General features: G+C 69.8%; 54 protein-coding genes and 1 pseudogene (1 of these 55 running past the window's edge). 37 read left to right on the top strand and 18 right to left on the bottom strand.

Annotated features, from left to right (window positions below; genetic code table 11):
* Positions 1-388 carry the start of a zinc-binding dehydrogenase gene (locus tag ABZX90_RS27550; RefSeq protein ID WP_355209081.1) on the bottom strand. Its footprint begins 605 nt before the window's first position, so the window shows 388 of its 993 coding nt (coding positions 1-388); the start codon lies at positions 386-388; its stop codon lies beyond the left edge, outside the window.
* 153 nt (positions 389-541) lie between these two features.
* Between ABZX90_RS27550 and ABZX90_RS27545 the strand changes: the two genes are divergently transcribed.
* Both ABZX90_RS27545 and ABZX90_RS27540 read left to right on the top strand, forming a co-directional pair.
* Positions 542-877 carry an ArsR family transcriptional regulator gene (locus ABZX90_RS27545; RefSeq protein ID WP_351124401.1) on the top strand — a complete coding sequence of 112 codons (336 nt, stop codon included), beginning with the start codon at positions 542-544 and terminating at the stop codon, positions 875-877.
* 136 nt (positions 878-1,013) lie between these two features.
* Positions 1,014-2,045 (top strand): DMT family transporter, encoded by a 1,032-nt coding sequence (locus tag ABZX90_RS27540; RefSeq protein WP_355209078.1) that lies wholly within the window; start codon positions 1,014-1,016, stop codon positions 2,043-2,045.
* Here the strand turns inward: ABZX90_RS27540 and ABZX90_RS27535 are convergent.
* Both ABZX90_RS27535 and ABZX90_RS27530 read right to left on the bottom strand, forming a co-directional pair.
* Entirely contained in the window at positions 1,930-2,835 is a 906-nt protein-coding gene (locus ABZX90_RS27535) for a LysR family transcriptional regulator (protein WP_351124407.1), read from the bottom strand. The genes ABZX90_RS27540 and ABZX90_RS27535 overlap by 116 nt on opposite strands.
* 1 nt (position 2,836) lies before the next feature.
* A complete protein-coding gene (locus ABZX90_RS27530; RefSeq protein ID WP_355209075.1) occupies positions 2,837-3,235 on the bottom strand; it encodes a PLD nuclease N-terminal domain-containing protein in 399 nt (132 codons plus the stop codon).
* Between the two features lie 89 nt (positions 3,236-3,324).
* On the opposite strand from ABZX90_RS27530, the gene ABZX90_RS27525 reads away from it, so the two are divergent.
* The 8 genes from ABZX90_RS27525 to ABZX90_RS27490 all read left to right on the top strand — a co-directional run bounded on the left by ABZX90_RS27525 (position 3,325) and on the right by ABZX90_RS27490 (position 9,866).
* Positions 3,325-4,776 carry a menaquinone biosynthesis decarboxylase gene (locus ABZX90_RS27525; protein WP_355209072.1) on the top strand — a complete coding sequence of 484 codons (1,452 nt, stop codon included), beginning with the start codon at positions 3,325-3,327 and terminating at the stop codon, positions 4,774-4,776.
* A complete protein-coding gene (mqnP, locus tag ABZX90_RS27520) occupies positions 4,773-5,675 on the top strand; it encodes a menaquinone biosynthesis prenyltransferase MqnP (protein WP_355209069.1) in 903 nt (300 codons plus the stop codon). The genes ABZX90_RS27525 and mqnP overlap by 4 nt, the downstream gene beginning before the upstream one ends.
* 31 nt (positions 5,676-5,706) lie before the next feature.
* The gene (locus ABZX90_RS27515; protein WP_355209066.1) at positions 5,707-6,396 is read left to right on the top strand and encodes a UbiX family flavin prenyltransferase; all 690 of its coding nucleotides are present in this window, start codon (positions 5,707-5,709) and stop codon (positions 6,394-6,396) included.
* Positions 6,397-6,516: 120 nt separating this feature from the next.
* On the top strand, positions 6,517-6,972 hold the full coding sequence (locus tag ABZX90_RS27510; protein ID WP_351124421.1) for an Lrp/AsnC family transcriptional regulator: 456 nt from the start codon (positions 6,517-6,519) through the stop codon (positions 6,970-6,972).
* An 83-nt stretch (positions 6,973-7,055) separates the two neighbouring features.
* On the top strand, positions 7,056-8,219 hold the full coding sequence (gene mqnE / locus ABZX90_RS27505; RefSeq protein ID WP_355209062.1) for an aminofutalosine synthase MqnE: 1,164 nt from the start codon (positions 7,056-7,058) through the stop codon (positions 8,217-8,219).
* A gap of 1 nt (position 8,220) precedes the next feature.
* Positions 8,221-8,754 (top strand): GNAT family N-acetyltransferase, encoded by a 534-nt coding sequence (locus ABZX90_RS27500; RefSeq protein WP_351124425.1) that lies wholly within the window; start codon positions 8,221-8,223, stop codon positions 8,752-8,754.
* Positions 8,755-8,837: 83 nt separating this feature from the next.
* Positions 8,838-9,143: a DUF4229 domain-containing protein gene (locus ABZX90_RS27495; protein WP_351124427.1), complete on the top strand. Its 306-nt coding sequence runs from the start codon at positions 8,838-8,840 to the stop codon at positions 9,141-9,143.
* A 48-nt stretch (positions 9,144-9,191) separates the two neighbouring features.
* Positions 9,192-9,866, top strand: a complete 675-nt coding sequence (locus tag ABZX90_RS27490; RefSeq protein WP_351124430.1) for a TetR/AcrR family transcriptional regulator — start codon at positions 9,192-9,194, stop codon at positions 9,864-9,866.
* A gap of 51 nt (positions 9,867-9,917) precedes the next feature.
* Here the strand turns inward: ABZX90_RS27490 and ABZX90_RS27485 are convergent, their stop codons facing one another.
* Positions 9,918-11,210, bottom strand: coding sequence for a DUF6716 putative glycosyltransferase (locus ABZX90_RS27485; RefSeq protein WP_355209057.1), 1,293 nt, complete (start codon positions 11,208-11,210; stop codon positions 9,918-9,920).
* A 208-nt stretch (positions 11,211-11,418) separates the two neighbouring features.
* Entirely contained in the window at positions 11,419-12,399 is a 981-nt protein-coding gene (locus ABZX90_RS27480; protein WP_355209054.1) for a MaoC/PaaZ C-terminal domain-containing protein, read from the bottom strand.
* A 347-nt stretch (positions 12,400-12,746) separates the two neighbouring features.
* On the opposite strand from ABZX90_RS27480, the gene ABZX90_RS27475 reads away from it, so the two are divergent.
* Entirely contained in the window at positions 12,747-14,726 is a 1,980-nt protein-coding gene (locus ABZX90_RS27475) for a long-chain fatty acid--CoA ligase (RefSeq protein WP_355209051.1), read from the top strand.
* Between the two features lie 144 nt (positions 14,727-14,870).
* Here ABZX90_RS27475 and ABZX90_RS27470 read toward each other — a convergent pair whose 3' ends face one another.
* On the bottom strand, positions 14,871-15,074 hold the full coding sequence (locus ABZX90_RS27470) for a cold-shock protein (RefSeq protein WP_010986243.1): 204 nt from the start codon (positions 15,072-15,074) through the stop codon (positions 14,871-14,873).
* 343 nt (positions 15,075-15,417) lie between these two features.
* Between ABZX90_RS27470 and ABZX90_RS27465 the strand changes: the two genes are divergently transcribed.
* A complete protein-coding gene (locus ABZX90_RS27465) occupies positions 15,418-16,266 on the top strand; it encodes a menaquinone biosynthesis protein (protein WP_351124441.1) in 849 nt (282 codons plus the stop codon).
* Positions 16,267-16,366: 100 nt separating this feature from the next.
* A complete protein-coding gene (locus tag ABZX90_RS27460; RefSeq protein WP_355209143.1) occupies positions 16,367-18,256 on the top strand; it encodes a serine/threonine-protein kinase in 1,890 nt (629 codons plus the stop codon).
* 27 nt (positions 18,257-18,283) lie between these two features.
* Here ABZX90_RS27460 and ABZX90_RS27455 read toward each other — a convergent pair whose 3' ends face one another.
* Together ABZX90_RS27455 and ABZX90_RS27450 are read right to left on the bottom strand one after the other, a co-directional pair.
* Positions 18,284-18,886 carry a hypothetical protein gene (locus tag ABZX90_RS27455; RefSeq protein ID WP_355209047.1) on the bottom strand — a complete coding sequence of 201 codons (603 nt, stop codon included), beginning with the start codon at positions 18,884-18,886 and terminating at the stop codon, positions 18,284-18,286.
* 53 nt (positions 18,887-18,939) lie between these two features.
* Positions 18,940-23,505 (bottom strand): FtsK/SpoIIIE domain-containing protein, encoded by a 4,566-nt coding sequence (locus ABZX90_RS27450; protein WP_355209044.1) that lies wholly within the window; start codon positions 23,503-23,505, stop codon positions 18,940-18,942.
* A 277-nt stretch (positions 23,506-23,782) separates the two neighbouring features.
* Between ABZX90_RS27450 and ABZX90_RS27445 the strand changes: the two genes are divergently transcribed.
* Positions 23,783-24,088 carry a WXG100 family type VII secretion target gene (locus tag ABZX90_RS27445; protein WP_103548283.1) on the top strand — a complete coding sequence of 102 codons (306 nt, stop codon included), beginning with the start codon at positions 23,783-23,785 and terminating at the stop codon, positions 24,086-24,088.
* Positions 24,089-24,156: 68 nt separating this feature from the next.
* Here the strand turns inward: ABZX90_RS27445 and ABZX90_RS27440 are convergent, their stop codons facing one another.
* Positions 24,157-24,690: a hypothetical protein gene (locus tag ABZX90_RS27440; protein ID WP_355209041.1), complete on the bottom strand. Its 534-nt coding sequence runs from the start codon at positions 24,688-24,690 to the stop codon at positions 24,157-24,159.
* Between the two features lie 237 nt (positions 24,691-24,927).
* Between ABZX90_RS27440 and ABZX90_RS27435 the strand changes: the two genes are divergently transcribed.
* The 5 genes from ABZX90_RS27435 to ABZX90_RS27415 are packed head-to-tail and all read left to right on the top strand — an operon-like array spanning position 24,928 to position 28,364.
* On the top strand, positions 24,928-25,233 hold the full coding sequence (locus ABZX90_RS27435) for a hypothetical protein (RefSeq protein ID WP_355209038.1): 306 nt from the start codon (positions 24,928-24,930) through the stop codon (positions 25,231-25,233).
* Positions 25,230-26,513, top strand: a complete 1,284-nt coding sequence (locus tag ABZX90_RS27430; protein ID WP_355209035.1) for a putative T7SS-secreted protein — start codon at positions 25,230-25,232, stop codon at positions 26,511-26,513. The genes ABZX90_RS27435 and ABZX90_RS27430 overlap by 4 nt, the downstream gene beginning before the upstream one ends.
* A gap of 47 nt (positions 26,514-26,560) precedes the next feature.
* Positions 26,561-27,139: a hypothetical protein gene (locus ABZX90_RS27425; protein WP_355209032.1), complete on the top strand. Its 579-nt coding sequence runs from the start codon at positions 26,561-26,563 to the stop codon at positions 27,137-27,139.
* Positions 27,136-27,804 (top strand): hypothetical protein, encoded by a 669-nt coding sequence (locus ABZX90_RS27420; RefSeq protein ID WP_355209029.1) that lies wholly within the window; start codon positions 27,136-27,138, stop codon positions 27,802-27,804. Before ABZX90_RS27425 ends, ABZX90_RS27420 begins: the two co-directional genes overlap by 4 nt.
* On the top strand, positions 27,801-28,364 hold the full coding sequence (locus tag ABZX90_RS27415) for a hypothetical protein (protein WP_355209026.1): 564 nt from the start codon (positions 27,801-27,803) through the stop codon (positions 28,362-28,364). The genes ABZX90_RS27420 and ABZX90_RS27415 overlap by 4 nt, the downstream gene beginning before the upstream one ends.
* 223 nt (positions 28,365-28,587) lie before the next feature.
* Here the strand turns inward: ABZX90_RS27415 and ABZX90_RS27410 are convergent, their stop codons facing one another.
* Together ABZX90_RS27410 and ABZX90_RS27405 are read right to left on the bottom strand one after the other, a co-directional pair.
* Positions 28,588-29,640, bottom strand: a complete 1,053-nt coding sequence (locus ABZX90_RS27410; protein WP_355209023.1) for a hypothetical protein — start codon at positions 29,638-29,640, stop codon at positions 28,588-28,590.
* Positions 29,628-30,389 carry a hypothetical protein gene (locus ABZX90_RS27405; protein WP_355209020.1) on the bottom strand — a complete coding sequence of 254 codons (762 nt, stop codon included), beginning with the start codon at positions 30,387-30,389 and terminating at the stop codon, positions 29,628-29,630. The genes ABZX90_RS27410 and ABZX90_RS27405 overlap by 13 nt, the downstream gene beginning before the upstream one ends.
* 260 nt (positions 30,390-30,649) lie before the next feature.
* Here ABZX90_RS27405 and ABZX90_RS27400 point away from each other — a divergent pair, with 260 nt between their 5' ends.
* The 12 genes from ABZX90_RS27400 to ABZX90_RS27345 all read left to right on the top strand — a co-directional run bounded on the left by ABZX90_RS27400 (position 30,650) and on the right by ABZX90_RS27345 (position 43,623).
* On the top strand, positions 30,650-31,297 hold the full coding sequence (locus ABZX90_RS27400; RefSeq protein ID WP_355209017.1) for a hypothetical protein: 648 nt from the start codon (positions 30,650-30,652) through the stop codon (positions 31,295-31,297).
* A 142-nt stretch (positions 31,298-31,439) separates the two neighbouring features.
* Complete coding sequence (locus ABZX90_RS27395) at positions 31,440-36,017, top strand: DUF6531 domain-containing protein (RefSeq protein WP_355209014.1); 4,578 nt, start codon at positions 31,440-31,442, stop codon at positions 36,015-36,017.
* Between the two features lie 11 nt (positions 36,018-36,028).
* Positions 36,029-36,613 carry a hypothetical protein gene (locus tag ABZX90_RS27390; protein ID WP_355209011.1) on the top strand — a complete coding sequence of 195 codons (585 nt, stop codon included), beginning with the start codon at positions 36,029-36,031 and terminating at the stop codon, positions 36,611-36,613.
* 447 nt (positions 36,614-37,060) lie between these two features.
* Complete coding sequence (locus tag ABZX90_RS27385) at positions 37,061-37,786, top strand: hypothetical protein (protein ID WP_355209008.1); 726 nt, start codon at positions 37,061-37,063, stop codon at positions 37,784-37,786.
* A gap of 20 nt (positions 37,787-37,806) precedes the next feature.
* The gene (locus ABZX90_RS27380; RefSeq protein WP_351124477.1) at positions 37,807-38,667 is read left to right on the top strand and encodes a hypothetical protein; all 861 of its coding nucleotides are present in this window, start codon (positions 37,807-37,809) and stop codon (positions 38,665-38,667) included.
* The gene (locus ABZX90_RS27375; RefSeq protein WP_351124480.1) at positions 38,664-39,974 is read left to right on the top strand and encodes an ATPase, T2SS/T4P/T4SS family; all 1,311 of its coding nucleotides are present in this window, start codon (positions 38,664-38,666) and stop codon (positions 39,972-39,974) included. Before ABZX90_RS27380 ends, ABZX90_RS27375 begins: the two co-directional genes overlap by 4 nt.
* Positions 39,975-40,075: 101 nt before the next feature.
* Positions 40,076-41,005: a type II secretion system F family protein gene (locus tag ABZX90_RS27370; RefSeq protein WP_355209140.1), complete on the top strand. Its 930-nt coding sequence runs from the start codon at positions 40,076-40,078 to the stop codon at positions 41,003-41,005.
* Positions 41,002-41,925 carry a type II secretion system F family protein gene (locus ABZX90_RS27365; protein ID WP_351124483.1) on the top strand — a complete coding sequence of 308 codons (924 nt, stop codon included), beginning with the start codon at positions 41,002-41,004 and terminating at the stop codon, positions 41,923-41,925. Before ABZX90_RS27370 ends, ABZX90_RS27365 begins: the two co-directional genes overlap by 4 nt.
* A gap of 63 nt (positions 41,926-41,988) precedes the next feature.
* Complete coding sequence (locus ABZX90_RS27360; RefSeq protein ID WP_351124486.1) at positions 41,989-42,240, top strand: hypothetical protein; 252 nt, start codon at positions 41,989-41,991, stop codon at positions 42,238-42,240.
* Positions 42,241-42,332: 92 nt separating this feature from the next.
* A complete protein-coding gene (locus tag ABZX90_RS27355) occupies positions 42,333-42,710 on the top strand; it encodes a TadE family protein (RefSeq protein WP_351124489.1) in 378 nt (125 codons plus the stop codon).
* A complete protein-coding gene (locus tag ABZX90_RS27350; RefSeq protein WP_355209002.1) occupies positions 42,710-43,159 on the top strand; it encodes a TadE/TadG family type IV pilus assembly protein in 450 nt (149 codons plus the stop codon). The genes ABZX90_RS27355 and ABZX90_RS27350 overlap by 1 nt, the downstream gene beginning before the upstream one ends.
* Positions 43,156-43,623, top strand: coding sequence for a pilus assembly protein TadG-related protein (locus ABZX90_RS27345; RefSeq protein ID WP_351124493.1), 468 nt, complete (start codon positions 43,156-43,158; stop codon positions 43,621-43,623). The genes ABZX90_RS27350 and ABZX90_RS27345 overlap by 4 nt, the downstream gene beginning before the upstream one ends.
* Positions 43,624-43,692: 69 nt before the next feature.
* Here ABZX90_RS27345 and ABZX90_RS27340 read toward each other — a convergent pair whose 3' ends face one another.
* The 6 genes from ABZX90_RS27340 to ABZX90_RS27315 form a co-directional block, all read right to left on the bottom strand.
* Positions 43,693-44,037 carry a hypothetical protein gene (locus ABZX90_RS27340; RefSeq protein WP_351124496.1) on the bottom strand — a complete coding sequence of 115 codons (345 nt, stop codon included), beginning with the start codon at positions 44,035-44,037 and terminating at the stop codon, positions 43,693-43,695.
* A 34-nt stretch (positions 44,038-44,071) separates the two neighbouring features.
* Positions 44,072-44,716, bottom strand: coding sequence for a hypothetical protein (locus tag ABZX90_RS27335; RefSeq protein ID WP_355208998.1), 645 nt, complete (start codon positions 44,714-44,716; stop codon positions 44,072-44,074).
* Positions 44,717-44,774: 58 nt separating this feature from the next.
* Complete coding sequence (locus ABZX90_RS27330; RefSeq protein WP_355208996.1) at positions 44,775-45,104, bottom strand: hypothetical protein; 330 nt, start codon at positions 45,102-45,104, stop codon at positions 44,775-44,777.
* 94 nt (positions 45,105-45,198) lie between these two features.
* A complete protein-coding gene (locus ABZX90_RS27325) occupies positions 45,199-46,782 on the bottom strand; it encodes a WXG100 family type VII secretion target (protein ID WP_355208995.1) in 1,584 nt (527 codons plus the stop codon).
* 105 nt (positions 46,783-46,887) lie between these two features.
* Positions 46,888-47,091: a DUF397 domain-containing protein gene (locus ABZX90_RS27320; protein WP_355208992.1), complete on the bottom strand. Its 204-nt coding sequence runs from the start codon at positions 47,089-47,091 to the stop codon at positions 46,888-46,890.
* A gap of 7 nt (positions 47,092-47,098) precedes the next feature.
* Positions 47,099-47,950, bottom strand: coding sequence for a helix-turn-helix transcriptional regulator (locus tag ABZX90_RS27315; RefSeq protein WP_355208989.1), 852 nt, complete (start codon positions 47,948-47,950; stop codon positions 47,099-47,101).
* Between the two features lie 230 nt (positions 47,951-48,180).
* Here ABZX90_RS27315 and ABZX90_RS27310 point away from each other — a divergent pair, with 230 nt between their 5' ends.
* The 6 genes and pseudogenes from ABZX90_RS27310 (at position 48,181) to ABZX90_RS27285 (ending at position 55,222) form a co-directional block, all read left to right on the top strand.
* Positions 48,181-48,582 (top strand): ATP-binding protein, encoded by a 402-nt coding sequence (locus ABZX90_RS27310; RefSeq protein ID WP_355208987.1) that lies wholly within the window; start codon positions 48,181-48,183, stop codon positions 48,580-48,582.
* 45 nt (positions 48,583-48,627) lie between these two features.
* Positions 48,628-48,918 (top strand): annotated as a pseudogene (locus ABZX90_RS27305) (hypothetical protein); the annotation flags it as partial.
* A 294-nt stretch (positions 48,919-49,212) separates the two neighbouring features.
* Positions 49,213-52,308 (top strand): BTAD domain-containing putative transcriptional regulator, encoded by a 3,096-nt coding sequence (locus ABZX90_RS27300; protein WP_355208984.1) that lies wholly within the window; start codon positions 49,213-49,215, stop codon positions 52,306-52,308.
* A gap of 249 nt (positions 52,309-52,557) precedes the next feature.
* Positions 52,558-53,295, top strand: a complete 738-nt coding sequence (locus tag ABZX90_RS27295) for an A24 family peptidase (protein ID WP_355208981.1) — start codon at positions 52,558-52,560, stop codon at positions 53,293-53,295.
* 105 nt (positions 53,296-53,400) lie between these two features.
* Positions 53,401-54,615 (top strand): cyclic dehypoxanthinyl futalosine synthase, encoded by a 1,215-nt coding sequence (mqnC, locus tag ABZX90_RS27290; protein WP_351124517.1) that lies wholly within the window; start codon positions 53,401-53,403, stop codon positions 54,613-54,615.
* Positions 54,616-54,622: 7 nt separating this feature from the next.
* Positions 54,623-55,222, top strand: coding sequence for a hypothetical protein (locus ABZX90_RS27285; RefSeq protein ID WP_355208978.1), 600 nt, complete (start codon positions 54,623-54,625; stop codon positions 55,220-55,222).
* A gap of 20 nt (positions 55,223-55,242) precedes the next feature.
* Here ABZX90_RS27285 and ABZX90_RS27280 read toward each other — a convergent pair whose 3' ends face one another.
* Positions 55,243-56,295 carry a chitinase gene (locus ABZX90_RS27280; RefSeq protein ID WP_355208975.1) on the bottom strand — a complete coding sequence of 351 codons (1,053 nt, stop codon included), beginning with the start codon at positions 56,293-56,295 and terminating at the stop codon, positions 55,243-55,245.
* Positions 56,296-56,539 lie beyond the last annotated feature (244 nt).

The following is a 56,539-nucleotide window of genomic DNA, read 5'->3' as shown; positions in this document are numbered from 1 at the left end:
GGAGCCCGTAGGCCGTGGGCAGGACGGTGGGGAGGGTGGCGCCGGTGCGCAGACCGACACCGTCGGGCAGCGGGAAGACCGTCACGGCGGCGGCCACGGTGACGTCCGCGTACGCCCCGCCCTCCGTCAGCGCCGCGACCTCCTGGCCGACGCGCAGGTCCGTGACGTCCGGGCCGACCGCCCGGATCCGGCCCGAGACCTCGAGCCCCGGTACGTACGGGAGGCGCGGTACGCGGTAGCCCTCCGACCTCGCCTTGAGATCGGCGAAGTTCACGCCCGTGTAGGCCACGTCGATGCTCACCTGCCCGGGGCCCGGCTCGGGGACCTCCGCCTCCACGACCCGCAGGACCTCGGGACCGCCGTACTCCTGGAACTCGACCGCACGCATGGCTCACTCCTGGCTGGTGCTCGGCTGGACAGCCGACGGCGCGCGCGGACGGATCGCCGCCCGGACTGTTCAATGAAAAGCGAACACTCGGGAGTGTATGGTTTTCATCGAACACTCGGCAAGCGGATCACGGAATCACCAGGGGAGGCCGGCGTGGCGGAGCGGACCAGTCATCGGGCGGCGCCCGAGCACACCCACCCCGACGAGGTCCCCGTACAGACCGCGTTCGCCGCCCTCGCCGACCCCGTACGGATCCAGCTCGTCAGAGAGCTGGCGGGGTCCGCCGAGTGGACCCGCAGCTGCGGCAGTTTCGACGTGCCCGTCGGCAAGGCGGCCCTCAGCCATCACTTCGCCGTACTGCGCGGCGCCGGTCTCGTCGAACAGCGCGACGAAGGCCCCAAGCGGGTCAACCGGCTGCGCCGGCCGGAGTTCGACGCCCGCTTCCCGGGCCTCCTCGCGCTCGTCCTGCGCGAGGAACCGCCCCGCTAGGACAGGTCCTAGAGTCGGCCCCCGCGCGCCGCTCCCGGCCCGTCGGCCGCCGGGCATCGGCGGTGCCGATGGGGCCATCGGCAGGACGCCCCACTGGCCCATGGCCCGGCCCAGGGCCCGCGCCTACCTTCGGGCCATGACCTCCGCCACCGCAGTCGAGAACAAGGGCACCGCCCAGCTGACCGCCGCCATGATGCTCTCCGGGACCCTCGGCGTCTTCGTCGTCGAGTCCGGGGCCTCGCCCTTCAACGTCGTCTTCTTCCGCGTCCTGTTCGGGGCGCTCGCCCTCGGCGGCTACGCGCTGTCCCGGGGATACTTCCGCGGCCACGGCTTCACCCCGCGCACCCTCGGACTCGCCGCGCTCGGCGGGGTGTTCATCGTCTTCAACTGGGTCCTGCTCTTCCAGTCGTACGAGAACACCTCGATCTCCGTGGCGACCGTCGTCTACCACACCCAGCCGTTCTACGTGGTGCTGCTGGGCGCCCTGCTCTTCCGCGAACGGCTCACCGCCTCCAAGGTCGGCTGGATCGCCCTGGCCTTCGCCGGTCTGATCCTCGTCTCGGGCGTCTCCCCGGCCGACTTCGCGAACGGCGGCTCGTACCTCACCGGCGTCGGCCAGGCCCTCCTCGCCGCGCTCCTCTACGGGCTGTCCACCCTGGTCACCAAGCGCATCACCGGCGTACGGCCCCACCTCATCGCGCTCGTCCAGGTCCTCGTCGGCATCCCGCTGCTGCTCCCCTTCGCCGACTTCGGCGCGATGCGCGGGACCGGCGCGGACTGGGGCTGGCTGGTCGGGCTCGGAGTCGTCCACACGGGGCTGATGTACGTCCTGATGTACGCCGCGTACGCCAAGCTCCCGACCGCGAAGATCGCCGTGCTCGCCTTCACCTACCCGGCCGTCGCGATGCTCATGGACTGGGCGGTGTACGGCCACCACATCGGCCTCGTCCAGACCCTCGGCGTCCCGCTGATCGTGACCGCCAGCCTGAAGGTCACGCTCCCCAGGACCGCCGGGACCGCCGGGACCGCCGGGACCTCTCGGTTCGCCCGGATCACTCGGACCGGCCGGACTCCTCGGACACCAGTCGCCGCGCCCGCTCCACGAACAGCCGCGCATGAGCCGGAAGCCGCTTCCCGGCCCGCCACGCCAGTTGCGTCCGAAGCGTGAACGGCGGCTCCCAGTCCAGCCGTACGAGCGTGCCCCGCTCCAGCTCCGCGGCGACCGTCACCTCGGGCAGCAGCGCGATCCCGAGGCCGGCCGCCGCGGCCCGCTTGGTCGCCTCGATCGTGCCGAACTCCGTGAAGTCGACGGAGGAGCCGTCCGGGGCACGGGAGTTGAGCTCCCGCTCGAACAAATCCCGGTAGGCGCAGCCGGGTTCGGTGGCGAGCAGCGACCGGTCCACGAGTTCGGCGGTGGCCGGTGCCGTGCCGGCCAGCGGATCGCCGGGCGCGGCCACCAGCGCCAGCGGTTCCACCGCCAGCACCGCGACCTCCAGACCCGCGTGCTCGGTCTCCTCCTCCATCAGGAAGCCGACGTCGTACGTGCCCTGGCGCAGCGCCTGGCGGGTCTCGTCGCCGATGGTCGTGCGCAGCGACAGTCGCACCCGGGGATGACGGTGGTGGAAGAACTCGAGGAGCGGCAGCAGCCGGTACGACGTGAGGGACTCCATCGTGCCGACGGTGAGGGTGCCGGACGGCTCCTCGGCACCGACGACCGCGGCCCGCGCCTCGTCGGTCAGTTCGATGATCTGCCGGGCGTAGGGCACCAGGCGTTCGCCCGCCTCGGTCAGCCGGATCCTGCTGCCCAGCCGGTCGAAGAGTTCCGTACCGAGCGAGGACTCCAGGGCGCGGATCTGGCTGGTCACACTGGACTGCGCGTACGCCAGCTCGGTCGCGGCCCGGGTGAAGCTCAGCACGGTCGCGACCTTCTCGAAGGTCACCAGCAGGCGCAGTTCCACGTCAGGACTCTTCGTCGGACCTGGGCTGCTCCTCGCGCCGCTTCAGCTCCTCCTCGCGGCGCCGCAGGTCGGCCTCCCAGTCCTTCAGCAGTGACTCGTCCTTGCGGTTCTCCGCCTTGAGGGAGTTGAGGAACTCGGGGTTGTCGTCGGGGGCGACGAACTCCGTGCGGTGGTTGCGGTGCCATTCGGAGTGGGTGGCGCCGCCCGCGGGACCCCTGCGGTTGCGGCCCGCGACCAGCCAGGCGACGGGACCGACCAGCACCTCGCCGAAGAGCAGGATGATGATGACCCAGACCACCTTGGGCAGGCCCCTGACCTCCTCCTCCGGCGTGTTCAGGCAGTCGATGAAGGCGTAGATCCACAGCGCCAGGACCAGCAGGAACGGCAGATACCTGAGCATGGCCGAACATTCCCCCAGTGAGCGACGGCGGGGCGGCACGGGCCCCCCGGTGACGGGCACAGGGTAGCGGGTGGCCGATACTTGGACACATGGCTTACGACGATCTTCGCTCCCTGCTCAGGGCGCTGGAGCGCGAGGGAGACCTCAAGCGCATCAAGGCCGAGGTGGATCCGTACCTGGAGGTCGGGGAGATCGTCGACCGGGTGCAGAAGGCGGGCGGGCCCGCGCTGCTCTTCGAGAACGTGCGCGGGTCGGCGATGCCGCTCGCGATGAACGTCTTCGGCACCGACCGGCGCCTGCTGAAGGCCCTCGGGCTGAAGTCGTACGCGGAGATCTCCGAGAAGATCGGCGGACTGCTCAGGCCCGAACTGCCGCACGGCTTCGTGGGCGTGCGCGAGGCCTTCGGGAAACTCGGCGCGATGGCGCACGTACCGCCGAAGAAGGTGAAGGACGCGCCGGTGCAGGAGGTGGTGCTGCGCGGCGAGGACGTCGACCTCGACGCCCTGCCCGCCCTGTTCACCTGGCCCGACGACGGCGGCTCCTTCTTCAACCTCGGGCTCACCCACACCAAGGACCCCGAGTCCGGCATCCGCAATCTCGGGCTGTACCGCCTCCAGCGCCACGACAAGCGCACCATCGGCATGCACTGGCAGATCCACAAGGACAGCCGGAACCACTACCAGGTCGCGGCCCGCAGGGGCGAGCGGCTGCCGGTGGCGATCGCCTTCGGGTGCCCGCCCGCCGTGACGTACGCCTCCACCGCCCCGCTGCCCGGTGACATCGACGAGTACCTCTTCGCCGGGTTCCTCCAGGGCAAGCGGATCGAGATGGTCGACTGCAAGACCGTGCCGCTCCAGGTGCCCGCGAACGCCGAGGTCGTCATCGAGGGCTGGCTGGAGCCGGGCGAGACTCTGCCCGAGGGGCCGTTCGGCGACCACACCGGGTTCTACACCCCGCAGGAGCCGTTCCCGGCGCTGACCATCGACTGCGTGACGATGCGTAAGCGGCCGCTGCTCCAGTCCATCGTGGTGGGCCGGCCTCCGACGGAGGACGGGCCTCTCGGCCGGGCGACGGAGCGGTTCTTCCTGCCGCTGCTGAAGATCATCGTGCCGGACATCGTGGACTACCACCTGCCGGAGGCCGGCGGTTTCCACAACTGCGCGATCGTCGCGATCGACAAGAAGTACCCCAAGCACGCCCAGAAGGTGATGCACGCCATCTGGGGCGCGCACATGATGTCCCTGACGAAGCTCATCGTGGTCGTCGACTCCGACTGCGACGTCCACGATCTGCACGAGGTCGCCTGGCGCGCGCTCGGCAACACGGACTACGGACGTGACCTCACCGTCGTCGAAGGCCCGGTCGACCACCTCGACCACGCCTCCTACCAGCAGTTCTGGGGCGGCAAGGCGGGCATCGACGCGACGAAGAAGTGGCCCGAGGAGGGCTACACCCGGGACGGCGGCTGGCCCGAGATGGTGCTGTCCGACCCGGAGACGGCGGCGAAGGTCGACCGCCGTTGGAAGGAGTACGGGCTGTGAGTTCAGCTTCCGCGGCGCTTCCGCAGCCGGGCCGCACCAAGGCGTTCCTGCGCCTCGTCATGATCGAGCACTCGGTGTTCGCGCTCCCCTTCGCGTACATCGCGGCGCTGACGGCGATGTTCGCCTGGGACAAGAACATCCACTGGGGAAAGCTGCTCCTCGTCACCGTCGCGATGGTGGGCCTGCGCACCTTCGCCATGGCGGCGAACCGGATCATCGACCGCGAGATCGACGCCCGCAACCCCCGTACGGCCCATCGTGAACTGGTCACCGGCGCGATGAGCGTGAAGCACGCCTGGACGGGCGCGCTGGTCGCCCTGGTCGTCTTCCTCGCCGCCGCGGCCCTGCTCAACCCGCTGTGCCTGGCGCTGGCGCCCATCGCGGTCATCCCGATGGTCGTCTACCCCTACGGCAAGCGGTTCACGAACTTCCCGCAGGCCATCCTGGGTCTGGCCCAGGCGATGGGCCCGATCGGCGCCTGGATCGCCGTCACCGGCACCTGGTCCTGGGACGCCGTCGTCCTCGGTCTCGCGGTCGGCGTCTGGATCGGCGGCTTCGACCTGATCTACGCCTGCCAGGACGTCGAGACCGACCGCGAGATCGGCGTGATGTCGGTGCCGGCGCGCTTCGGCATCCCGGCCGCGATCTGGGGCGCGCGCGCCTGCCACGCGGTCACGACGGCGCTCTTCGTCTGGTACGGAGCGGCCACCGGCGCGGGCGCCTTCTTCTGGTTCGGCCTGGTGATCGTCGCCGGCGCGTTCCTCTACGAGCACTCCATCGTGAAGCCGCACGACCTGACCCGCCTGAACAGGGCGTTCTTCCAGGTCAACGGCTTCATCGGCATCGCCCTGTTCGTGTGCGCCCTGTTCGATCTGCTGGTGCGCGGGCTCACGGTCTGAACAAGGGCGGTGGCCGGATAGGCTCGACATCATGAAGCCAGGACAGACGCAGCGCCGGCCTTGGATCGTGGGGGTGTCCGGCGCGTCCGGTACGCCGTACGCGGCCGCAGTGCTGCGTTCGCTGCTGGAAGCGGGCGAGAGCGTCGACCTGGTCGTCAGCAGGGCCTCACGGCTCACGCTGCTCGACGAGACCGGCCTTCCGTTCCGGGACGCCCACTGGCGGCACGACCTGCGCGAATGGCTGGCGCGGGGTGCCGACGGCAAGCCCGGCACCTTCGCCGGCTTCGAGGAGCATCTCGACGGCGTACGGCACTGGAGCGCGGGCGACCTGGCGGCGGGGCCCTCGTCGGGCTCGTACCCCACCAAGGGGATGCTCATCGTGCCCGCGTCCACCGCCTGTGTGGCCGGGGTCGCCCTCGGCCTCTCCAAGGACCTGTTGCAGCGTGCCGCGAGCGTCACGCTCAAGGAGGGGCGGAGGCTGGTCGTCGCCGTGCGGGAGACCCCGCTGAACGGGCAGACGCTGCGCCACCTGGTCTCCCTGGACGACGCGGGCGCGATCGTGCTGCCCGCCTCGCCGGCGTTCTACGCGGGAGCCACGCACATCCAGGACCTGGTGGACTTCGTCGCCGGGCGGGTCCTCGACGCGGCGGGCGTCGAACACGAGCTGTACCGCCGGTGGAAGGGCGAACTCGGGAGCGGCTCCCGGGTCGACACCACCTGAGGCGCGCACGCGACGGGCCGGGCACCGTCAGGCAGTTCAGAACCTTTCAGACCTTCAGACCTTCAGACCTTCAGACATCTCAAGACCTCTCAGACCTTTTCAGTGGAAGGCTTCGATCGCATGGACGCGGTGGACAGGCAGCTCATCCAGGCCCTGAGGGAGAACGGCCGGGCCTCCTACGCGGAGCTGGGGCGCCTCGTCGGTCTGTCGGGACCCAGTGTCACCGACCGCATCAACCGGCTGGAGGCGGCCGGCGTCATCATCGGGTACCGCGCGACGGTCGACTCGGCCTCGCTCGGCCTCGGCGTCACCGCCCTGATCGGCATCTCGCTCTCCGACGCCGCCGACCACGAGGACGTGGCCCGGCGGCTGCGCGACCTCAGCGAGATCGAGGACTGCTGGTTCATCGCGGGCGACGACTCGTTCATGCTCAAGGTGCGGTCGAGCGACGTCGACGGACTGGAGAAGACCATCCGGCGGCTGTCGGGCACCAAGGGCGTCTCCCGGACCCGTACGACGATCGTGCTCTCCACGAAGTGGGAGAACCGGGTCGGAGAGCTGCCCGAAGAGGGCTAGACACGGAGCCCCTGGTGGGGGCCCTCCGCCGGAAAGGCGGGAGAGTACCGTTGGCACGGTTCGTCACAGGGAGAGGTAATCGCATGGATGTCGGGCTCAAGCGCGAGCTGGAGGACAAGGTCCGGGCCGGTGAGCGGCTCAGCCGCGAGGACGGCATCGCGCTGTACGAGTCGGACGACCTGGCCTGGCTCGGCGGGCTCGCGCACGAGGTGCGCACGCGGAAGAACGGCGACGTCGTCCACTTCAACGTCAACCGTCACCTCAACATGACGAACGTGTGCACCGCGTCCTGCGCGTACTGCTCGTTCCAGCGCAAGCCGGGCGAGAAGGACGCGTACACGATGCGCATCGAGGAGGCCGTCCGCCTCGCCAAGTCGATGGAGGGCGAGAACCTCACCGAGCTGCACATCGTCAACGGCCTGCACCCCAGCCTGCCGTGGCGCTACTACCCGCGCTCGCTCAGCGAGCTGAAGAAGGCTCTCCCGGACGTCTCGCTGAAGGCGTTCACGGCCACCGAGATCCACCACTTCGAGACGATCTCGGGGCTGTCCGCCTCGGAGATCCTCGACGAGCTGATCGAGGCCGGGCTGGAGTCGCTGACCGGCGGCGGCGCGGAGATCTTCGACTGGGAGGTCCGCCGGCACATCGTCGACCACCGCACCCACTGGGAGGACTGGTCGCGCATCCACCGTCTCGCGCACGAGAAGGGTCTCAAGACCCCGTGCACGATGCTGTACGGGCACATCGAGGAGCCCCGGCACCGGGTCGACCATGTGCTGCGGCTGCGTGAACTCCAGGACGAGACCGGCGGCTTCCAGGTCTTCATCCCGCTGCGCTACCAGCACGACTTCGTGGACATGAAGGACGGCAAGGTCAGGAACCGCCTCCAGGCGCGTACCCAGATGGCGACCGGCGCCGAGGCCCTGAAGACCTTCGCGGTCTCCCGGCTGCTCTTCGACAACGTGCCGCACGTCAAGGTCTTCTGGGTCATGCACGGTGTCCAGACCGCCCAGCTCGCGCTCCAGCACGGCGCCGACGACATGGACGGATCGGTCGTCGAGTACAAGATCACGCACGACGCCGACAACTACGGCACCCCGAACAAGCTGACCCGCGAGGACCTCCTCGACCTGATCCGCGACGCCGGCTTCCGCCCCGTCGAGCGCAACACGCGGTACGAGATCATCCGCGAGTACGACGGACCGGACCCGGCGCGGCGTGAGTCGCCGCAGCCGATGCGGGTCTGACGTGGGGCTGGTCTTCGAACTGGACCCGGCCGTCACTCCTGATCTCCGGGACGGTGTCGTCGCCCTCTGGGTGGACGTCTCGAACGCGGGCGGCTCCGTCGGCTTCGTGCCGCCGGTGACCGCCGGCGACGTACGCCCCGAACTCGTGAAGCACTTCGTCGCCATGACGGAGGGCCGCACCCGGCTCCTGGTCGGCCGCGACGAGGAGGGCGGCGTCGCCGCGACCGCCTTCCTCACGCTCAACACCCACCGGCTGATGAGGCACTGGGTCTGGCTGTACACCGTGATGGTGCACCCGCGGCACCAGGGCAAGGGGTACGGCCGGGACCTGCTCGCCGCCGTCGAGGACGCCGCGGGCCGCCTCGACGGCATCGACGCGATCCGGCTGACCTGCCGGGGCGGGGAGGGGCTCGAACGCTTCTACGCCTCCTGCGGCTACAAGGAGGTCGGGCGGGTGCCCGGCGCGATCCGTGTCGCGCCCGGCGACGAGCGGGACGACATCACGATGCTGCTGCCCCTCGCACTCCGCGACTGAGGACCCCCTGCAAGATCGCCCTCCCGTCGTGCTTCACTGGACGGGGCCCTTTGGGAACGTTCGGAACGGAAGAGTGGATTGAGATGCTCCGCTACACACTGATGCGCCTTGGGATCTTCGTAGGCTGCCTCGTGGTCGTCTGGGGCCTCGTCTACTCGGGCATCGCCCCGCGCGGCCTCGGCGACTCCAACTACATGTGGGTCGTCCTGCTGGCCCTGGTGATCTCCGCGCCGATCAGTTTCGTCGTCCTGCGGGGCGAGCGCGACCGCGCCTCGGCCCAGGTCGTCGCCCGCGTGGACCGCGCCAAGGCCAACCTGGAGCGCAACCGCAGCCAGGAGGACGCCGCCGTCGACGAGACCGCCCACGGCACCCCGAGCCAGGCCTCCTGACGCTCCGCCGCGTCCGGCCCGGCGGCGACCGATCGTACGCTTGGCCGCATGGGTGCTGTGAAGAACAAGCGGATGCCGCGTGCGGTACGCGAACAGCAGATGCTGGACGCGGCAGTACGGACCTTCGGGCAGCGCGGGTACCGGGCCGCGTCGATGGACGAGATCGCCGAACTGGCGGGCGTGTCCAAGCCGTTGGTGTATCTGTACCTGAACTCCAAGGAAGACCTGTTCACCGCGTGCATCCGGCGTGAGGCCAAGGCGCTCACCGCCGCCGTCCGCGCCGGTGTCCGGCACGGACTGCCCGCCGACCGGCAACTCTGGGAAGGGCTGCGGGCGTTCTTCACCCACACCGCCGAGAACCCGGACGGCTGGGCGGTCCTGCATCTCCAGGCCCGTACCCACGGTGAACCCTTCGCGGCCGAGGTCTTCGCGATGCGCGAGGAACTGGTGCAGTTCGTAACGCAGTTGATCGCCGTCGCCGCGCGGGAGGCGCACCGTGACCCGTCGCTGCCCGAGCGGGAGGTCGCTGGGCTCGCGGAGGCACTGGTCGGCGCGGCCGAGTCGCTGGCCGCGTGGGCGAACGCCACCCCGGGCGTCTCGGCCCGGCAGGCCGCCGCCACCCTGATGAACTTCGCCTGGGCGGGCCTCGGCACCCTCATGCGGGGCCGCCCGTGGTCCCCGCCGCCCCCGGCGATCCCGCCCCAGCCCGCCGCGGAGGTCTAGGAGGCGAGCGGGAGTGCGTGTGCGGTCGTACGGTGGCGAATGCCGGCGCGGTCAGGCCTGGCCCCAGCGGCGCAGTGCGGGGGCGACCCTCTCGCGGCCCACGCGGTAGAGGGACTTGGCGCCGCTGCGCGCCGCCCTGCGGACGACCGCCCGCAGCGGGCCCGCGCCGCCCCCGCCCGGCGCGAGGGCCAGCGGCCTGCCCTTCTCGTCGAAGCCGTTGCGCTCCAGGATGCCGCCGAGATACGCCCCCGCGCGCTGCGGCGAGTAGTACGGCCGCAGCGCGGGCAGCCGCCCCGCCGCGCCCAGCGCGGCGACACGGGCGCGGGCGGCGCCGTACGGATCGGTCTTGCCGATGCCCTGTCGTGCCGCCCACACCGGGTCGACGCGGGGCAGCGCGCCGCTGTCCAGGTCGTCCCAGGACGCGAGGCAGCCCGAGTGCACGAAGTAGTGGTTGCCGTGCGCCTCGCGGACCCCGAAGTCGGTGAGGATCGCGGTCGGCATGCCGCGGTGCATCGACTCCAGGGCGGCCGTCGAACTGACCGTCACCAACAGGTCGGTACGGTCCAGGACTTCGCCCATGTTGCCGTAGACCAGCCGCAGGTTGTCCGGGGCCGGCGCGGTCAGCTTCTCGATGAGCACCTGGTACGGATTGGCCTCGATGTGCGTGGTGTGTTCGCCGGGGAGACTGCGCAGTTTCATCAGCACCAGCCGGTCGGGATGCCGTCGCGCGTGGGCCGCCGCCCGCTCCAGCAGCTTCAGCCGGGACTCCCGGCCCTTGGGCACCGACGGCTGGACGGCGAAGGTGAGCGTGAAGGGCCGGTCCGTGGACGGCGTGTACGGCTCCCCGTCCAGGAAGGGCAGCGCGCACTCCACCACCGAGTCCGGATCGACGCCGACACTCGCGAAGGCGGAACGGAAACGGTCCGCGTCGTAAGCGCTGTTGGCGAGGACGACATCGGTGCCGGCCCGGGTCATCAGCCCGTCGACCATCTTCTCGTACACGACCCCGACGTACCCCGTGACCGTGACCGGCCGCCGCTCCCGCCCCTCCCAGGCGATCCCCAGGCTGTGGGTGAGCGCGAGTGTCGTCCCGCCCGCGGTGGCCAGGACGACCACGTCGGCCGCGGCGAGCTCCTCGTCGTCGACCAGTTCGGCCGCCGTGACCTCGCGCCGGGTGTCCGGCTCGATCCCGATCTCCGCCAGCTGGCGCTCCGTCGGGGTGGCCCGGGTGCTCAGGAAGACCGCGTCCAGGGCGTGTTCGGGAGCGATCCGCCGCGCGACGGACGCGCCCCACTTCCAGCGGGTGTCGGAGTCGGCGAGTACGGCGATGCGTCGTGCGGGCATGGTTCAGGGGCCCTTCCTGGCGGCGGTCCGGGGGAGTGGACCGAGGCTAGGAAGGGTGTCTGAGGGTGGGATGAGGGGCTGCTTGAAACCACCTTGGGTGACTGGGTGTGGACTGTGAGAGCTTTCTCAACGCGGTTGCCTCACCTGGCAGTTGACGGTGACGGGCATTCGCCGCGAGGTCTCCCGTCATGCGGTGTTCGCCCGAAGTTCACTGGCTCCGCGCGCGAAGCGGCCGCACGTCGCCGGTCAGATGGACGCGGTCGCCCCCGCGGAGCTCGAACGAGGGCCCCCGCGCCGCGTACGTCACCGTCCCGGGGAGCGGCACCGGCGCCCTGAACTCGGCCCGCACCTCCACCGCTTCCTGCGGCCCGTACTCGGCGAGGCAGCGGGCGACGGTCCACATCCCGTGCGCGATGGCGCGCGGGAAGCCGAAGAAGCGGGCGGTCAGGGGGTGCAGATGGATGGGGTTGCGGTCTCCGGAGACGGCTCCGTAGCGGCGGCCGACGTCCCGCGCGAGGCGCCATTCGGCGACGGCGGGCAGCGGTTTCCGGTCCTCGCTCCCGGCGGCCTGCGGGGTGTTCGGCGAGGCCCCCGACGGGGTTCCTCGTGTGGCGCCGCGCGGATCGAAGTGCGGAGCTTCGGGCGGGGCCGCCCGTGAGGTGTTCCGCAGGGCGCGGTCGTGGGGCCGGTGCCGGGCGAGGTAGGTGCTCCTCGACTCCCATACGAGCCGGCCGTGGGCCCGCGCCTCGGTGAGCACGGTCGCCTCGGTGCCCCGCCGGTGCGGCGTCAACGTCTCGACCAGCACCCCGAGTTCGTACTCCGCGGTCGCGGCGGGCGCCTGGTGCCGGGTGATCTCGATCGATGTGTGCACCAGCCCGAGCAGCGGCAGCGGGAACGCGCGCGCCGTCATGATCCGCATCGCCAGCGGAAAGGCGAGCACGTGCGGATACGTGACGGGCAGGGCGTCCGCGCCGGTCGCGAACCCGCACACCCGCTCGTACGCGGCGAGGTGGGCGAGATCGACCCGTACGCCGGCGAGGGCGAGCCGGGTGGCCGGGACGGGGGCGTCCGGGCGGGGGCGCTTGAGGGGGGAGAGCAGGGCGCCCCGGGCCAGCAGCGGGGTGAGGGAGGGAGAGGCGGCGAGGGTGCGGGTCCGTGGCTCGGGGCGGACGGGCGGCTGAGTGCGCATCGGGTTCTCCGGGCGGGTCGGGAGAGTGCGGTGCCGGCGAAGCTCGGGCAGCGGTCGGGCATGGTCCGGCTCCCAGCGCGGACATGAATTTACTCTGGAGTAAGTTACCCAGGGTAAGGCTACGTCGGAGTGAGGAGGAGGTCGAGATGAGTCACCGCCGTCTCCGGAAGTTCATGGTCCCCGCGGAAAGGGCAAGGGGTGCCGCGAGAAGGCACAGCTACCCCGGGTAACCCGCACTGCGCCCGCCCCAAAGCGACACAAACCCCACACTCGGGCGCCGTAGGATCCCCGTCTCACCGGGTTGCCGAGACCCTCCTGAACTCCCCACTCCCCAGGGTCGTATGAGGATGCGCGCCCCCGCGTCCCGCCGAGCCCGCACACGCCTTGCACCCGCCCCGGCCCCCAGGCCGACAAGGAGCCGCCTCGTGTCCAGCCCGTATTCCCTCGACTCCGTCCCGCCCCTTCCGGAGCCCGAGATCCGGAAGCTGGACGGCGTCGTGCGCGAGGCCGCGGTACCGCCGATCGTGGGGCAGGTGACGCACGGCTCCCTCGCGGACATCCCGTTCGACAACGCGGCCGCGGCCCCTCGGGAGCCGGTCCTCAGCCGGAAGGCGCCGGACGGCGGCTGGACTGACGTGACCGCCGCCGAGTTCGCCGACGAGGTCCTGGCGGTGGCCAAGGGGCTGATCGCGGAGGGGCTCGTGCCGGGCGACCGGATAGCCATCATGGCCCGGACGACGTACGAGTGGACACTCCTCGACTTCGCCGCCTGGGCCGCGGGTCTGGTCACCGTGCCCGTCTACCCGACCTCCTCCGTCTTCCAGACCCGCTGGATCCTCCAGGACTCGGGAGCCGTCGCGCTCGCCGTGGAGTCCGGCGCGCAGGCCGCGTCGCTCGGACCCGAGCGGGAGCACATCCCCGACCTGCGGCACATGTGGGTCTTCGAGAAGGGGCATGTGGAGCGCCTCGCGGAACTCGGGCGCGACGTCCCGGACCAGGAAGTGTCCGTACGGCGCGGGGTGCTGGGCCCCGACACCGTCGCCACCCTCATCTACACCTCGGGCACCACCGGCCGCCCCAAGGGCTGTGTGCTGACCCACGGCAACTTCTTCGCCGAGATCGACAACGCCGTGGAACTGCTCTACCCGATCTTCAAGGCCCGCACCAAGGAGCCCGCCTCCACCCTTCTCTTCCTCCCCCTCTCGCACGTCTTCGGCCGCATGGTGGCCGTGGCCTGTCTGCGGGCCCGGGTGAAACTCGGCCACGCCCCCAGCCTCCAGACCGAGGACCTGCTCGCGGACCTGGCCTCGTTCAGACCGACCTTCCTGCTGGCCATCCCGTACGTCCTGGAGAAGGTCTTCAACACCGGCCGCGCCACGGCCGAACGGATGGGCCGCGGCTCGTCCTTCGACCGGGCGGCGCGGATCGCCCAGAAGTACGGCGAGGCGGTCGAGGCGAAGCAGCACGGCACCGGACCCGGCCCCGGCCGGGGCCTGCGCGCGGCCCGCGCCCTCTACGACCCGCTCGTCTACCGCCGCATCCGCAAAGCCCTCGGCGGCAGGGTCCGTCACGCCATCTGCGGCGGCTCCCCGCTAGGCCGCCGGCTCGCCGCTTTCTACGCGGGCGCCGGGATCGAGATCTTCGAGGGGTACGGCCTGACGGAGACCACGGCCGCCGCGACCGTCACACCTCCCCAGAAGCCACGCCTCGGCACCGTGGGCCGGCCCCTGCCCGGCACCCGGGTGCGGATCGCCGCCGACGGGGAGGTGCTGCTGAACGGCGGACAGGTCTTCCGCGGCTACTGGGACCCGCACGCGGGCGGTGTGGTCGACGCCGCGCCCGACGGCTGGTTCGCGACCGGTGACATCGGCGAACTGGACGACGGCGGCTACCTCGCCATCACCGGCCGCAAGAAGGAGATCCTGATCACCGCGGGCGGCAAGAACGTCGCCCCGGCGCCCCTGCAGGACTGGCTCCGCTCCCATCCGCTGATCGCCCAGTGCATGGTCCTGGGCGACCGCCGCCCGTTCGTCTCCGCCCTCGTCACCCTCGACCCCGAGGGCATCACGCACTGGCGCCGGATGAACGGAAAGCACCCGGTTCCCGCCGAACTCGTCATGGACGACCCCGAGTTGCTGGCCATCCTGCAACGCGCGGTCGACGAGGCCAACAAGCTCGTGTCGCGCCCCGAGTCCATCCGCCGCTTCACCGTCCTGCCCGTCGACTTCACCGAGGAGACCGGCCACCTCACCCCCTCGATGAAGCTGCGGCGCGCGGCGATCGAGAAGGACTTCAGCAAGGAGATAGAGGCCCTGTACGCGACGTAGCGGCGCCACCCGACCCGCCTCGCAGAGTTGCACCGGCTGACCGGGCGGAACGAAAGGCAGGAGCCCCGCGACCGGCTGGCGCGGGGCTCCTTGGGTACTGCTATCCGTTCCGGATCAAAGCATTGGGCTCATGGAGCCGAAGGCTTAGAGCGGGGTGACGTTCTCCGCCTGCGGGCCCTTCGGACCCTGCGTGACGTCGAAGGAAACCGACTGGTTCTCTTCGAGAGAGCGGAATCCGCTCGCGTTGATCGCGGAGTAGTGGACGAAGACGTCCGGGCCGCCGCCTTCCTGGGCAATGAAACCAAAGCCCTTTTCGGCGTTGAACCACTTCACGGTTCCGGTAGCCATAAGCCCTCCTTGGGCCCAAAGGGTTGCCCTGCTCCAGAACCTGCGATTGTGTAAACAACTGCATACGTCTGAAAACGACGAGAGCCCGCGGTCACATGCTCCGCAGGCTCTGTACTGCAAGGGAAACCAAACTGCAACTTGCGGCGAGCCTAGCACGCAGGCAGCCGAAAGCAATAGAGGCAAAGATCACGTCATCCGGACGGGTGGCCCGCCCGGGCGAGGGGTCTGACGTGCGTCGACTTCGTGGTGTCACAACCGTTGACACGAGGGGTCCGGATGGTTTCCACCAGCACACGCCGACCCTGGAGCCCGCACCGTGGCGCATGGGGTCTAGCCTCGCGATGTGGACAATTCTCGCACCCGGCCGCGCGTCGGCCACATCCAGTTCCTGAACTGCCTGCCCCTCTACTGGGGGCTCGCGAGAACGGGAACACTCCTCGACTTCGAGCTCACCAAGGACACCCCTGAGAAGCTCAGCGAGAAGCTGGTGCGAGGGGATCTCGACATCGGGCCCATCACGCTCGTCGAGTTCCTCAAGCACGCCGACGATCTGGTCGCCTTCCCGGACATCGCGGTCGGCTGCGACGGCCCCGTGATGTCCTGCGTGATCGTCTCGCAGGTCCCCCTCGACCAGTTGGACGGCGCCCGCGTCGCCCTCGGCTCGACCTCCCGGACCTCCGTACGGCTCGCGCAGCTGCTGCTGGCCGAGAAGGTCGGCGTCCAGCCCTCGTACTACACGTGCCCGCCCGATCTGAGCCTGATGATGCAGGAGGCCGACGCCGCCGTCCTCATCGGCGACGCGGCGCTGCGCGCCAACCTGCTCGACGGGCCGAAGTTCGGTCTCCAGGTGCACGACCTCGGCGCGCTGTGGAAGGAGTGGACGGGCCTGCCGTTCGTCTTCGCCGTGTGGGCCGCCCGGCGCGACTACCTGGAGCGCGAGCCGCTCGTCACCCGCAAGGTCCACCAGGCCTTCCTCGCCTCCCGGGACCTCTCCCTCGACGAGGTCTCCAAGGTCGCCGAGCAGGCGGCCCGGTGGGAGGCCTTCGACGAGGCCGTCCTGGAGCAGTACTTCACGACGCTCGACTTCCGCTTCGGCGGCCCGCAGCTGGAGGCCGTACGGGAGTTCGCGCGCCGGGTCGGCTCGACCACCGGGTTCCCGGCGGACGTGAACGTACGGCTCCTCCAGCCGTGAGCCGCCGATCGTCACGGCTCCGATAGTTACGGGGCCGCGGGCGCGCACACGACTACGCTGCTGGGCAGTGTGTACGGGGGAGGGGTGAGCCGTGGGTGCCATGCAGCCGCTCGGAGTCGACGAACCCACTGTCGTGGGGCCCTACCGGCTGCTCGGCCGACTGGGGTCGGGCGGCATGGGGCGCGTGTATCTGGGACGCAGCGCGGGCGGGCGTACGGTCGCGGTCAAGATCGTGCATCCGCATTTCGCGCTCGACGAGGAGTTCCGCGCCCGTTTCCGCCGCGAGGTCGACGCCGCGCGGCGGGTGGGCGGCGCGTGGACGGCCCCCGTCCTGGACGCGGACCCCGAGGCGCCGGTCCCCTGGGTCGCCACCGGCTACGCGGCCGGCCCTTCGCTGACGGCCGCCGTCGCGGACGGCGGACCCCTTCCGGTCCACTCCGCGCGCGTCCTCGGTGCCGGACTCGCCGAGGCGCTCACGGCGGTGCACGCGCTGGACCTCGTCCACCGCGACGTCAAACCCTCCAACGTGCTGCTCACCCTCGACGGCCCGCTCCTGATCGACTTCGGCATCGCCCGGGCCACGGACGGCACCGCCTCCCTGACCTCGACCGGCGTCTCGGTCGGCTCCCCCGGCTACATGTCCCCCGAGCAGATCCTCGGCAAGGGCGTCACGGGAGCCGCGGACGTCTTCTCCCTCGGCGCGGTCCTCGCGTACGCCGCCACCGGCGAGCCCCCCTTCCCCGGCGACTCCTCCGCCTCCCTCCTCTACAAGGTGGTGCACGAGGAGCCGCGACTCGACTCCCTGGAAGGCGAGTTGCGCGAGCTGGTCGCGGCCTGCCTGGCCAAGGAACCGGCGGCGCGGCCCACTCCGGGCGAGGTGGCCGTCCGGCTCGCACCGCAGGGCGCCGCCCGGTTGGTGTCGGCGGGCTGGCTGCCGGGCTCCCTGGTGGAACAGGTGAGCCGAAGTGCCGTACAGCTGCTGAACCTTGAGGCGACCGGGGCCGCGGAGGCCACGCCCTCCGGGCCGGTTGGTTTCAGCAGCCCGTCGGTCGAGGCGGGCCGAGCGGTAGGGACCGGTGCCGGGACGGGTGCCGGGCTCGGCGGGGCGCCGTCCGGCGGGGCGGGCTCCGGAGAGGTGGGGGCCGGGGTGAGGGGCGCCGGGGTGCCGGGTTCGGGCGGGGGCTTCGGGCCCCCTCCGCCGGGCTTCGGGCCGCCGCCCGCGATGCCTCCCTACGTACCGCGGCAGGGCGAGGACGGGACCGCGGGGCCCCAGGACGCCGTACACCGTGAGGGGACGTCGGACCCGCGCACGGCCGACCGGCCCGGCAAGCTCTCCGTCAGCGTGGCGGCGACCTCCGCGCCGGGGGCCGGCGGACAGGGCCGCAGGATGAGCTGCACGGTCGCACTCGCCGTCGCGGGAGCGCTGGCGGCGGTGACCGTGGGGTCCGCGTTCCTCTTCGACCTGCTGCCGGTCGGCGGCGCCGACGACAACGGGAGCGTCGCGGGCGGACGCCCGTCGGCGAGCCGGAGCGCCACCGGCTCCGATCCGTCGGCGAGCGCCACACGGCCTGGCTCCACGGCGAGCGCCCCGGAACCGGCCCCGACGAAGAGCGCGTCCGATCCGGGCGGCGAGCAGTCCACGATCCCGGCCTCCTACGTCGGCACCTGGGAGGGCGAGGGCCTCGGCCTCAGCGGAACCCTGCCCATGGGGACCTTCCGTGTCACCGTCCACCAGGCGGCCGTGGGACAGGAGTTGGGCACGTTCCGGCAGACCGACCAGATCGGTGGCATCTGCGACGACGTCCTCGTCCTCAAGAAGGTCACGAAGAGGCAGCTCGTCGCGACGAGCGTGGCCTCGGAGTCCAACCGGGACGTCTGTACGACGGGACGGCACGAGGTCCGGCTGACGCCCGTCGGCAGCGACCTCACGTACGAGACGGACAACGCCGAGGCGGGGGACCCGGTGGCCAGGATGACCAAGGTGGGCTGACCGGACGCCGGCCGGCCGGACCCCGGTTCAGCCGGCCGCCGTGCTCCGGCGGGCCTTGTCGATCCTGAAGAGCACGGTGAACAGCACGGCGGTGGCGAGCACCGTCGAGAGCAGGCCGACGGCCCAGACCCAGGGGTACTCGACGTGCACCCAGCAGGGCTTGCCCCGGCTGTAGCACCCGGAGTCCCAGTCGCGCCGGTGCTTGGGGCGCAAGCCCGCGAAGACGACCACCACCCACACGAAAGAGGTGGCGACTCCGGGCAGCGAGGCGAGCACCCAGCCGAGCGAGCGCAGCGGGTTCGTCTTCCACCGCGTCCGGCCGAGGGTCGCGATCACGGCGGCCAGGCCGAGGGGCCCGGCGGCCCCGACGACGGCCGCGAAGCCGTAGCCCCTGCCCGGCCAGGCGGGGGCCGCGGAGCCCCAGAGCTCGGTCCCCAAGGTCATGATCGTGAGCGCGAACCCGATGATCGCGGCCGCCACGGCCAGAAAGACTAGACAGCCGCCCCACGACTCCCTTCGGGACGCCTTCTCCCGCGCCTGCGCCCACGCGGACGGCCGCTGCCGCACGTGCTCGTAGCGCAGGGCCGCCCCGGCGGCCTTCCGCCGTCCGGGCTTCGCCGATCCGCTCACCCGCCCGCTCTCTCCTTCTCTCGCGCTTCTTCCGGTGGGTTGCTCCGACGGCCTCACATCGGCGTCGTCACCGTCAGTGGCTCGCCGTCGCCGAGGTGCAGCAGACCCTTGCCGGGTGCGACCGGTCCGCCGACCATGCTCCGGTTCGTCCGGATGCCGATCAGTTCGCCCGCGGAGGAGTCCTGCGGAGAGAGCAGGATGCCGCGGCGGCCCTTCTTCATCTCGACCTGCCAGCCCGAGAATCCGCTGCACACGTCCTCCTCGTCACCGGCGATGACCAGTCCGAGACCGCGTTCGGAGCCGCGTTGCACGATCCGCTTGAAGACCGTCTGGGCGTCGCAGTCCTCCAGGACCTCGCCGTCGTCGACCAGGACCACGATCGGCTCGTCACGCGTGGCCGAGTCGATCGCCTCGCGCAGGTCGTCGCCGTCGATGTCGTCCTCGTCGAAGACCTTCAACACGCCGTCCTGGCCGTCCAGTTCACGCAACGGCGACGGGCGCGGCGCGGCCACGACCAGTCGTACGCCCTGGGCCAGATAGGAGCGGGCCATGTTCATCAGCGTCGTACTGCGGCCGGACTTGGCCGGGCCGGCGACGACGAACGTCGGCACGCCCTGGGAGAGGTCCGGGCCGAAGCCCATGATGTCGTCGCCGCCGATGCCCACCAGGCTCCACAGTTTGGAGCGGGAGGCGTCCGGGTCGCGCAGCTCCCAGGCGTCGGTGAAGCCGATCCGGGTGGGCAGCACGTCGACCCGGAACGGGCGCCGGGCGCGCGGCAGTTCGGCGTCGCGGACCGCGGCGGCCTCGCCGATCGCCCCGATCGCCGCTGCCTGGCCCTGACCCGTGGAGTCCTCCGTGAGCAGGGCGAACTGGGTCTCGGTGCCGTGTTCGTTGCGGTAGCCGCGGCCGGGCGGGATCTCCTCGGGGATCTTGCGGGCGTTGATGCCGATCAGTGAGAAGTCGGAGCGGTCGGCGAGCCGCAGACCGTACTTGTCCTCGGTGAGCGAGCCGATCCGGGTGGAGAGGATCTGGCGGTCACCCGTCATCACCATGTGCAGGCCGACGCTCGCGCCCTCCCGCATCATCGCGGTGAGCTGGTCGGTCAGATCGCCGTGGTCGTACTCGCCGAGCGTCGGCAGCCAGCCCTCCCACCGGTCGAGCAGCACCACGATGTGCGGGAGCCGCTCGCCCTCCGGCACCGCGGCCCGCTGCTCGCCGATGTCCGCGAAGCCCTTGTCCGCCAACAGATCTTGTCTGCGGGTGAGTTCACCCTTGAGGCGGGCGATCAGGCGGACCACGCGCTCGGTCTGGTTGCGGCCGACGACGGCGCCGCAGTGCGGCAGCCGGGTCAGCGCGTTGAGCGCGCCGTTGCCGCAGTCGATGCCGTACAGGTGGACGTCGGCCGCCGAGTGGGTACGGGCCAGCGAACCCGCGATCGTCCGCAGGATCTGCGAGCGGCCGCTGCGCGGAGCGCCGCCGATGAGCAGATGCCCGAAGGAGGCGAAGTCCACCACGACGGGGCGGCGGGCCTGGTCGGCGGGCAGGTCCTCGACGCCGTACGGGGCGGGCGGCAGCTTGCCCGGACCGCCCGCGAACGCGGGCACCTGGATCTCGTCGAGCAGCAGCGTCTCGGAGAGCGCGGGCAGCCAGGGACTGTGCTGGGGCGGGATGCCGAGGGCCAGGTTGGCCTCGCGCACCGCGTCCACCAGCACCTTGAGGTCGGTGATCTCCTCCTCCTCGCGCTGCTCGGCCTTCGGCTTGACCAGCGCGGCCCGCCCGAGGTCCTCCCAGCCGAGCGGACCCGCCCAGGGCGCGAGCGCGGTCGGGTCGGCGGCCCCGGGGCGGCGGCCACCGACGCGGCCCGACTGGAACGGTACGAGCGAGGCGTGCCCGAGACGGACGTAGGCGCGGCCCGGTGTGCTCTTGGAGATGTGCCCGGCCTCGGGGGAGTCGATGACGTCGCTGGACTCGCCGCCGTCGGTCACGCGCAGCGCGATACGGAGGTTGGTGTTGGCCCGGATCTCGGGCGAGACGACACCGCTCGGCCGCTGGGTGGCGAGCAGCAGATGGATACCGAGCGAACGGCCTCGCTGGGCGATGTTGACCAGACCCGTCACGAAGTCGGGCAGGTCGCGCACCATGGAGGCGAACTCGTCGATGACGATGAGGAGTCGGGGCACGGACGCGTGCGAGGGATCACGGCGTACGAGGTCCTGGTAGTCCTCGATGTCCTTGGCGTCGGCGGCGGCGAGGATGTGCTCGCGCCGCTTGAGCTCCGCGCCCAGCGACTCCAGTGCACGCTCGACGAGATGGGCGTCGAGGTCGGTCACCATGCCGACGGTGTGCGGGAGTTTGACGCAGTCCTTGAACGCCGAGCCGCCCTTGTAGTCGACGAGGACGAACGTCATGTTCTCGGGAGTGTTGGCCACGGCCAGCGACGCCACGATGGTCTGGAGGAGCTCCGACTTGCCGGAGCCCGTCGTACCGGCGATCAGACCGTGCGGGCCGTCGCGCCGCATGTCGATGCCGAACGGACCGTCGTACGACTCGCCTATGACCGCCGTCGTCGACTGCCCGCCCATCCGCCAGCGCGCGGAGATCGCGTCACCGGTCGGCGGCTCCAGTTGCAGCACGTCGAGGAGTCGGCTGGCACCGGGAAGGGCCGAGTCCTCGGTCTCGCCGCTGATGTCGCGCAGCGGCGACAGGGCGCGCGCGAGCCGGGCGGACCAGGCCGCGGACACGAAGTCCGGCCGTACGTCCCTTACGCGGGCGATACCCGTCTGCTGGACGCGCAGCCGCAGTTCGAGGGCCTTCTGCGCGCCGGCCGCGGAGTCGTCGACTTCGGTGGCGTGCCAGGCGTGGAAGGAGGGGAAGCCGCCGGGGGCGGCCGGCGCGGTCCGGGCGGGCTGCTGCGCGGTCGCGTGCTCCTCGGGCTTCGGCTCCGCGATGACGATGGCCTGGCACTCGCCGGGCAGGAACCGCTCCTCGGCGTCCAGACAGATCGCGTACATGCACATGGCCGGGCCCTCGCGCAGCAGCCGCACCACACCCGGCATGGACCGCAGCCGCCTGGAACCGTCCCAGACGACGATGATGTCCGGGTCGCTGAACGAGGCCTTGTTGCCGTTCTGCCGGGCGGCCTTCTGGCGGGCGTCGAGGAGCTGGGTCAGCTCACCGATGCGGGCGCCGACGGTCTCGGCGTCGGTACCGATGAGGACGTTGGCGTCCTGGGCGCCCGCGGGGCGGCTGTGCGGCAGCCAGCGCACCCAGTCCCAGCTTCCCTGGCCGCTGTTCTCCGTCAGGACGTAGAACTGGACGTCCAGCGGGCTGTGCAGCACCGCGGTCTGCGCGACGGCCCAACGGCCCAGTGCCTGCGCCGAGTCACCGGGACCGGCGATGCCGATGACACCCCGCTCACCGAGCGGAAGGGCGACGGGGGCGTCCTCGATGGTCCAGGTGACCTGGCGCTTGTGGTCGTCCTGCTCCGGGTCGTCGAGCACCACTTCGGAGGGCAGTTGCCCGGTGCCGACCCGCAGCAGCAGATGGTCGGCGTCGGTGCGGCGCCGCTCCCACAGCCGGGTGCGCGGTCCGGTGCCCAGCGACAGCACGGTGGCCGGATCGGGGATCGCCCGACGCCGGTCGAGCCGCTCGGCGAGCAGGGCCTCCTGGGCGTCCTTCTCGATCCGGGCCTTGTGCTCGTTGTACTCCTTGACCTGCTTGGCATGGGACTTGCGCCCCTGCTTCTTGTCCATCAAGTAGTTGCCCAGCATGATCAGCGGGCTCAGCAGAGCCATGATCATGTAGTACCAGCGTCCGAACACCATCACCATGACGACGGCGGAGACCAGCGGGGTCAGGGCCATCAGCCAGGGCAGCGGACGGGCTTCGTAGTCCCGTACGGGGCTCGGCAGCCGGAACTTGGTTTCGCGGTCCGGCGGATGCAGCCGCGGCGGCCGGTTGTAGTCCAGCCCGGCACCGTCGTCCGACCACTTGAGCGCGGCGTCGGGTGCCGTGTAACGGTCCAGCTGGAGAAGGGTGTTGCCGACGGCGACCTCACTGCCGAGCGGCCACTCGTCGTCCTCGCGCTCCTCGATCGCCCCGCCGTCGAGGGTGACGCCGTCCTTGTCCCCGTGCACGGCGACGCGGCATGTTCCGTCCGTTGCAACTGACAACGTCAGTGCCCTTTGCGGAAGTTCGGGGTCGTCGATCCGGACGTACGACGACGCTCCGCCGCCGATGTCGTAGCGGCCGATCCCGAGCCGGTGCACGGCACCGGCTGCCGGACCGCCGGCCACCCGCAGTTCGACGAGCCCGGTCGGCTCGCCGGGCAGACACCCGGCGGGATCGTGCAGGCTGACTACGGCGCCTTCGCGCAGCGGCGAGGTGCCGATGGTCGCGGCCGGGTCGACGGGATACCCGTCGACGTACGCGACGGGAGCGCCGCCGGCCGCGGCTCCCTGGTGATGTCCGAGGGGAATGATCTGCGCGCCACCGCTGTAACCGACGTGCTCCGCCAGCTCCTTGGCGATGTCCCCCACCGAGGACTCGGGATCCGCATCAAGAACCACATCGGCGGTGGCGCCGCCGAGCGGGTCGACGACGGTCAGAGTCAGCCGCACGCTCGTCCTCCCCCAGACACCCGAGGCCGCTTCCGGAACGCGGGCCACAGTGCTCTCGACGATAGCCGCTCACCGCTTCCCGCAGGCAACGGCCCGTGTGAGGGAACCACGGAGGCCGCGGACGGACACCGCCTCTGGTGCGGGCTCGTGACAGAACCGGGGTGTGCTCCTGCAAGCGTCGTAAGTAAGCTGCTTGCTCAATGCGGACGATCGCATCATCCGCATCGGGAGCCACGGGGGTTGGCCCTGCGGCGAGTTGAAGCATGGAGGACGCCACATGGCCGGCGGCAAAGACGCAGACATCACTTACGAGAAGATGCGGCACGCTGCTAAGCGACTCGGCCACGAGAAGGAGAAGATGGAGGACAAGCTCCACGGCCTCGACAGCTACATCGACGGCCTCGTGGCCGACGGTTACACGACGGCCAAGGGCTCCCAGGCCTTCGACGACTCCTTCAAGGAGTTCACCAAGGGCATGAAGGACACCCTTGAGGGCCTCAAGGGCATGGCCAAGTTCCTCGAGGACGCCGCGAAGGCGTACGAGGACTTGGATGACCAGCTGGCCAAGGGTGTCAAGGGCTAGGGAAGTCCGCGATCCACGTGTTGCCTGAGTGCGATGGGGCGCATGCCGTGTCCCATCGCACCGTCACTTCAGGCGTCGGAGACGTGGGCCCCTTCGGCTCGCGATTGGCGCATCAGGTACATGTGGAGTTCGCTGCGCTGCTCCTCCGTCGTGAGCATCAGCCAGGAGCCGTCCGTGAAGTGGACACGCAGCTTTCGGTTGTCATGTGCGGGCAGGGGGTCCTCGATGGCGGCCATTCCCGCGGGAATCTCGGCGACCACGCGCATGCGGTCCTCTCTCCGGACGGATACGCGCTTCGGTGGTGCAGCCAGCACGATGCGGCCCTCCGTCAGCACAACGAAACGTTGGTGGTGGGAGGAATGGCCGTACCAGCGCAGCAGGAACTGCCCCGCGGCCTTGTCCCAGTCGCCGTCGAAGGTGTTGTCGAGACCCTGCTCGACGATGGCCTTGTCCCGTCTGTCGATGTCCAGGTCTTGGGCTCGGGCACGGTCGCGCTCCTCCTTCGTCGACAGGAGACGCTTGAGGGCTTCCTCGCCGGAGGCAAGAAGGCTGAACAGCATGGCGATGGGCATCAGCGGTGCGACGAGTACCGCACCGAGCATGCCGAGCGGTCGCAGAGACGCCGGCCTCAGAGGGCCTCCACCGGCGGCCTGGTGAACGTCCGCGGGAGGTTGGGGAATCCGGCCTATCGCGCACCACGCACCGGCGTCCGGAGCGACGCCGAGGCGGTTGCGTGTTGTGCGGTCGCTGCTCCTGGACAACTCGTCTCACCTTCCTCGCTGCCTGTTGGGCGAAGTATCGCAGGCAGTGTCTCATGTTCATGATGGGGGAATTTATTAATGGGTGACAGAACCGCTTACGACCTGGACCTGATCAAGGACTGTTCGCGTTCGCTGGGAAAGATTCACCGTGAGTTCGAACAGCACGGAAATCCTGCGGACGGTTACAACGACGCACTTGGGCATGGCGGCTTGAAGGATGCCTTCGACGATTTCGGCGGAACATGGAAGAAAACGCGCAAGAAACTTATGAAGGAAATAAAGAAGCTCGCCGAAGCAACGTCGGTCGCCGCTCAGAAGTATGAGGAGATCGACCACGAGCTGGCGAAGGCCATTTCGGGGGCCAAGGGGAAGGACAAGCAGTGAGCAGGCGATCCAGCGACTGGCCGCCTCTGTGGGACGAGGATCCGGCGCCCGGCGACCCTCATGAAGTGGCGGCACTTGGGCGCAAGTTGCGCAAGACGGCTGAGATGATCGATGAACAGGCTCGCGTCATCCAGGCGTTGTCATCCGTGGAGGGATGGGACAGTGACGCCGGGCGTGCCTTCAACGAGGTGGCCGATGGCGCAGGCGACCGGCTGAAGAAGGCGTTCGAGCGGTACGACGAGGCGGCGAACGCGCTCGGCGAGAGGGTCGTCGACGGAGAGTCGAAGGAGTTCGCCGGAGAGCTGCATCGTGCGCAGGAGAAGGCCGACAAGGCGCTGGCGGACTACCGGGAGGCCAAGGACGATCACGATGCGGCGGAGCGGGAGGTGAACAAGTTCACGGAAAAGCACCTCGTCAGTGAGATCCCTGAGGCGGACAGACCCGAATACGAACGCTGGAAGAAGAAACAGAACGAGGCGCTCCACAGGATCGGCCAAGCGCGCAAGGATGTGAAGGATGCCCGGGACATCTTTGATGATGCCGGGGATCGTGCTGCCAGGCACATCAAGGACATTGTGCATCACGATGCCGTCCGGGATCCCGGCGGATTCATGAACTGGCTTGCCGACTGGGCGGATACGTTCTCCAACCTGTCGGCGATTCTCTCGGTGCTTGCAGTCGTCTGCGCATTTGTCCCGCCGCTGCAGTTCCTGGTGCCCATCTTTGCCACTCTCGCGGTCCTCTCCAGTGCTGCGGCTCTGGCCGGCCACGCATACGACATGTCCGTGCGAGGAGGCAAGGTCGACTGGCTGAAGCTGGGTACCGACGCTCTGGGCATCCTTCCTGGGCTGGGATCCCTCAAGGGCTTCCGCGCCTTGGTCGGCCTCAAGGGCGTGGCGAAACTGCGGGCGTTCGGGAAGCTCGGCACCTTTGGATCCTTCAGGGGCATCGCAGCTGTGGACGGGATCGGCCACAACTTTCTCAACGGCCTGAGCGTGACCTTGACGAACAAGACCTTGGCCGGCGGGCTCAAGCTGGGCCAGAAGCTGGGTATTTCCGGCCTTCCGGAAAAATTCGTGCCCATAGGTGGCAAGGAGATCACGGCCGCTATCAAGGGAACGGGCCTCGCGAGCGCCCTTCACCGGATGTTCAGCGGGGAGAACGGCGGGACCACGGGATATCAGCCGCCTGCCGAGAAACCCTCACCGGCGCCGGTGCCCACGCCGAGGCCCTCCCCCGGCGCTTCGCCGAAGCCCTTCCATGCCGCGCTGGCCGCGTAGCCAACCCGCATCCGCAGTGGACACAAGAGGAGAGGAGTGGGGCACAGGTGAGTGACTCGAATGAACTCGGAGAGTGGGAGTTCATCGGCCGCAGAGGTGGGGACCCGGCTCGGCTGGTACCTGGCGAGGTGATCGCCGCGGTTCCCGATGCGCGGAGCCTGGCGGAAGACGCGAGGCGGGAGGTCGGCTTCGACTTCCTGGACGACGGGGCCGTACTCCGGATGCTGCGGCTTCGGCATGAGGACGAACAGGAGATGTTCAACGCCGGCTTCAGGACGGGTGTTCCGCTGGCACTCATCGGCTTCGGCGCCGTCGTGTACTGGGGCGGTGCGGCCCAGTACTGGGAGTCGAGCACAGCTCGGCTCATGTATCTCGGCCTGACCGGAGTCGCCGTTCTGATTCTGCTGGGCCTGTGGATTCGAGCCGCGGTGGTTCATTGGGGTGATCCCGCCCGGCAGAATCTCCGGGCGCGGGCTCGGAAGTACCGCGAGGTGGCACACGCTGCCCGCAAAGGCGGAGCGGACATTCCCGCGCACTATCCGCACTACGGTCCTTACCCCTTCGCCGCCACGTACCGCCCGGACGCGGACGAAATGAGTTTCCCCGATGGAGAAGAACGGTCATGACCGCAGTATCAGTTGAGGGCGAACTTCGTGGTTCGGCGGGCGAGAACGGCATAGACATCCGGTGGATCATGCCGGACGGCTTCTTCGAGATCCCGCTGGACGCGGAGGATCTGGACGAGACCGCAGAGCAGTTGATGGGACTCGCGCGCACCGCGATGCCGGAAGCTGACTTCGACGTACAACTCCAGTGGGCCGTCATGTGTGCCGCTCACTATGACTCCTTCGTGGAAGCCGGAGTTCAGTACGCGGGATTCGTCCTCACCGAGGTGGAGAGCGCACGGTGTACGGCCACGGTGACCGTGAGCATGATCGACCTTGACGCCCAGGCAGGCACCAACCCCGTCGGCTTCTTGGGTTCTTCGATGCGGCACCTCGGTATCGGGCAGGTCAGCGAGGTCGAACTGCCGTGTGGCCCTGCCGTCTGCTGCATCGGAGTACGGGAGGGAAGCCTGGACGGCAGTCTCACGGAGTCGGGCAAGGACGAGACCGTCCGGACCTCCTTCATCCAGGTCCAGGTGCCGCTGACGAACTGGACTGTTGTGGTGCTCGAAATGGGCACCCCCACCCCTGAGGGGTGGGACGTGTTCTCGTCCATGTTCGCCGGCGTCGTGAAGAGCTTGCGCCTGTTCAATGCCGACGGTGAGCCCGTCGTGATGCCGGGATGACGACTGGGCCCGACGTATCGGCGCGGCCCAAGGACTACCGACTGCTCATTCCGCGCGAATGGTTCAGGATCGATCTGGTCCAGGAGCGGTGGCGCAGGCAACTGAAAACGTTCGTGGACCTTCAGGCAGACGGCAAGAACGTACCGGCAGAGGCCAAGCAGGAGGCCTGGGCAAGCCTGCGCAACACTGCTGAATCCGCCGTGGCGAACGGAGCGCTGGAATTCTTCCTGCGGCCGGAGTTGCACGACGGAAGCATCATGCCCGTCTCGCTCATCGTGTCCTTGATCCCTAGTCCCGGCTCTCCGACGCCCAAGGATCTCCTGGCCTCGTTCGAGGAGAGGGAGCACCGGAGCGGGCGCGGTACCGAGGTCTCGATCGTCGCCCTTCCGGCCGGTGAAGCAGTCCAGATCCGCACACGGACCACCCTGGACCTGTACATCCACATGCCAGGAACGGTGGGATACCTGGTCCTTGGCTTTGTCGTGCCCCTCACTGGAGTCATCGGTCCCATGGAGCGGCTGTGCACCTCGATCGCTGGATCCCTGCGCTGGATCATGTGATCCAGAACGGGTCGCTCGTCGGACCCGAGCCTGACGGTGTTTGCGACCACGAAATTGATGGGGCGGCCCGAAAGACGCATCGTGATCGCCGTGGTGCCCCTCGGCGCTCCGGACGCCTGCTCGGCACCGTGGCCAAGGAGGCGTCCGTCGCAGTAGCCGGGGGCAGCGAGCCGTTGGTCTGCCACTGGCGTGGAGCAGGGGGCGAACTCGCGAGCGGATGCTGTCATCGGTTGACGGCTTGGATTTCCTGCACCGTGACGTCCTGCTCGCTGCCGAACGTGCCGTCGGGAAGCCTCGTAGGCTGCGGGTTACCCGTTCCGGTCCAGGTGATCTCCCACGTGACCGTCGCCTTGAGCGGGAAGGTGCCGTCGCCGGAGGACCGCAGGTACTTGAGTCCGCAGGGCGGGGTCCGGTCGGCATTGCCCGCGGCGTACGGCTCGCCGATCGAACCGTCGTCGTTGATCGCGCACTTGCCGGAAGCCGGATAGGTCTCCGCGTCCTTCGTGCCCGGCTCAAGTTCGAGGGCGACCGGCTTGGCCGTCGTGGTGGCCTGGATGCTGAGGCCGCCCACGTTGATCTGCGCGGTCACGTCGACGGCCTTGAACTTGGCTTTGTCCAGCCAGGCCCACGTCCGGAGGTTCACCTTGGTGATGTTCTTCGGCGCCAGGGTGACCTGTGTCTGGGGGAGCTGCAGCCTGTTGTAGGCCAGTTCGGCGAGAACCTTCGGGGTGACGGCGTTCGGGACGTCGGGGGTGTCCCCGTTCACGACCCAGAAGGGCATCTCGTTGCAGAGTTGTGCCGCGGGCTCCATCCATCGGTCGGGATCCTGGACTGCGACCCACCATGTGCCCTTGTCGGCCATGTCGAGGTTGTAGTCCTTGTACTTCCCGTCCTTGTACGTGTCCCGGAACTGCCCGACGGCCGTCTTCGCGTAGCTGTGCTGACCCGGGTAGTTGACGGTCTCGGTGTACATGTTCTCGACGTACTTCTGGAAGTCGTTGGCCGTACGTGGCTCGTACCAGCAGGCGGGAGGGTTCCAGTTCCCCACGGGAGTGACATTGCCCTTGCCGCCACTGTCGCCCTTGGAGCTGCCGCTGTAGCGGACCATGGAGACGATGTCGGTCCCGGACCGGCCGCCGCCCGTGTTCGTGGCCCCGCCGTTCGACTTTCCTCCAGGGCCCCATCCGGCCATCGCCGTGCCCGGCATCAGGGCGCAGACACCTGCGACGGCACCCACGACCAGCCATCCCTTGCGCCACCTCATCACGGCGTGCATGCCTCGTTCCCCCGATCCGATACGAGCTTGGTGGTCTGCCAGATGCCCTTGTCGTTCTTCTCCAGACGCGTGCTGTAGAGCACGTACGAGTCGTCGTTCGGAGGCGTCTTGTCGATCTTCTGCGTCTTGCGGTTCTTGTTGAACGCCTTGCTCTCGTCGGAGCAGTACGAAAGACCCGCCGACTGTTTGTCGAACACTTCGAGCTTGGGCGAGTAGTAGCGGACCGCGCCGGTGAACGTGGAACCGGAGTCGACGATAGTTTTCACCCAGTCCTGGCTGCCAGGCAGGGCAGAACCGGTCTGGTAGAAGGCGAGCGCCTCGGAGTCGGGGTCACCCTTGACGACGGCATAGGTCACGGCCGTCTGGGCATCCCCGGCATCCGCCAGGATCGCGTCCTTGTTCGCGTCGCCGGTGTTCCAGCCCGCGAAGGTCTCCTTGATGTCGCCCGGCAGTGTCAGGTCGGGACGAGTGACGCCGTCCGACGCGCTCGCACTCGGCGACGCCGAACCCGTCCCGTCCTGATCCGCCCCCGCGATCTTGTCATTGCCCTTCGAGCCGTCACCCCCTCCGCCACAAGCCGTCAGGAGCAAGGCTGTTGTCGCGGCGAACGCGGCAGCAACGGGCAAAGAGCGGCGCTTCACAGTGGACTCCCCGTGTGACATCAGTTGAGCCAAGTCAGTCAAGGGCAATGACGGTATCCGTGGGGCTTGTGGTTTCGCCAGGCTGAACTCGCCTCCCGGATAGGCCATACGGGGTGCTTTCGGTGCGAAGGGTAGGTCCACCGGCGGCTCATCGTGTCCATGGCCACATCCGCCACCGGGCCTACGGGACCGCCTCCACACCTCACTCCGACTTTGCGTTCCGCACCTTCACAAACCCGGCGGTCACCTTCGCCGCCCCGGTTTCCACTCGGAACACAGCCGTACCGCCCCACCTCGTAGGCTGACCCGAGCCGAACAGGCCGAACAGGCCGAACAGAAGGACGAACGACGACCCCGGGGGACACGTCATGGCCCGCTACATCGAGACGCTCACCGTCGAGCGCGGCGGATTTCGGATCAAGGTGCCGGAGTCGTGGTGGGAGTTCGACGTGCGGCCCGAGTCGCGGGACGACTCGATCCGGCGGATGGTGAGCGAACGGGTCGCTCAGCGGCCGGAGTTGGCGCCGTACCGCGACACCTACACCGCCTTCCTGCGGAAAGCCGCGGCCGACGCCTGGAAGTCGGGCGCCCTGTACTGCGGCTGCATGGCGGAGTCCTTCGGCGGTGACACCCCGATCACCGGCTCGGTCACCGTCTCGATCGTCGGCGGCCGCTCGCAGACCGGTGAGCCCCTCTCCACCGACCCCCAGACCATCGCGGGCCGGCTCGCCGTGCGCGAGGCGAAGAAGGAGGGCGACGCCTGGCGCAAGGTGACCACGGTCGAGATACCGGGCGTCGGGCCCGCCGCGCGGACGTACGGCATCGAGGACATCGCCGTGCCCGACGACAGCCTCCAGCGCACGATCCGCGCGGTACTCATGCAAACGTTCATCCCCGTGCCCGGCCAGGAGGGCAAGGTGGCCCTCGTCGCCGGCAGCAGCCAGGTCCTCGACCTCGCCGACTCCTTCTTCGACATCTTCGACGCCGTCACCTCCACGTTCCGCTTCGCCGGGTAGACGGACCGCCGTCGGCACGGGGCCGCTGTGGCCTCCCTTCCTCACCTCGCGCCCATCCAGTAACTTCGCTTGTGTGTACGGCTGTTGCGGTTGACGTCGCCGGCACGGTTGTTGTCGGTGTTGCTGTCACGGGGGTTGCGGCATGGCGGGGAATCGGCCGGGGGACTGGCACGTCCTGGATCTGGACAAGGACCCGACGCCGGGTGATCCGGACCGGGTGCGTCATCTGTCCAAGAATCTGCATGACTTCGCGGATGACGTGTCGGATGCGCTTCGTCTGATCAAGGGGATGGCGGACGAGGACGCGGTTCTGCGGTGGGCGGGGAAGTCGGCGAAGGCGTTCCAGGACGAGTTCTCGGGTGTTCCGAAGCAGTTGAAGAAGCTGAAGAAGTCGTACGAGATGGCGGGGGACGCGCTCGCCGATTACTGGCCGAAGCTGGAGCGTGCGCAGGCGTTGGCGGACAAGGCGCTCGCCAAGGGCCGCGAGGCGCAGGCCGATCTGTCGTCCGCCAAGTCGCGTCTGTCGTCGGCTGATTCGTGGGTGACGAAGGCCGGCAAGGAGGCGGACAAGTACAAGGACGATCCGACCGGCAGCAAGGACGCGGAGAAGCCGGACGAGGCGAAGGTGCGGGCCGCGACCCGGGATGCTCAGCATGCGAAGTCGGCGCAGGATTCGGCTCGGTCGGATGTGACGAACGCGAACGGTGCGTTGGACGCGGCGAAGAAGATGGCGGCGGATGCCCGCAGGATGCGGGAGGAGGCGGCGCGGGACGCGAAGTCGAAGATCGATGAGGCTTCGGATGCCGGTATTCGCAATCGGAAGTGGTGGGAGGAGGTCGGGGACTGGTTCTCCGACAACTGGGACACCATCGTCACGGTCTGCAAGGTCGTCGTCGCGGTAGTCGGGATCATTGCGATGATCATCGGGGGGCCGATCCTCGGCGCGATCGTGCTGATCGCCGCCCTGGTCGTCCTCGCCGACACGCTCTACAAATATTCCAAAGGCCAGGCGTCCCTGTGGGACGTGGCCTTCGCGGCGCTGGACTGCATACCCGGCATGAAGGGCCTGACCACCCTCGGCGGGCTCGCCAAGGGACTCAAGGGCCTCAAGGCCTTCAGCAAGACCGGCCTCAAGGGCATGGCGCTGGGGGTCAAGGGGTTCGGCAGGACCACACGTTCTCTCGGGCGGCAGATGAAGAAGCTCTTCACCTGCGGCGATCCCATCGACATGGCGACGGGCCAGATGGTGATGTCCGAGACCGACGTGGCGTTGGACGGTGTGCTCCCCCTCGTACTGGAGCGTCACCACCGCACCGGCCTGACCGGCGGCCGGTACTTCGGGCGGGCCTGGACCTCGACCCTCGACCAGCGGCTCGTACTCGACGCCACGGGCGTACGGTTCTTCGTCGCCGACGGCATGATCCTCACCTATCCCGTGCCCGAGCCGGACGTGCCCGTCCTGCCCGTGGAGGGCCCGCACTGGCCGCTGAGCTGGGACGGCGACCCCGGCGGCACACTCACGGTGAGCCGGCCGGAGACCGGCCACACCCTGAGCTTCAGGCCGCTGCCCGGACGACCGCCGCAGGAACTGCCCCTCGCCGTGATCGGCGACCGCAACGACAACACGATCACGATCGGGTACGCCGCCGACGGCAGCCCGGCCGAGATCGCCCACCACGGCGGCTACCGCGTCGGGGTGACCTGCGAGGCCGGGCGGATCGTGGGCCTGACCCTGCGCAGCGACCCTGCGCGGCCCACCCTGATGAGCTACGGCTACGACACGCACGGCCGTCTCACGGAGGTGCGCGACTCCTCGGGCCGGCCGCTGAAACTGGCCTACGACGACCGCCACCGTCTCACCGGCTGGGAGGACCGCAACGGCGCCTGGTACCGGTACACGTACGACGACGGAGGCCGCTGTGTCGCCGTCCACGGTGTGCACGGGATCCTCGACTACACCTTCGCCTACGACGACGAGAGGCACCTGACCCGCGCCGTCAGCTCCCTCGGGCACACCACCTCGTACCAGTTCAACGACGCGTACCAACTGGTCGCCGAGACCGGTCCCCTGGGCCACGCCGTGTTCCAGGAATGGAGCAGGCGCGACCAACTGGTGTCCCGGACCGACGAGATGGGGCGCGTCACCCGGATGGAGTGGGACGACCTCGGTCACCTCACCGCTGTCCGGCTGCCCGACGGGACGGTGTCCGGCGCTCGTTACAACGACCTCGGTCTGACCGTCGAGTTGACGGGCTACGACGGCGCGGTCGTACGGCAGGAGTGGGACGGGCGGGGCAACTGCACCTCGCTCACGGACACCGACGGGACGACGACGGCGTTCACCCGGGACCGCACCGGTGCCGTCACCTCGGTGACCGACCCCCTGGGAGCCGTACGGAGGTTCACCAACAATGGGGCGGGGCAGGTCGTTTCGGCGGTCGACCCGCTGGGGGCGGAGACCCGGTTCGCGTACGACGCCTTCGGACGGGTGACAACCGTCGTCGATCCGCTCGGGGAGACGACCCGCGAGGAATGGACCGTGGAGGGGCGCCTCGCCGCCCGGACCGGCCCGGACGGGGCCACCGAGACATGGACGTACGACGGCGAGGGAAACCGGCTCACGCACACCGACGCGCTGGGCCGGGTCACCCGGTTCGAGTACGGCGCCTTCGACCTGCTGACGGCGCGCACGACCCCGGACGGGGCCCGCTACGCCTTCCGCCACGACAGCGAGCTGCGCCTCTCCCAGGTCGTCGACCCGCAGGGGCTGACCTGGGACTACACCTACGACGCGGCGGGCAACCCGACGTCCGAGACCGACTTCGACGGGCGGACCGTCCGCTACACCTATGACGCGGCAGGCCAACTGACCGGCAGGACGAACCCGTTGGGGCAGAGCACCACCTTCGCCTACGACGCCGTCGGCAACCAGGTCGAGAAGGCGGCGGACGGCCGGACCACGGTGTTCACGCACGACCCGGCCGGCCGCCTGCTGCGGGCCGCGGGCCCGGACGCCACCCTGACGCTCCGCTACGACGCGGCCGGGCGCATCGTCGGAGAGGCGGTCGACGGACGGGAGCTCGCCACGTCGTACGACGACGCCGGCCGCCCGGTCCGCCGCACCACACCGGCCGGTGCCACGACGACGTACACCTACGACGCCGCGGGGAACCGTACGGCGCTCAGCGCCTCGGGCCACGTCCTGACCTCGTCCTACGACGCGGCGGGACGGGAGACGGCCCGTGCGTTCGGGCAGGGCCTGACCCTCGGTCTCGGATGGGGCACCGGGGACCGCCTCGGCTCCCAGACGCTGGAGGACTCCCGCTCCTCCCGCCTCCTGGCACGCCGGACGTACACCTACGGCGCGGACGGGAACCTGACCGGGCTCGACGACCCGGACACCGGCCGCCGCACCTTCGACCTCGACGTCCTGGGCCAGGTCACCGCCGTACGAGCCACGGACTGGTCCGAGTCGTACGCCTACGACGGGACGGGCAACGTGACGAGCGCGGACTGGCCCGGGTACCGCGCCGAGCCCGAGGCGCGCGGTGCCCGCGCCTACGCGGGCAACCGCCTCGTCCGCGCCGGTTCCGTCCACTACGAGTACGACGCCGCCGGCCGCGTCGTCCTGCGGCGCCGGACCAGGCTGTCGCGCAAGCCGGACATCTGGCGTTACTCCTGGGACGCCGAGGACCGGCTCGTCGGTGTCACGACCCCGGACGGCACGCGCTGGCGCTACCTCCACGACGCGCTCGGCCGCCGGGTGGCCAAGCGGCGACTGGCGGCGGACGGCGTCACGGTGGCCGAGGAGACCCGCTTCGTCTGGGACGGTCCGCACCTTGTCGAGCAGACCGGCCACGCACCCGGCACACACGGGAATCCCGCCCGGGAGACGACGCTCACCTGGGAGCGCGACGACACCCGCCCGCTGACCCAGACGGAGCGCGTGACCGCGGCCGGCGCACCCCAGGACGTCGTCGACGAACGGTTCTTCGCCATCGTCACGGACCTCGTCGGCACCCCGACCGAACTCGTCGACGAGACCGGCGGGATCGTCTGGCGTGGGGACACCACACTCTGGGGACTGGGCTCCAACCCGGACCCGGACTCCCCAGGCGCGGACTCCGGCGCGTCCACCCCCCTGCGCTTCCCCGGCCAGTACCACGACCCCGAGACCGGGCTGCACTACAACTGCTTCCGGCACTACGACCCGGCGTCGGCCGCCTACCTCAGCCCCGACCCCCTGGGCATGGACGCCGGCCCCAACCCCCGCCGCTACGTCGTCAACCCCCTGCTCTGGTCCGACTATCTCGGCCTGAAACAGTGCTCCAAGATCCTCGGCGACAACATGGCGAAGGAGGGCCGCGCGGTGGGAGCCGGCCAGGCGGCGGCCCACATCGTTCCCTCCGGGTTCTCCCGCGGCGGCGGCCCGCGGATGCGGTCGCTGCTCGCCAAGTACAAGGTCGACATCAACGACGCGGCGAACGGCATCCCGCTGGGGCATCCGAGGCCGCACAACTTCACGCACAGCAACCGATTCCTCGGCCGCCTCGACTCCCACCTGCACAACGTCGTCGCGGACCGCGTCGCCCGGGGCTTCGGGGACCGCGCGATCCGCACGGTGCTCCGCAGGGAACTGCGCAGTATCGGCCGCCAGATCGAGTCCGAACTGGCCGGCGTCACCACCGCGGTGCCGAGCACCGCCTACTGGACGGCGTGATGATGTCCTTCATGAACTCGAAGCCCCTGGCCGTGTACCGACTGATGCCGAGCATGCGGGACCTGCGCACGCTGCGTCTGGACGACTCGCTCATCGACCTCAAGCGCTGGCAGTTCCAGGGCGATCGGGTGCCGCGGCCCACCGGGTTCGCGGCGGAGTGGACGGGTGACCCGAAGGCCCGCAGGGCCGAGTTCGCCTCCGACTATCCCGGCGCTCCGATCCTCGGCGGACGTCTCGCGGACCGGCTGCGGGACGACCTGGAGAAGTCGGGCAGCCTGCTCCCGGTCCGTGTGGAGGGATCCTCCGCGGACGAGTACCTCCTCCACCTCGTGGACCAGGTCGTCGACTGCGTGGACACCCGGACGTCGTCCCAGCCGAAGAAGGCGACCGGCGAGATGCAGAAGACCATTTTCCGCGCGGAGGCACTCCCGCTCGCCCTGCCCTCCTTCCGTGTGCCGCAGTTCCCCGTCGCGGTCCAGTGGAACGGCTGGGCCGTCGACCGTCTGGCCGAACTCCTCGGCGACGACCTCGAGGCCCGCCTGGTCTGGTCGGAGGACCCGTCTGTCCGTCCCCACCCCAACCCCTGGGGCTTCTGAGCTCGTCGGCGTCCACGGTCAGGAGATCCGGACCCTCCCGCCGGGGCGCGGTCAGGTCCCCCGTGTGGCTGAAAGATCACATTCATCGCGCCGCCCGTGAGCACCTCGTGCAGGCATCGTGCACAGTCCGTGACGGGTGCCCCGGGGTGGGCCGGTGAGGGATTCGCGGGCGCACAGTCCGGCGGTTCGGTGGATCGCCGGGCTCAACAGGGAACCGGAGGGCATGCGTTGCGCGTCGATAACGTCGAGTCGGGTGCGCTTCAGGGGTCTTGACGCGCCTTGAGGGGCTTATGCGCGGCTGATACGGTGCCATGGCTTGACACTCGCTCCAGCGCTGGCTATTCGGCCAGGTCGCGCGGTACGTCCCGTAAAGGGACGCGGGGGTGAAGTGTCCTATTTGGCACATGAATTGACAGACGATTTCTTGGGTGTACGGGGAGCGGTTGCGTGAAGATCCAAGAGCGTACGGGCGCGGGCGGCAACCGTTCCGCCACGTCGGCGCACCCGGCGATGGGCGAGCGTCTTCCCTCGCCGCCTCGCGAGCGCAAACCCGCGCTGGCCGCTCTCGCGGTGCTCCTCATCCTCGTCGGCGCGCTGGGCGCCACCGTGCTGGTGCTGCGCGCCGGCGACCGCATCGAGGTCGTGCAGGTGACGAGTGACGTCCAGGCCGGAGAGTCCGTGGGCGATCACGTGACCTCCGTGCTGGTCGCGGACGACCCCGCCATCCGCTACGTCAAGTGGAACCAGCGCGTCAAGCTCAAGGAGCTCAAGGCGAAGTCCACGATCTACGCGGGGACCGTGGTCATCGGCGACATGTTCGCCGGGGGCTCCACCCTTCCCGCCGGCAAGGCCTCCGTGGGCGTCTCCCTCAAGGAGGGCCAGTACCCCGCGGGCATCAAGTCCGGTGACACCGTCGCCGTCTACCGCGTCGGCCGCACGGGCTCCAGTGGCAGCCGCGGTTCGTCGAGTTCGTCGAGTTCGAGCTCGTCGGGCGCGAGCGACGCTCCCATCGTCGAGCGGGCGAAGGTCAGCCACGTCCAGGTCCAGAAGGACAGCACGATCAGCAGCACCAACCTGCCGGTCACGCTCATCGTGGACAGTGGTGCGGCCTCGTCCGTCGCCGATGCCGCCTCGGCCGGCGAAGTCGCCCTCGTCATCGTCCCCGGCAACTAGAGGCGAGTGAGTAGACAGACATGGCGCTCATCGCCCTCGCCGCAGACAAGGGTTCCCCCGGAGTCACCACCGCCGCGGTGGCGCTCTCGGCGGTCTGGCCCCGCAGGGTCCTGCTCGCCGAGACCGACCCGGCCGGCGGCGACCTCGTGTACCGCAGCGCGGCGGCCCACGGCGGCCCGCTGAACCCCAACACCGGCATGCTGTCGATCGCGGCGACCGCCCGGCGCGGACTCGTGCCCGACCAACTCTGGGACCACGTACAGCCGTTGAGCGGCGGACTCGAAGTCCTCGTCGGGCTCGGGATCGCCGAGCAGGCCGCCGGTCTCGCCGGACTCTGGCCCACCCTGGGCCGGGCGTTCGCGCAGCTCGGCGACTCCCCGAACGCGCCCGCCGACGTCATCGCCGACTGCGGGCGGATCAGCGGAGACACTCCGGCGGTCGAGCTCTTCCCGCACGCCGCCCTGGTGCTCCTGCTCTCCCGCACCGAGCCCGAGGCCATCGCGCGCGTCCGTGACCGTGCCGCCGCCCTCTCCGCCAAGCTGCACGGCGGGCCGCGCGGCGCCGCCGGACTCGCCACACCGTTCATCGGCGTCGTCCTCGTCGCCGACCCGGGCGACTCCGCCAAGCTCGTCCACCAGGTCAACGACATGCTCGTTGCGGCCCAGACCGGCGCGCGCGTCGTGGGCACCCTCGCCGACGACCCCGCGGGCGCCGACCAGTTGGCCGGACGCAGGCGCGGTCGCCTCGACAAGTCGCTGCTCATCCGCTCGGCCCGCAAGGTGACCGCGGATCTGTACCAGCAGTACGGCGCCGCCTGGTCCGTACCCGCCGACGGACCCCATGGGGCGCACGGGCAGCCCGCTGCCGGAGCCGGCCGATGACCGCCGTCGACCACCAGTTGGTCAAGCGGTTCCGGCAGGACGCCGGTGACCGTATCTCCGAGCAGCGGCGCGAGGACCAGGTCCGCAGCGTCACGCCGATGTCCCCCGAGGACGAGCGGCACTACGCCCGCGCCGTCATCGCCCAGATACTCGAGGACCACGCCCGCACCGAGATCAACCTCGGCCGGACCCCGCTCGACGCGGAGACCGAGGAGCAGTACGCGGCCGCCGTGCACGCCGCGCTCTTCGGCGTCGGCCGGCTCCAGCCGCTGCTGGACGACCCGGAAGTCGAGAACATCGACATCAACGGGTACGACCAGGTCTTCATCGGCTACGCGGACGGCCGGGAGGCGAAGGGGGACTCCGTCGCCGAGAACGACGAGGAACTCGTCGAGCTGATCCAGGTCCTCGGCGCGTACTCGGGTCTGTCGTCCCGGCCCTTCGACGCCGCCAACCCGCAGCTCGACCTGCGGCTGCCGGACGGTTCCCGGCTCTCCGCCGTCATGGACGTGACCCGTCGGCCCGCCCTGTCGATCCGCCGCGCGCGGATGGGCAAGGTCTTCATGTCCGACCTGGTGGGCAACGGCACGCTGACCCCCGAGGTCGCGCACTTCCTCGCCTGCGCCGTCCGGGCGCGCAAGAACATCATGATCGCGGGAGCCACCAACGCGGGCAAGACGACGCTGCTGCGCGCCCTCGCCAACGAGATCCCGCCGTACGAGCGCCTGATCACCGTCGAGCGTGCCCTGGAACTCGGCCTCGACACCTTCGCCGATCTGCACCCGAACGTGGTGGCGTTCGAGGAGCGCCTGCCCAACTCGGAAGGCCAAGGTTCCATCACCATGGCCGAGTTGGTCCGCCGCTCGCTCCGAATGAACCCGTCCCGCGTCATCGTCGGTGAGGTCCTCGGCGACGAGATCGTGACGATGCTCAACGCGATGTCGCAGGGCAACGACGGCTCGCTCTCCACGATCCACGCGAACAGCTCCAGCGAGGTCTTCAACCGTATTTCCACGTACGCGCTCCAGGCGAACGAGCGACTGCCCATCGAGGCCAGCCAGATGCTCATCGCGGGCGCGGTGAACTTCGTCGTCTTCATCCATCGGCGCAACGACTACGAGTCCGGTGGGCGCCTCCAGCGCAGGGTGACCTCCGTGCGCGAGGTCAACGGCGTCGACGGACGGGTGCTGTCCAGCGAGGTGTTCGCCGAGGCCCCGGACGGCCGGATCGTCCCGCACGCGCCCATCGCCTGCCTCGACGAACTCGTCGCGCAGGGCTACCGGCTGCCCGGCAGCGGGAATTGGTGATGACGATGACGATGACGATGGCCCGGGACATGACGCCGGGCATGACACCGCACAGGACATCGGGCACGACGTCGCTCGCGGCACTCGACTCGCTCGGCTCCATGGGCGGGCTGTTCTCCACGACCGTGCTGTACGCGCTCGCGTGCGGCATCGCCGTCGGCGGCGGCCTCGCCCTGTTCACCGTCGCCGTGCGCGGACTGCCCGCCAAGCCCGAGCACGAGAGGCACAAGGCGAGCGAACGGACCGGCGAGCTGATCCGGTTCGCCGGACAGCGCGGCTCGATCGCCGCCCTGGCCGGTCTCGTCGTCCTGCTCCTCACCCGCTGGGCCGTCGCCGGTATCGCGGCGGGCATCCTCGTCTTCTTCTGGGACAAGCTCTTCGGCGGCGCCTCGGAGGAGAGGGCCGCGATGCGCCGTGTGGAGGCGCTGGCGTCCTGGACCGAGTCACTGCGCGACACCATCGCGGGCGCGGTCGGACTGGAGCAGGCCATCCCCGCCTCGGCCCGCGCCTCCGCCCCCGTACTGCGGCCGCATCTCGACGCGCTGGTGGACCGGCTGCGGTCCCGCACACCGCTGCCCGAGGCCCTGCAGCACCTGGCCGACGAGATCGACGACGCGTCCGCCGACATCATCGTGGCCGCGCTCATCCTCAACGCGCGCCTGCGCGGCCCCGGTCTGCGTCAAGTGCTGGGCGCGCTGGCCAAGTCGGCGCGCGAGGAGGTCGACATGCGGCAGCGGGTGATGGCCCAGCGTGCCTCGACCCGCCGCTCCGTGCAGATCGTCGTCGCGGTCTCCATCGCCTTCGTCCTAGGGCTGTCGATCTTCAACCGCGAGTTCGTCGAGCCGTACGGCACGGCGGTCGGCCAGCTCGTACTCGCCTGTGTCTGCGGCCTGTTCGCCCTCGGCTTCTGGTGGCTGCGCAAGCTGTCCACGATCGAGACGCCGGAGCGCTTCCTGGTACGGGACGAGTCGTCCGTGCAGTTCGTGCGCCCCCGTACGCCGGTTCCTGGTGATGAGGCGGTACGCCGATGAACCTGACCATGCCGATCCTGATCGGCGCCGTGCTGGGCCTGGGCGTCTACGCTCTCGTCCGCGCGCTCATGCCGTCGAAGCGCAGCGCGGTCGCGCAGGTCGCCCGCATCGACGCGATGCGGGCCCGCGGGGCGGCGTACGAGTCCGCCCACCATGGACAGCAGGACACCGGACGTCTCGGCAGCCTGCGCGCCCAAGTGGGCTCGCGTGTCGCCGACTTCTATCTCCAGCAGGGCTGGGAACAGCGGTCGCTCCGCGCCGACCTGGCGGTTCTGGACCGGAGCTGGGAGAGATTCCTCGCGACGAAGGTGCTGCTGGCCGCGGCCGGTGTCTTCTTCGGCCCGTTCCTCTTCGCCGTCGTCTGGACGCTCGGCGTCGGCCGCAGTCCGGTCATCCCGGTGTGGATGGCGCTGCTCTTCGCGATCGTCTTCTTCTTCCTCCCCGATATGGAGGTACGGCGGGACGCGGTGGCCAAGCGGCGCGACCTGCGGCGGGTGATCGGCGCGTATCTGGACCTGGTGTCGATGAGCCTGGCCGGCGGCCGTGGTCTGCCCGAGGCGCTGATGGCCGCCGCCGAGATCTCCGACGGCTGGGCCACCCAGCGCATCCGCAACGCGCTCGCCGACGCCCGCATCACCGGCACCAGCCAGTGGCAGGCACTCGGCTCGCTCGGCGAGGAACTCGGCGTCGAGGAGCTCAAGGACCTGTCCGCCTCGCTGGCGCTGGTCGCGGACGACGGCGCCAAGGTGCGCGAGTCGCTCGCCTCGCGCGCCGAGACGATGCGCCACCGCGAACTCTCCGAGATCGAGGGCAGCGCGGGTGAGAAGTCGCAGTCGATGCTGGTCGCCCAACTGCTGCTGTGCGCGGGCTTCCTGGTCTTCCTGATCTTCCCGGCGGCGATGCGCGTGTTCCAGGTCTGATCGTCCGCGGTACCCGAAGTGTCGTATGCCGACCACCACTATCCTCCGAGAGGACAACTCACCATGAACGGACGAAGCTTCAGCACCGGGATCCCGGGGGTGGACTTCCTGATCACCTTCCTCCAGGGCCGGGTGCAGCGTGCCCGCTCCGGCGAACTCGACCGGGGTGCGTCCGCGGTCGAGTGGGTCATCATCTCCGCGGTCGTCGTCGCCATCGTCGGCGTGGTCGCCGCGATCATCAACGCCGCGCTGAGCGAGGGCGCCACCAAGGTCGGCGACTGCATCAAGGGTGCCGACGCGGGCAAGACCTGCTAGTTCGTACGGGGATACGGGTGCGCGAACATCGAGGGGTACGTCGTTGGGTGCGCCGCAGGGTGGAGGCAGCCTCCGCCCGCGGTGACTCCGGCATGACCGCGATCGAGTTCGTGCTGCTCACTCCGGTGCTCTTCTTCATGATCTTCGCGACGGTGCAGTTCGCGCTGTACTTCTTCGCGGACCACGTGGCCCAGGCGGCGGCCCAGGCGGGCGCCCGCAAGGCCCGCGCCACGGCCGACGCCGAGCCCGGCGCGTGGCGCGGGGAGGCCCGTGACGTCGTCGACAGCTACATCCGCCAGCTCGGCCCGAAACTGGTGCTGTCCCCGGACGTGACGATGCTCCAGCCGGAGCAGAACACCGTCGGCGTCGAGATCACGGCGAGAGTCCCCTCGGTCTTCCCGGGCCTGGACCTGACGGTGCACGCGCAGTCGTCGGGGCCGGTGGAGCGGTTCGTGGAGGAGGAGAACTGATGGGAGCCGAGGCCTTGTTCGCCGCCCTCCGGCACCGCGTGTCCGTCCGTCGACGCGACCGCGACCGGGGGCTGTCCACGATCGAGGTGGTCATCCTCGCCCCGGTGATGATCCTCTTCATTCTGGTGCTGGTGGCCTTCGGGCAACTGGTCGACGGACGCGGCGCGTTGGATGGCGCCGCCCGGGACGCGGCGCGCGCCGGCTCGATCCAGAAGGATCACGCGACCGCGATGGCCGAGGCGAGGAAGGCGGCCGAGGCCGACCTCGCGGACGTCTGCTCGGGCGCGGTGACCGTGACGCAGACCAGCCCGGGCTTCGAACCGGACACGCTGTTCACCGTCGAGGTGAGCTGCGAGGTGCGGGGCCTCGCGGTGATCGGCCTAGACGTCCCCACCACGCTGCAGGCCAGCTTCAGCTCGCCGCTCGACCCGTTCCGGAGGACGGCATGACGCTGAGCTCCGCCGCACGCGGCAGGGTCGCGGCGTGCCGCGCACGTTTCGACGACCGGGGCTCGGGTGCCGGCGCGGTCATCATCTTCGCGCTCGTCTTCCTGTCGCTCTCGGCCTTCGTCATCGACGGCGGCATGTCCATCTCCAAGCGGGAACGCGCCGCCGACATCGCCGAGCAGGCGGCGCGTTTCGCGGCGCAGGACATCGACCTCGACTCGCTCTACGAGAACGAGAACGGCCCGGCGCCCATCAACTTCGAGAACTGCGGAGCCCGCGTGAAGGCCTTCGCCCGCGAGATGGGCATGTCCGGCGCCGACATCGCCGCCACCCACTGCGTGACCGCCGACGCCGACCAGGTCGAGGTCGAGGTCCAGCTGACCTACTCACCGGTCTTCACCGGCATGTTCTACGGCGGCGACGTGACCGTCCACGGCAGCGCGGTGGCGGAGAACGAGGTGGGCTGAGGGGGGTGCCTGGGCCGGCCTGATGACCCGGGCCCTGGTGCTCCGGTGTGACGCCCCGGCGGCGGCGGGCTACTTTCCCCCGCCCTTCTGTCCTCCCTTGCCGTCCTCCTGCTTCACGCCGTCCTTCACGTCCTTGGCCAGCTGGTCGTCGAGTTTCTTGAACTCGCGGACGACGGCGTCGGACATCTCCGCGAGGGCGTCGAGGGCCTGGCCGATGTCCTCGCGGCCGTCCTCCCAGCCGGACTCGAAGTCGTCCAGGGCGTCGTAGACGGTGTGGTCGCCGAGGTCGTCCTTGTACGACTCGAACAGCTTCTTGGTGTGGTTCAGCCGGGTCTTGATGTCCCGCAGCCGCCCGCCGTAGTCCTCCAGCTCGCTCAGCGGGAGCGCGAGGTCGCTCTTGCCGCCACCACCCATGTCGATTCCCCCTCCGGGAGCTCTGAAGTCTCGGTCACACGAAACGGAAAGTGCTGGTCACCGCGTCGAAGATGTCGTGGAACGCCTCGGCCAGGTCCAGCACCGGGCTGGCTCCGGAGACGAGAACGACCTGGTCGGTGGTTCCCGGGACCGGGATGTACGTCTGGGTCAGCGCCATACGAAGGGTACGGGTGTCTCCCTGCGCGACGGGGACGTCCTCGACACCGAACGTCCGGGCGGTGACCCCGACTTCGGGGATCTCCACGGTGGTGACCGTGCGCCATGCGTCACCTTCACGGCGGGGCGTGATGGTGCTCAGGCTCTCCGCGATGGCCCGCGGGTCGGTGGACAGGGCCACACCCTGCTTGCTCTTGGCACCCACCACGGAGACCGTGACGGTCGCCGACAGCGGCACGCCCTCGAAGTTCTCCGCCATGCAGCCCAGGTACACGGCCCCGGAGTCGTACGCGTCCTTGGCCATCCTGCGCAGCATGGTGGCCAGGTCCGCACGGTGGCCGGCGAGTTCGGGAACCTCACGGATCCGCTCGTCGACGAGCGCGCGGACGGTCGCGTCCCGGCCCTCCGGACGGATGTCGAACTCCCACCAGGAGTCCGGAACGGCCAGTGAGAAACCCGTCGAAAGGCCGGGATTCTCCGGAGCGTTGGAGCGCGCGGTCAAGTTCCGATTCCTTTGGCGGTAGGTGACTTCATTCGTATTGTGTCTGGCCGGACACTGGTCAATCCATGTCGATTCCGAGATCCTGCGTCAGGATTTCCACCAATCGCTTTTCAGGTACTTCGATAGCCTGGTGGTGGGCATTCCTGACGTGCGCGACGAAATCCGAGTGCAGGGAGACGTGATACTTGGTGAGGTAGTAGGGGAGGTCCTGACGCCACAGCCAGGTGCCGTCGGTGTAGAGCGATCCGATGCCGGACAGTTCGGGAGCTTCCGGGTCCAGGACGTCGGGACCCGCGCTCATCTCGCTCCAGATCCCGGAGCCATTTCTGAGATAGGCAATGATCTCCGCCTCGTCCGGTTCTCCCGTCGGATTCACGGAGTCCCGCATGAGCCCGTCCATCGGGAGGCCCCACCCGGGGTGGAGTTCGGAGAAGAACCCTACGGATCGAATCATCTGAGCTCCTCGGTTGCGTCCTGACCCGTCACTGGGCCATCGGCAGGAATGTCAGCCAACTTCCGCCGTCCTTGATCTTCGGTGTGAAGGGGCCCGCGCCGAAACTCGGGACGCCTACCGCGTTCGTCGGGGCCTTGACCGGAACGCCCAAGGAATTGGCCAGGCCCTGGATCACGTGAGGCTGCGCGGCCCCTGAATGGCAGGTGAGCATCCTGATGGAGCCACCGTCGTATCCAGGTATTTGCCGGATCGTATCAAGGACATGATTCGGGTGGATGGCGTGACCGCCGGCCGCCTGGCCGACGCGATTTGCCTCACCGGCCACCATTCGTCCGTCCGTGGTGCCGTGAATGATGACGTCCTGGTATCCCGGGAGTCTTTCTGCCACGTCGAAGTTCCGAAGAGTGGCGGGGTCGTAGCCAATCGCGGTGGCCCCGTCCTTGTGGTAGATGGGGATGTCGGACGGGAGCGCGCCGTCGGGTGTTCGGGTGGGAGGGCCCACGTGCGGTGAATCCGTCTTCCACCAACGGTTCTTGCCCATCATGCTGAAGGACGAGAAGCGCAGGTTCTTCATGCCGCGCACGCTGTCCGCGAGGCCCTTGAGCCCGCCGCCGATGCCGCCCATCAGACCGCCGCCCAAGGCGCGCAGCCCGCCCGCCTTCCAGAGTTTGCCCATCTTGGCGAGGCTGGTGAAGCCCTTGGTGGCGGGGATGCAGTCGAGGACCGCGAAGATCAGATCGCCCCAGCCGGCTGTGCCGTTGAGCATCTTTCTTATCGTGTCCGCGAGGACGATGAGAGCCGCCGCGAAGACCAGCCAGCCCAGCGGGCCGCCCACGATCATCACGATGATGCCGACGATCGTCACGACCCATTTGCACACCGTGACGATCTCGTCCCAGTGGTCGGAGACCCAGTCGACGGGCTCCTCCCACCAGTGGCGGTTGTGGATACCGGCGTCGGACGCCTCGTGCAGTTTCTTCACCGTGCGGCGGGCGGCGTCCTCGCGCAGTCCCTTCGCATGGGCGGCGAGCTTCTTCGCCGCGTCCAGCAGCCCCTGCGCGGCGTCCACGTCCTTCTGGGCGGCGGTCTGCTGCTCCTTGGCGTGCTGGGCGTTGCGGGTGGCGCGGCGGACATCGGCCTCGTCCGGCTGGGGGATGTCCTTGCCATGATTCTTGTCCGGGTCGTACGAGTCGGCCTTCGCGGTGGCCGTTCGTACCCAGTCGTCGGCACCGGTCAGCGCCTGCTGCGCGCTGGAGAGTTCCCCGCGTGCCTTGCGGCCGTCGCGCAGGGCCTTGTCCGCCTTCTCCTGGGCGTCCTCCAGATCCGGCCAGTACGAGGCCAGCGCGTCGCCCGCGAGGTTGTAGGACTTCTTGAGCTTCTTCAGCTGACCGGGGACGTCCTCGAACTCCGCCGTGAACGCGTCCGCCGTCTTGCCCGCCCACTTCAGGACGGCGTCCTCGTTCGCCATGCCCTTGACGTCCCGCAGGATGTGCGAGACGTCGTCGGCGAAGTCGTGGAGGGAGCCCGCGAGTTTGCGTACGCGCTGCGGGTCGCCCGGCGTCGGGTCGTGATCCAGGTCGAGTATGTGCCAGTCGGCCGGCCTGTTCGCCACGTGTTCCCCCGTAACACCTGCAACCTCTGCATCAGAACGTACGTGTGAACGTATCGCGTTGATCGTTGCGGGTGGAACGCCGACCAGGGCTTCGTCGAAGGGTTGTTACGCCCGGGGCGCGGTGACCGCTCCGGTGCGTATGGCCTGGAGGAGGTGGCCGACGGAGGAGGGGGCGGTGGTGAGGACCGTGCCGGGGTCGTCGGATTCACGGAGGTGGAGGGTGGCGGGGGTGGCGGCGAGTTCGACGCAGGAGTCGCCGTCGCCGGGACCCGAATAGGACGACTTCTGCCAGTCGCCGGGGGTGCTCATGGGCGATTCACAGCTCCTTCGTCAACCTGTGGATGAATTCGCGAGACCGAGCGGTCCCCAGCGACACATCCTCCACTTTACGGAAGAGCGTTCGATAGGCGTCGAGTTGGTCCGCGGAGTCGATGAAGGCGGCGCCCTGGGGGGCGTCGCGTACGACGGTGTCCAACTTCGGCACGAGGCCCCCCGCGTACGCCATGGCGCTCGTGGCGCCGCCGAACCCTTCGAGGTCGAAGGGGATGACGCGCACGGCGATGTGGTCGGCTTCGGAGAGTTCGAGCAAGTGGGTGAGCTGGGCCCGTGAGGTTGCGCGGTCGCCGACCATGATGCGCAGTGCCGCCTCGTGGACGACTCCGTCGTACCGCGTAGGAGTGGGGCCTTCGAGCATCAGCTTGCGTTGCACGCGATGCCGGACGCGCAACTCGATCTCCCCGTCGGGGAGTTCCGGTACTCGGTACGAGAAGACCGCGCGAGCGTAATCCTCGGTCTGGAGGAGGCCTGGAACATACAGAAACTGGGCCTCCCGGAGAAACGTGGCGTGGTGCTCCAGTTCGGCGAGGTCGAGAAAGGGTGTGGGCAGCAAGCCGCGGTACTGCTCCCACCATCCGTGCGTCCGGTCGGTCGCCATGGCGACCAAGGCCTCCACGAACGCCTCGTCCGTGCAGACGTACTGGGCCGCAAGGCGGCGCAGCCGCTTCTCGCTGACGCCCGCGAGACCCGCCTCGATCTGGCTGATCTGCGCGGGGTTCACTCCGAGCAGGGTTGCCGCCTCGCGCGAAGCGAGTCCTGTCGCCTCGCGGAGTCTGCGCAGTTCGACCGCCAGGCGCGTCTGACGTGCCGTTGCATCGCGCCTCAATGCCATCGGGTCCCCTCTCAACACGCCTACGGGCGCGACTCGTTCGGGGTCAGATTACTCGACCGGCTTGTGAAACCTTAATAAGTAGGTCTACGTTCGGTGACGTAACGCACACGCTGCGGCACCCCGGGACCCCGGAAGCGCACCACTCCGTCCTGCCACGGCGGCTGTGACACTGCCACCGCCCGCGCCCGCGGCGAACTCTCGACTCCCCACACCTGAACCGGAGTTCACGCATGCCCGAAATCGAACCCTGGACTTACGCGCTGCACATCCCGCAGGACGTCCGCGCGGTCACGGTCTGCCGCCGCACCGTCCGTCTGATCCTGACCCTGCACGGCCTGATCCGCCTCGCGGACGTCGCCGAGTTGCTGGCGGCGGAGCTGGTCTCCAATGCCGTACGGCATACGAAGGGGCCGGCGGCCTTGCGGCTGCACTGGCGGGACGGGGTGCTGCGGATCGGCGCGTGGGACGCGAGCCCGGTGCCGCCGCCGTACGACCTGGTGGCGGCCCCCGACGCGGAGGCGGGCCGGGGTCTGGTCCTCGTCCGGGCCTGCGCCGACGGCTGGGGCTGGCATCCACTGCGGCAGGGCGGCGACACCGGCAAGTACGTGTGGTGTGACCTGGCCGCGGCGTAGTCGTTGACTGCGTCGCACGGGCAGGGGGGTGACGGGTGGCGTCAACTCGTCGATCCCCAGGCGAAGCAGATCTGGAGGGACCTGATGGCCGCGATCCACTACTTCTTCCGGCACCCGGTGGCTGAGCAGGTGCGGGAGGAGGGTCGGGAGGAAGGTCGGGCCGAGTCCCACGCCGAGATGACGTTGCGCATTCTCGAGTGGCGCGGCATCCCGGTCTCGGACGCGGTCCGTGAGCGCGTCCATGCGAGCACAGACCTCGAGCAGCTCGAAACCTGGGCGAGGCGTGCGGTGAACGCGGGGACCGCGGAGGATCTGTTCGTCGGCGATGTGACCTGAACCGTGCGCGGAAGGAAGCCTTCAGGGGCACGTTGAGGGCTCAGGGTCCGAACAGGGTGTTTGTGCGGAGAGCGTGACGACCGTGTCGGGGTGGTTGCGAGGGTGTGAAGGTCGAGCGAGGTCGGGGAACGGCGGGGCTGACGGCAACTCGGGCCTACAGGGTGGTTGGTGACGAAACGGGCGGACGCTTGCCGGTGCCCCCTGCCCGACCTTCGACACCCTCCTTAAACTCTCAGTAGGCTCGGTTCACCCCCCGACCTCACGTACTCCCCACACGACCCCAGGACACCCGCCATGGCGCGACGCACCACTTCCAGTTCGACGGGCGGCTCGCCGGGTCCGAGGAATCGGACGCCGCAGCCCCTGCCCCGGCGTCGTCGGACGTTCGGGGACTTCGTGAAGGCGTTCGGGGCCCTCGTGGCCCTGCTGGTGCTGCTCGTCGGCGTGCCCGGCGCGCTGGTCGTCAGCGTGGGATGGCCGCTGCCGCGTGAAGCGCCCACGTTGGACTGGCTGCAGCAGGAGATCACCGTCGGCACGTTCATCTACGTGCTGACGGTCATCGTGTGGCTCGCCTGGGCGCAGTTCACCGCGTGTGTGCTCGTCGAGATGAAGGCCGCGCTGTCGGGCGTCGGGCTGCCGAACCGGGTACCGGGCGCCGGGCCGAGCCAGTTGCTGGCCCGGCAGCTCGTCGCGGCGCTCCTGCTCGTCGGCGCTGCCGCCGCGAGCTTCACGCCGGGCCTCTCGCAGCTCGGCCAGAGTATGGACGGCAACCGGCACGGCTCCGTCGCCGCCGCGCAACAGACCCCGGGCGGGCTGTTCGGGCAGCAACAGGAGCAGGCCGCGGCCGACGCCGCCGCCGCGGTCGCCGAGCAGGCCGCCAACGCGGAATCCGACGCGTCCCGAGCGGACGGCGGCGCTTCCGCCCAGCACGGCGACACGAAGTACTACCGGATCCAGCCCCCCGAGGGCCGGCACCACGACTCCCTCTGGGAGGTCGCGCAGCGGCACCTCGGTGACGGGCGCCGGTACAAGGAGATCTACCAGCTCAACAAGGACCGTACGCAGCCCGACGGGTCCAAGCTGTCCGAGGCCAGCCTCATCCGGCCCGGCTGGATCCTGGAGATGCCCGGCGACGCCCATGGCGGCGAGCTCGTCGAGATGCCCGACGCGGCGCCCGACGTCTCGGAGAAGGTCCAGCAGCAGATCCACGACTACGCCAGGACCGGCGATCACCAGCAGGGCGATCAGCAGCAGGGCGCCGGCCGGCAGGGTGCCGCCGACAGCCGGCAGAGCGACCAGGGCGACCGGGACACCACGCACATCCACGTGCCCCGGCAGCGGCTCGGCGACGACCCAGGCGCCGACGACGGCCAGCAGCGGGAACACGGCTCCTCCGAAGCCGCTTCGAACGAGCGGAACGGGCAGAACGAACAGGGCGCATCCGACGAGCAGAAGGGGCGGAGCGGGCAGGCCTCGCAGGTGTCCGAGGAGAGTGGATTCTCCTTCGGGCTGCCCGAGGCACTCGTCGGCGCGCCGCTCCTCGCCGCCGGCCTCCTCGGAGCCCTCGGCCGACGCCGCCGCCAGGCCCTGTGGCAGTCGGCGCTCGGCGCGGTCGGCGGGCGGCGCGGCATGGAGCCGCCGGTTCCGACCGGGTCCGCCGCGGACGCCCACGACGCCCTGCTCGTCGGCGCCGACCCCGAGGGCGTACGCCTCCTCGACCTCTCGCTGCGCGGACTCGCGGCCGCTCTCGCCGCCGAGTCCCGCCCGCTGCCGACCGTCTACGCGGCCTGGCTCGGCGGCAACGGCGATCTGCACCTCCAGCTCGCCCAGCCGGCCGGGAAGCCGCCCGCGCCGTGGCAGCTCGGGCAGGACCAGACGTTCTGGATGCTGGCACGGGCGGACGCCGAGCGGTACGAAGAGGTCGACACCGCCGCCCCGTACCCGGGCCTCGTCAGCCTCGGCACCATGGACGACTCGCGGCTGCTGCTCAATCTTGAGGCCGTCCCCGGCATCGTCTCCCTGAGCGGAAGCGAGGCCGACCGTGCCGGCGTCTTCGCCTCCGTCGCCGCCGAACTGGCCACCAACGGCTGGTCGGACCGTATGACGATCACGCTCGTCGGCTTCGGCGAGGACCTGACGCCGCTCGCGCCCAACCGGCTCCGCCATCTCGACGACGTCGAGGCGCTCGTCGAGACCATGGAGGCGGAGACACGGCAGCGGCGCGGCGCGCTGGGCGCCGCCGGACACGACTCCGTGCTCACCGGTCGCACCGGGCCCGCCCAGCACACCCGTTGGGCCCCGCACCTCGTCCTCCTCGCCGCCGAACCGTCCGCCGAGGATGCCGTCACACTCGCCGAACTGGCCGCCGACGCGGGACGGTTGGGGATCGGCTACCTCGTGGGCACCGGGTCCGGCGATCTGCCCGGCGCCGCCTGGGAGATGGAGATCACCGGCGAGGGCAAGCTGCTCGCGCCGCTGCTCGGCCTCGAACTCGACGCACAGATGCTGCCGGTCGCACAGCAGCGGGCGGTCGTGGAACTGTTCGTCGAGGCGGACCCGGAGCGCGGGCCCGACGGGCCGACGAACTCCCCGCCGTTCTTCGTCGACATCAGCGAGCAGGGGCGGCCCGCCGTGTACGCGCGGCTCGTTGGCTCGTACGAGATCATCGGCCTGGAGAAGCCCGACGGTGAACGCAGCCCGCTGCTGCACGAGGCGCTGGCGCTGCTCCTGCTGCACCGCGAAGGAGTGCACCCGCGTGTGCTGTCCTCCGCGCTGTGGCCGCGCGGCGTCACCGAGGACGTGCGCGACGCCCTCGTCGAGCGGTTGCGCGGCTGGCTCGGCGCCGACACCGACGGCACACCCCGCCTCGGCACCGACGCGACCGGGCGGCTCACGCTCGCCAAGTCCGTCGTCTCCGACCTGGACGTGCTGCGTTCCCTCTACCACGAGGCCACGCAGGGCAAGGGCGTCAACAGCCGTGTGGTGCGCGGGCGGTTGCTCACCGACGCGCTCGTCCTCGTCCGCGGTCCGCTGCTCGCCGACCGTCCCGAGGGGCGCTACGGCTGGCTCACCCACGAGATCATCGACGCCCAACTGCCGCTGCTGGTCGCGGACATCGGGCTCGCCCTGTCCGCGTTCCACCTGGAGAAGGACCGCGCGGAGAAGGCCATCGAGGCGTTGAACGCCTCGATGAACTCGGCGCCGGGCGACGAACGCCTGTGGAACGAGCTGCTGCGCGCGACGCACGCGACGGGGGACACCGACCGGTTGAAGCGGCTCGCCGCCGATCTGGTCGCCCGCAGCGGAGCGCGGGGGCTGCCGCCCCGGACGGAGGCCCTGCTCGACGAACTGCTGCCGACCTGGCGAAGCGGCACGGCCTCGGTGGGATGAGGGACGGCGGCCCCGGCCCCGGCCCCGGCCCCGGCCCCGGCCCCGGCCCCGGCCCCGGCCCCGGCGACGCGATCGCCCCGCGCCGGGGCTGAACGGCTGGGGTTGGGGTCGGGGTTGGACGATCGGGGCCGGGGCCGGGGCCGGGGCTGGGGCCGAACGGCCGGGGCTGAGTGGCTGGGGCTGAACGGGTGAGGCCGAGGCCGGCGCCGTGGCCGCGCCCGTCGTAACGGATTCTTCCTGGGGGAACGCGTGGATCTCGACCTCTGGCTCACCGTCGTCGCCGCACTCTGGGGAGCGGCGGCGGGGCTGCTGGTGCCCCGGCCGGCGTACCGCTTCGCCGTCGAGCCGGACGAGCCGTGGCGTGACCGCTGTCCCGACGGGCAGCCGATCACCGGGGTCGCGCGCGGGTGGCTGGGGCTCGCCCGTTCACCGGGCGGAACCCGATACGGCCCCAGCACCGCCCTCGTCTCCCTGGTCACCGCCCTGCTCTGCGCCGGGCTCGCCCTCGCTACCGGTACGCGTCCGGAACTGGCCGCCTGGCTGCTGCTCGCGCCGCTCGGCGTCCTGCTCGCCGTGGTGGACTTCCGGGTGCAGCGGCTGCCGGACGCGCTGACCCTGCCGCTCGCGGCGGCGGCGCTCGCGTTGCTCGGCGTGGCCGCCGCGCTGCCCGAGCACGCGGGGGAGTGGCTGACGGCGCTGTTCGGGTCGCTCGCGCTCGGCGGCGGGTACTTCGTGCTCTTCCTCATCAACCCGAACGGCATGGGCTTCGGCGACGTGAAGCTGGCCCTGGGCCTCGGGGCGGTGCTCGGCTGGTACGGGTGGAGCGTGGTGTTCCTCGGAACCTTCGCCGGGTTCCTGTTCGGCGCGCTGTACGGGATCGGGCTGGTGATCGTGTGGCGCGCGGGGCGCAAGACGTCGATCCCGTTCGGCCCGTTCCTGATCGCGGGGGCGTACGTGGGGCTCCTGATCGGGGCCTACGCGGCCTGACGTGGGTCGGCGCGGAGTGCTTACGCGGCCTGACGTCGGTCGGCGCGGGTAGCTGGCGTAGGGTGGTTGGGTCTGTCCACAACCCTTACGAAAGGGACGCTCCCGGTGACCGAGAAGGCCGACCTTACGTCTTTTGATGTCACAGCCGTCCTCGACCGTGCTGCCGAGGGTGGGCGGATCACTCCGGAAGAGGCGCTCGTCCTCTACCGCGACGCCCCGCTGCACGCGCTCGGCGCCGCCGCCGACGCCGTACGCCGCCGCAGGTACGCGGGTACCGAGCACATCGCGACGTACATCATCGAGCGGAACATCAACTACACGAACGTGTGCGTCACCGCGTGCAAGTTCTGCGCGTTCTACGCGGCCCCCAAGGACACCGCCAAGGGCTGGACGCGCGACCTCGACGACATCCTGCGCCGCTGCGCGGAGACCGTCGAGCTCGGCGGCACGCAGATCATGTTCCAGGGCGGACACCACCCGGACTACGGCGTCGAGTACTACGAGAAGCACTTCGCCGCGATCAAGGGCGCGTACCCCGAGCTGGTCATCCACTCCCTCGGCGCGTCCGAGGTCGAGCACATGGCCCGGATCTCCGAGGTGACCGTCGAGGAGGCCATCCAGCGTATTCACGCGGCCGGTCTCGACTCGTTCGCCGGTGCGGGCGCCGAGCTGCTCCCCGCCCGTCCGCGCAAGGCGATCGCCCCGCTCAAGGAGAGCGGCGAGCGGTGGCTGGAGATCATGGAGATCGCGCACGGGCTGGGCGTCGAGTCGACGTCCACCATGCTGATGGGCACCGGCGAGACCAACGCCGAGCGCATCGAGCACCTGCGGATGATCCGTGACGTACAGGACCGGACGGGCGGCTTCCGCGCCTTCATCCCGTACACCTACCAGCCCGAGAACAACCACCTGAAGGGCCGTACGCACGCGACGCTCTTCGAGTACCTGCGGATGATCGCGATCGCCCGCCTCTTCCTCGACAACGTCGCCCACATCCAGGGCTCGTGGCTCACCACCGGCAAGGAGGTCGGCCAGCTCTCCCTGCACTACGGCGCGGACGACCTCGGCTCGATCATGCTGGAGGAGAACGTCGTCTCCTCCGCCGGCGCCAAGCACCGCTCCAACCGCATGGAGATCATCGACCTGATCCGCAAGGCCGGACGCGTGCCGGCCCAGCGGACGACGACGTACGAGCACATCGTCGTCCACGACGACCCGGCGGACGACCCGGTCGACGAGCGCGTCATGTCCCACATCTCCTCGACGGCGATCGAGGGCGGCACGGCGCACCCAGAGCTGAAGCTGCTCGCCTCCAACTAGCCGCGCCGTGCTGACACTTCACGTAGCCGAGCAGTCGACCGGGACCTCGGTCCTGGTCGACGGGGCAGCCGTCGCCGCCATCGGCCCGTACGAGAAACTGGCCGCCGCCCATCCGGACGCCAAGGTGCGGCGCTGGCCCGGCATCCTGACGCCGGGACTGCTCAACCCGTACGGCCCGGAGCTCCTGGAAGCCATGTACCACCCGGACCCGCGCGAGGCCGACGGCTTCGGCACCGAGCCCATCGGCGGGGAGCGGGCCAAGCGGATCTTCCGCGCCGATCCCGCACGCGTCGGCGCGAGCGCGCGTCGCGGGATCCAGCGGATGCTGGCGCACGGCACGGTGGCGGTGGGCGGGGAGCTGCGGTCGCGGGTCGTGGTCGACGCGGTGCGCAGGGTCGGCCTCGCGGTGGGGCGGCGGCCGGACCGGCTCGTGGGTCCACCGGCGCTGTCCCCGACCCCGCTGATCATGCTGCCGGGGCTCGTGCCGGGCGGTCCCGCCCGGTTCGCCGTGTTCGACGTGGCGGACCGCGCCGAACTGGTCCGGCGCGGTGCGGGGACCTGCGTGGCGACCGTGATCGGCGGGCGGCTGGTGTACCGGAGCCGCTGATCACGGCACGTGCCGCCGGCTCAGCCCGCGAACGCCTTCGCGAACGCCCCCGAACTCTGCGTCACCCCACTGCAGTCGGTCGCCGCGTCAGTCGCCGCGTCATCGGACGCAGAGTCATCGTCCCCGCACTGCTGGTCCCGGAACGTCGACCACATCGACACCCAGGCCACCCCCTTCTTCTCGGCGAACGCCCGTACCTGCGCCGCGTCCGAGAGACCGAACGTCTCGTTGTCCACGTCGTTGACGCCGATCATCGAGGTGAGCGCGAGCCCCTGCCAGGCGCTCGTGCCCGACAGTCCGAACACGTCCTTCAGCTGTTCGTGGGCCGCCTCGGCCGACGTGATCGCGTAGTCGCCCATGTCGTCGGCGTACGAACTGCCGTAGTTCATGGTCATGATGTTGACCGTGGAGACCTTCACGGAATGGTCGTTGGCGGACTCCAGGAGTGCCAGCCCGTCGTCGTCGAGGCCGGAGGGCATCACGGGCAGGGTGAAGGTCACCGTCAGATCTGCGCGCTCCTGCTGGAGCAGCGCGATCGCCTCGGAGCGCAGCGCGACCGAGCCGGAGTCGGTCAACTGCTCGCCCTCGACGTCGAAGTCGGCCTGCGTGGAGCCGGCGGCGTCCAGTGCCGCGCCGTAGGCCGCCGCGAGCTCGCTCGCGCTGTCGCACGTCGACGCCAGCTCCTTGCCGGACGCGCCGCCGAACGACACCCGCACACCCGCGCCGGACTTCTTGAGCGCCGATATCCGGGACTTCACGGCCGCGTCGCCGATGGCGTCCGTCCCGTTCCACGCCGGTGTGCAGTCGCTGCCGTCGGCGATCACGAAGGCAAGGTTGTAGGTGGTCGGCGACCCCGTCGCATCGGTGTCGGCGGCGGTCGTGGCGCTCACGTACGGGGCGTACGAAGTGGCCGACGACTCCGTCGAGCTCGGGCTCGGTGACGACGCCGTGGCCTTCTGTCCGGGCCGCGCGGACGCCGCGTCCGAGGAGTCGCCGCCGCCCGAGGAGCACCCCGCACAGGCCAGGGCCACCAGGCAGACGGCCCCCGCGGCCGGCTTCAGGAAACTCCTCATTACGTACGCACCCGCTCTCATGATTTCTGTCCCAGGATGGAAACAAACGGTCGTTTCTCGATTGGAAATGTGTCACACCCGGACCGGAATGCCGAATGGAGATCATGAAGGGGAATCGCGGGAGAGGGTGCCGACAAAGGGGGTGAAGCGGACTATGAAATGGTGCATATCTTCCAAATCCATCTGGGCTGAGCTGCGCGGACGCTCCTCGATTCTCATAGAGAAAATACAGGTTGGGGCATCC

It is taken from the genome of Streptomyces sp. NPDC002935 (assembly GCF_040611295.1).
Lineage (GTDB): Bacteria > Actinomycetota > Actinomycetes > Streptomycetales > Streptomycetaceae > Streptomyces.
This window is presented reverse-complemented; position numbering and strand designations above follow the sequence as displayed.

Coding starts and splice junctions, on each gene's coding strand:
- ABZX90_RS27515 (WP_355209066.1), top strand. CDS start 5,707: ATGAAGCCAGGACAGACGCAGCGCCGGCCTTGGATCGTGGGGGTGTCC.
- ABZX90_RS27405 (WP_355209020.1), bottom strand. CDS start 30,389: ATGGCCTATCCGGGAGGCGAGTTCAGCCTGGCGAAACCACAAGCCCCA.
- ABZX90_RS27410 (WP_355209023.1), bottom strand. CDS start 29,640: ATGCACGCCGTGATGAGGTGGCGCAAGGGATGGCTGGTCGTGGGTGCC.
- ABZX90_RS27530 (WP_355209075.1), bottom strand. CDS start 3,235: ATGCTCAGGTATCTGCCGTTCCTGCTGGTCCTGGCGCTGTGGATCTAC.
- ABZX90_RS27355 (WP_351124489.1), top strand. CDS start 42,333: ATGACCGCGATCGAGTTCGTGCTGCTCACTCCGGTGCTCTTCTTCATG.
- ABZX90_RS27540 (WP_355209078.1), top strand. CDS start 1,014: ATGACCTCCGCCACCGCAGTCGAGAACAAGGGCACCGCCCAGCTGACC.
- ABZX90_RS27470 (WP_010986243.1), bottom strand. CDS start 15,074: ATGGCTACCGGAACCGTGAAGTGGTTCAACGCCGAAAAGGGCTTTGGT.
- ABZX90_RS27345 (WP_351124493.1), top strand. CDS start 43,156: ATGACGCTGAGCTCCGCCGCACGCGGCAGGGTCGCGGCGTGCCGCGCA.
- ABZX90_RS27310 (WP_355208987.1), top strand. CDS start 48,181: ATGCCCGAAATCGAACCCTGGACTTACGCGCTGCACATCCCGCAGGAC.
- ABZX90_RS27380 (WP_351124477.1), top strand. CDS start 37,807: ATGGCGCTCATCGCCCTCGCCGCAGACAAGGGTTCCCCCGGAGTCACC.
- ABZX90_RS27280 (WP_355208975.1), bottom strand. CDS start 56,295: ATGAGGAGTTTCCTGAAGCCGGCCGCGGGGGCCGTCTGCCTGGTGGCC.
- ABZX90_RS27435 (WP_355209038.1), top strand. CDS start 24,928: ATGGGTGACAGAACCGCTTACGACCTGGACCTGATCAAGGACTGTTCG.
- ABZX90_RS27390 (WP_355209011.1), top strand. CDS start 36,029: ATGAACTCGAAGCCCCTGGCCGTGTACCGACTGATGCCGAGCATGCGG.
- ABZX90_RS27445 (WP_103548283.1), top strand. CDS start 23,783: ATGGCCGGCGGCAAAGACGCAGACATCACTTACGAGAAGATGCGGCAC.
- ABZX90_RS27480 (WP_355209054.1), bottom strand. CDS start 12,399: ATGCGCACTCAGCCGCCCGTCCGCCCCGAGCCACGGACCCGCACCCTC.
- ABZX90_RS27525 (WP_355209072.1), top strand. CDS start 3,325: ATGGCTTACGACGATCTTCGCTCCCTGCTCAGGGCGCTGGAGCGCGAG.
- ABZX90_RS27340 (WP_351124496.1), bottom strand. CDS start 44,037: ATGGGTGGTGGCGGCAAGAGCGACCTCGCGCTCCCGCTGAGCGAGCTG.
- ABZX90_RS27490 (WP_351124430.1), top strand. CDS start 9,192: ATGGGTGCTGTGAAGAACAAGCGGATGCCGCGTGCGGTACGCGAACAG.
- ABZX90_RS27415 (WP_355209026.1), top strand. CDS start 27,801: ATGACGACTGGGCCCGACGTATCGGCGCGGCCCAAGGACTACCGACTG.
- ABZX90_RS27400 (WP_355209017.1), top strand. CDS start 30,650: ATGGCCCGCTACATCGAGACGCTCACCGTCGAGCGCGGCGGATTTCGG.
- ABZX90_RS27475 (WP_355209051.1), top strand. CDS start 12,747: ATGCGCGCCCCCGCGTCCCGCCGAGCCCGCACACGCCTTGCACCCGCC.
- ABZX90_RS27375 (WP_351124480.1), top strand. CDS start 38,664: ATGACCGCCGTCGACCACCAGTTGGTCAAGCGGTTCCGGCAGGACGCC.
- mqnE (WP_355209062.1), top strand. CDS start 7,056: ATGGATGTCGGGCTCAAGCGCGAGCTGGAGGACAAGGTCCGGGCCGGT.
- ABZX90_RS27485 (WP_355209057.1), bottom strand. CDS start 11,210: ATGCCCGCACGACGCATCGCCGTACTCGCCGACTCCGACACCCGCTGG.
- ABZX90_RS27370 (WP_355209140.1), top strand. CDS start 40,076: ATGGGCGGGCTGTTCTCCACGACCGTGCTGTACGCGCTCGCGTGCGGC.
- ABZX90_RS27440 (WP_355209041.1), bottom strand. CDS start 24,690: ATGCTCGGTGCGGTACTCGTCGCACCGCTGATGCCCATCGCCATGCTG.
- ABZX90_RS27420 (WP_355209029.1), top strand. CDS start 27,136: ATGACCGCAGTATCAGTTGAGGGCGAACTTCGTGGTTCGGCGGGCGAG.
- ABZX90_RS27300 (WP_355208984.1), top strand. CDS start 49,213: ATGGCGCGACGCACCACTTCCAGTTCGACGGGCGGCTCGCCGGGTCCG.
- ABZX90_RS27460 (WP_355209143.1), top strand. CDS start 16,367: ATGCAGCCGCTCGGAGTCGACGAACCCACTGTCGTGGGGCCCTACCGG.
- ABZX90_RS27360 (WP_351124486.1), top strand. CDS start 41,989: ATGAACGGACGAAGCTTCAGCACCGGGATCCCGGGGGTGGACTTCCTG.
- ABZX90_RS27350 (WP_355209002.1), top strand. CDS start 42,710: ATGGGAGCCGAGGCCTTGTTCGCCGCCCTCCGGCACCGCGTGTCCGTC.
- ABZX90_RS27395 (WP_355209014.1), top strand. CDS start 31,440: ATGGCGGGGAATCGGCCGGGGGACTGGCACGTCCTGGATCTGGACAAG.
- ABZX90_RS27495 (WP_351124427.1), top strand. CDS start 8,838: ATGCTCCGCTACACACTGATGCGCCTTGGGATCTTCGTAGGCTGCCTC.
- ABZX90_RS27330 (WP_355208996.1), bottom strand. CDS start 45,104: ATGCGGGACTCCGTGAATCCGACGGGAGAACCGGACGAGGCGGAGATC.
- ABZX90_RS27365 (WP_351124483.1), top strand. CDS start 41,002: ATGAACCTGACCATGCCGATCCTGATCGGCGCCGTGCTGGGCCTGGGC.
- ABZX90_RS27320 (WP_355208992.1), bottom strand. CDS start 47,091: ATGAGCACCCCCGGCGACTGGCAGAAGTCGTCCTATTCGGGTCCCGGC.
- ABZX90_RS27510 (WP_351124421.1), top strand. CDS start 6,517: ATGGACGCGGTGGACAGGCAGCTCATCCAGGCCCTGAGGGAGAACGGC.
- ABZX90_RS27315 (WP_355208989.1), bottom strand. CDS start 47,950: ATGGCATTGAGGCGCGATGCAACGGCACGTCAGACGCGCCTGGCGGTC.